Annotated in this window: 60 protein-coding genes and 1 riboswitch (1 of these 61 running past the window's edge); of the genes, 23 read left to right on the top strand and 37 right to left on the bottom strand. The window is 35.0% G+C overall.

Annotated features, from left to right (window positions below; translation table 11 throughout):
- The 6 genes from AC23MB_RS10930 to AC23MB_RS10905 form a co-directional block, all read left to right on the top strand.
- A protein-coding gene (locus AC23MB_RS10930; RefSeq protein ID WP_419311147.1) for a DUF3347 domain-containing protein crosses the window boundary here: on the top strand, positions 1-800 show its 3' portion. 85 nt of this gene lie to the left of the window's left edge; the window shows 800 of its 885 coding nt (coding positions 86-885); its start codon lies beyond the left edge, outside the window; the stop codon is at positions 798-800.
- A 12-nt stretch (positions 801-812) separates the two neighbouring features.
- Positions 813-1,337, top strand: a complete 525-nt coding sequence (locus AC23MB_RS10925) for a DUF305 domain-containing protein (protein WP_419311148.1) — start codon at positions 813-815, stop codon at positions 1,335-1,337.
- Positions 1,338-1,373: 36 nt separating this feature from the next.
- The gene (locus tag AC23MB_RS10920; RefSeq protein WP_487787249.1) at positions 1,374-2,036 is read left to right on the top strand and encodes a DUF3347 domain-containing protein; all 663 of its coding nucleotides are present in this window, start codon (positions 1,374-1,376) and stop codon (positions 2,034-2,036) included.
- Position 2,037: 1 nt separating this feature from the next.
- A complete protein-coding gene (locus AC23MB_RS10915) occupies positions 2,038-2,487 on the top strand; it encodes a heme-binding domain-containing protein (protein ID WP_069798645.1) in 450 nt (149 codons plus the stop codon).
- 23 nt (positions 2,488-2,510) lie between these two features.
- A complete protein-coding gene (locus AC23MB_RS10910) occupies positions 2,511-4,781 on the top strand; it encodes a multicopper oxidase family protein (RefSeq protein ID WP_487787248.1) in 2,271 nt (756 codons plus the stop codon).
- 398 nt (positions 4,782-5,179) lie between these two features.
- On the top strand, positions 5,180-5,764 hold the full coding sequence (locus tag AC23MB_RS10905) for a hypothetical protein (protein ID WP_487787247.1): 585 nt from the start codon (positions 5,180-5,182) through the stop codon (positions 5,762-5,764).
- Here AC23MB_RS10905 and AC23MB_RS10900 read toward each other — a convergent pair.
- The 9 genes from AC23MB_RS10900 to mnmE all read right to left on the bottom strand — a co-directional run bounded on the left by AC23MB_RS10900 (position 5,761) and on the right by mnmE (position 13,947).
- Entirely contained in the window at positions 5,761-6,255 is a 495-nt protein-coding gene (locus AC23MB_RS10900) for a hypothetical protein (protein WP_487787246.1), read from the bottom strand. The two genes, AC23MB_RS10905 and AC23MB_RS10900, sit on opposite strands and share 4 nt — an antisense overlap.
- Before the next feature lie 12 nt (positions 6,256-6,267).
- Positions 6,268-7,137: a relaxase/mobilization nuclease domain-containing protein gene (locus tag AC23MB_RS10895; protein ID WP_487787245.1), complete on the bottom strand. Its 870-nt coding sequence runs from the start codon at positions 7,135-7,137 to the stop codon at positions 6,268-6,270.
- 28 nt (positions 7,138-7,165) lie between these two features.
- Positions 7,166-7,462 carry a plasmid mobilization protein gene (locus AC23MB_RS10890; protein ID WP_487787244.1) on the bottom strand — a complete coding sequence of 99 codons (297 nt, stop codon included), beginning with the start codon at positions 7,460-7,462 and terminating at the stop codon, positions 7,166-7,168.
- A 132-nt stretch (positions 7,463-7,594) separates the two neighbouring features.
- Entirely contained in the window at positions 7,595-8,413 is an 819-nt protein-coding gene (locus AC23MB_RS10885; protein WP_487787243.1) for a toprim domain-containing protein, read from the bottom strand.
- Positions 8,414-8,788: 375 nt separating this feature from the next.
- The gene (locus AC23MB_RS10880) at positions 8,789-9,778 is read right to left on the bottom strand and encodes a hypothetical protein (RefSeq protein WP_487787242.1); all 990 of its coding nucleotides are present in this window, start codon (positions 9,776-9,778) and stop codon (positions 8,789-8,791) included.
- Between the two features lie 7 nt (positions 9,779-9,785).
- Complete coding sequence (locus tag AC23MB_RS10875; RefSeq protein ID WP_487787241.1) at positions 9,786-10,067, bottom strand: helix-turn-helix transcriptional regulator; 282 nt, start codon at positions 10,065-10,067, stop codon at positions 9,786-9,788.
- Between the two features lie 101 nt (positions 10,068-10,168).
- On the bottom strand, positions 10,169-11,119 hold the full coding sequence (locus AC23MB_RS10870) for a hypothetical protein (protein ID WP_487787240.1): 951 nt from the start codon (positions 11,117-11,119) through the stop codon (positions 10,169-10,171).
- A gap of 9 nt (positions 11,120-11,128) precedes the next feature.
- Complete coding sequence (locus AC23MB_RS10865; RefSeq protein WP_487787239.1) at positions 11,129-12,268, bottom strand: tyrosine-type recombinase/integrase; 1,140 nt, start codon at positions 12,266-12,268, stop codon at positions 11,129-11,131.
- Between the two features lie 167 nt (positions 12,269-12,435).
- The gene (gene mnmE / locus AC23MB_RS10860) at positions 12,436-13,947 is read right to left on the bottom strand and encodes a tRNA uridine-5-carboxymethylaminomethyl(34) synthesis GTPase MnmE (RefSeq protein ID WP_487787238.1); all 1,512 of its coding nucleotides are present in this window, start codon (positions 13,945-13,947) and stop codon (positions 12,436-12,438) included.
- 291 nt (positions 13,948-14,238) lie between these two features.
- Between mnmE and AC23MB_RS10855 the strand changes: the two genes are divergently transcribed.
- Positions 14,239-15,093 carry a GLPGLI family protein gene (locus AC23MB_RS10855; protein ID WP_487787237.1) on the top strand — a complete coding sequence of 285 codons (855 nt, stop codon included), beginning with the start codon at positions 14,239-14,241 and terminating at the stop codon, positions 15,091-15,093.
- 259 nt (positions 15,094-15,352) lie between these two features.
- Positions 15,353-16,573, top strand: coding sequence for an S-adenosylmethionine:tRNA ribosyltransferase-isomerase (locus tag AC23MB_RS10850; protein ID WP_313029762.1), 1,221 nt, complete (start codon positions 15,353-15,355; stop codon positions 16,571-16,573).
- 94 nt (positions 16,574-16,667) lie between these two features.
- On the opposite strand, the gene AC23MB_RS10845 is transcribed toward AC23MB_RS10850, so the two are convergent.
- From AC23MB_RS10845 to proS, 4 genes are all read right to left on the bottom strand, one after another.
- Positions 16,668-18,437 carry an aminopeptidase P family protein gene (locus tag AC23MB_RS10845; protein WP_313029761.1) on the bottom strand — a complete coding sequence of 590 codons (1,770 nt, stop codon included), beginning with the start codon at positions 18,435-18,437 and terminating at the stop codon, positions 16,668-16,670.
- Positions 18,438-18,542: 105 nt separating this feature from the next.
- The gene (locus AC23MB_RS10840; protein WP_313029760.1) at positions 18,543-19,877 is read right to left on the bottom strand and encodes an Nramp family divalent metal transporter; all 1,335 of its coding nucleotides are present in this window, start codon (positions 19,875-19,877) and stop codon (positions 18,543-18,545) included.
- A 105-nt stretch (positions 19,878-19,982) separates the two neighbouring features.
- Entirely contained in the window at positions 19,983-21,290 is a 1,308-nt protein-coding gene (locus AC23MB_RS10835) for a DUF937 domain-containing protein (protein ID WP_374330972.1), read from the bottom strand.
- Positions 21,291-21,370: 80 nt separating this feature from the next.
- Positions 21,371-22,846 (bottom strand): proline--tRNA ligase, encoded by a 1,476-nt coding sequence (gene proS, locus AC23MB_RS10830; protein WP_374330974.1) that lies wholly within the window; start codon positions 22,844-22,846, stop codon positions 21,371-21,373.
- A gap of 147 nt (positions 22,847-22,993) precedes the next feature.
- Here proS and AC23MB_RS10825 point away from each other — a divergent pair, with 147 nt between their 5' ends.
- Complete coding sequence (locus AC23MB_RS10825; protein WP_487787236.1) at positions 22,994-24,031, top strand: prolyl-tRNA synthetase; 1,038 nt, start codon at positions 22,994-22,996, stop codon at positions 24,029-24,031.
- A 62-nt stretch (positions 24,032-24,093) separates the two neighbouring features.
- Positions 24,094-25,524, top strand: a complete 1,431-nt coding sequence (locus tag AC23MB_RS10820; RefSeq protein ID WP_374330978.1) for an OmpP1/FadL family transporter — start codon at positions 24,094-24,096, stop codon at positions 25,522-25,524.
- Positions 25,525-25,583: 59 nt separating this feature from the next.
- Here the strand turns inward: AC23MB_RS10820 and AC23MB_RS10815 are convergent, their stop codons facing one another.
- The 15 genes from AC23MB_RS10815 to AC23MB_RS10745 form a co-directional block, all read right to left on the bottom strand.
- Positions 25,584-25,706 carry a hypothetical protein gene (locus AC23MB_RS10815; RefSeq protein ID WP_374330980.1) on the bottom strand — a complete coding sequence of 41 codons (123 nt, stop codon included), beginning with the start codon at positions 25,704-25,706 and terminating at the stop codon, positions 25,584-25,586.
- A gap of 55 nt (positions 25,707-25,761) precedes the next feature.
- A complete protein-coding gene (locus tag AC23MB_RS10810; protein ID WP_374330982.1) occupies positions 25,762-26,097 on the bottom strand; it encodes a HopJ type III effector protein in 336 nt (111 codons plus the stop codon).
- A gap of 93 nt (positions 26,098-26,190) precedes the next feature.
- Positions 26,191-27,582 carry a nucleoside permease gene (locus tag AC23MB_RS10805; RefSeq protein WP_487787235.1) on the bottom strand — a complete coding sequence of 464 codons (1,392 nt, stop codon included), beginning with the start codon at positions 27,580-27,582 and terminating at the stop codon, positions 26,191-26,193.
- 24 nt (positions 27,583-27,606) lie between these two features.
- Positions 27,607-28,218 (bottom strand): bifunctional nuclease family protein, encoded by a 612-nt coding sequence (locus tag AC23MB_RS10800; RefSeq protein ID WP_312321716.1) that lies wholly within the window; start codon positions 28,216-28,218, stop codon positions 27,607-27,609.
- A 273-nt stretch (positions 28,219-28,491) separates the two neighbouring features.
- Positions 28,492-29,439, bottom strand: coding sequence for an electron transfer flavoprotein subunit alpha/FixB family protein (locus tag AC23MB_RS10795; RefSeq protein WP_312321715.1), 948 nt, complete (start codon positions 29,437-29,439; stop codon positions 28,492-28,494).
- Positions 29,440-29,559: 120 nt separating this feature from the next.
- Positions 29,560-30,306, bottom strand: a complete 747-nt coding sequence (locus AC23MB_RS10790; RefSeq protein WP_313029743.1) for an electron transfer flavoprotein subunit beta/FixA family protein — start codon at positions 30,304-30,306, stop codon at positions 29,560-29,562.
- A gap of 225 nt (positions 30,307-30,531) precedes the next feature.
- The gene (locus AC23MB_RS10785) at positions 30,532-31,239 is read right to left on the bottom strand and encodes an SDR family oxidoreductase (RefSeq protein ID WP_312321713.1); all 708 of its coding nucleotides are present in this window, start codon (positions 31,237-31,239) and stop codon (positions 30,532-30,534) included.
- 64 nt (positions 31,240-31,303) lie between these two features.
- Positions 31,304-32,686 (bottom strand): dipeptidase, encoded by a 1,383-nt coding sequence (locus AC23MB_RS10780; protein WP_312321712.1) that lies wholly within the window; start codon positions 32,684-32,686, stop codon positions 31,304-31,306.
- A gap of 78 nt (positions 32,687-32,764) precedes the next feature.
- Positions 32,765-33,001: a hypothetical protein gene (locus AC23MB_RS10775; RefSeq protein WP_079665370.1), complete on the bottom strand. Its 237-nt coding sequence runs from the start codon at positions 32,999-33,001 to the stop codon at positions 32,765-32,767.
- A gap of 89 nt (positions 33,002-33,090) precedes the next feature.
- Complete coding sequence (locus AC23MB_RS10770; protein ID WP_487787234.1) at positions 33,091-34,242, bottom strand: class I SAM-dependent methyltransferase; 1,152 nt, start codon at positions 34,240-34,242, stop codon at positions 33,091-33,093.
- 6 nt (positions 34,243-34,248) lie between these two features.
- Positions 34,249-35,406 carry a methylmalonyl-CoA mutase family protein gene (locus AC23MB_RS10765; RefSeq protein ID WP_374330995.1) on the bottom strand — a complete coding sequence of 386 codons (1,158 nt, stop codon included), beginning with the start codon at positions 35,404-35,406 and terminating at the stop codon, positions 34,249-34,251.
- 2 nt (positions 35,407-35,408) lie between these two features.
- Positions 35,409-35,759, bottom strand: a complete 351-nt coding sequence (locus tag AC23MB_RS10760) for an FtsB family cell division protein (protein WP_079665373.1) — start codon at positions 35,757-35,759, stop codon at positions 35,409-35,411.
- A complete protein-coding gene (gene udk, locus AC23MB_RS10755; protein WP_079665374.1) occupies positions 35,759-36,370 on the bottom strand; it encodes a uridine kinase in 612 nt (203 codons plus the stop codon). Before udk ends, AC23MB_RS10760 begins: the two co-directional genes overlap by 1 nt.
- A 135-nt stretch (positions 36,371-36,505) precedes the next feature.
- Positions 36,506-37,066 carry a SanA/YdcF family protein gene (locus tag AC23MB_RS10750; protein ID WP_374331024.1) on the bottom strand — a complete coding sequence of 187 codons (561 nt, stop codon included), beginning with the start codon at positions 37,064-37,066 and terminating at the stop codon, positions 36,506-36,508.
- Positions 37,067-37,205: 139 nt separating this feature from the next.
- On the bottom strand, positions 37,206-38,339 hold the full coding sequence (locus AC23MB_RS10745) for a 2Fe-2S iron-sulfur cluster-binding protein (protein WP_487787233.1): 1,134 nt from the start codon (positions 38,337-38,339) through the stop codon (positions 37,206-37,208).
- A gap of 80 nt (positions 38,340-38,419) precedes the next feature.
- Here AC23MB_RS10745 and AC23MB_RS10740 point away from each other — a divergent pair, with 80 nt between their 5' ends.
- The 12 genes from AC23MB_RS10740 (at position 38,420) to AC23MB_RS10685 (ending at position 49,451) form a co-directional block, all read left to right on the top strand.
- Complete coding sequence (locus tag AC23MB_RS10740) at positions 38,420-39,055, top strand: TlpA family protein disulfide reductase (protein WP_487787232.1); 636 nt, start codon at positions 38,420-38,422, stop codon at positions 39,053-39,055.
- A gap of 70 nt (positions 39,056-39,125) precedes the next feature.
- Positions 39,126-40,103 carry a FecCD family ABC transporter permease gene (locus AC23MB_RS10735; protein WP_374331000.1) on the top strand — a complete coding sequence of 326 codons (978 nt, stop codon included), beginning with the start codon at positions 39,126-39,128 and terminating at the stop codon, positions 40,101-40,103.
- A gap of 2 nt (positions 40,104-40,105) precedes the next feature.
- Positions 40,106-41,047: an ABC transporter ATP-binding protein gene (locus AC23MB_RS10730; RefSeq protein ID WP_487787231.1), complete on the top strand. Its 942-nt coding sequence runs from the start codon at positions 40,106-40,108 to the stop codon at positions 41,045-41,047.
- A gap of 139 nt (positions 41,048-41,186) precedes the next feature.
- The gene (locus AC23MB_RS10725) at positions 41,187-41,639 is read left to right on the top strand and encodes a MarR family winged helix-turn-helix transcriptional regulator (RefSeq protein ID WP_312321701.1); all 453 of its coding nucleotides are present in this window, start codon (positions 41,187-41,189) and stop codon (positions 41,637-41,639) included.
- 55 nt (positions 41,640-41,694) lie between these two features.
- Complete coding sequence (locus tag AC23MB_RS10720) at positions 41,695-44,100, top strand: 3-hydroxyacyl-CoA dehydrogenase/enoyl-CoA hydratase family protein (protein ID WP_487787230.1); 2,406 nt, start codon at positions 41,695-41,697, stop codon at positions 44,098-44,100.
- Positions 44,101-44,139: 39 nt separating this feature from the next.
- Positions 44,140-44,493, top strand: a complete 354-nt coding sequence (locus AC23MB_RS10715; RefSeq protein ID WP_487787229.1) for a four helix bundle protein — start codon at positions 44,140-44,142, stop codon at positions 44,491-44,493.
- 96 nt (positions 44,494-44,589) lie between these two features.
- Entirely contained in the window at positions 44,590-45,768 is a 1,179-nt protein-coding gene (locus tag AC23MB_RS10710; protein WP_487787228.1) for a thiolase family protein, read from the top strand.
- Positions 45,769-45,810: 42 nt separating this feature from the next.
- Positions 45,811-46,050: a four helix bundle protein gene (locus tag AC23MB_RS10705; protein WP_487787227.1), complete on the top strand. Its 240-nt coding sequence runs from the start codon at positions 45,811-45,813 to the stop codon at positions 46,048-46,050.
- A gap of 179 nt (positions 46,051-46,229) precedes the next feature.
- Entirely contained in the window at positions 46,230-48,005 is a 1,776-nt protein-coding gene (locus AC23MB_RS10700) for an acyl-CoA dehydrogenase family protein (RefSeq protein WP_312321696.1), read from the top strand.
- A gap of 180 nt (positions 48,006-48,185) precedes the next feature.
- Positions 48,186-48,656: an ion channel gene (locus AC23MB_RS10695; protein ID WP_487787226.1), complete on the top strand. Its 471-nt coding sequence runs from the start codon at positions 48,186-48,188 to the stop codon at positions 48,654-48,656.
- Positions 48,640-48,879, top strand: a complete 240-nt coding sequence (locus AC23MB_RS10690; protein ID WP_313029698.1) for a hypothetical protein — start codon at positions 48,640-48,642, stop codon at positions 48,877-48,879. Before AC23MB_RS10695 ends, AC23MB_RS10690 begins: the two co-directional genes overlap by 17 nt.
- 83 nt (positions 48,880-48,962) lie before the next feature.
- A complete protein-coding gene (locus AC23MB_RS10685) occupies positions 48,963-49,451 on the top strand; it encodes a TonB-dependent receptor domain-containing protein (protein ID WP_313029779.1) in 489 nt (162 codons plus the stop codon).
- Between the two features lie 77 nt (positions 49,452-49,528).
- Here the strand turns inward: AC23MB_RS10685 and AC23MB_RS10680 are convergent, their stop codons facing one another.
- Genes AC23MB_RS10680 through thiS form a run of 8 tightly spaced genes read right to left on the bottom strand, consistent with a single transcriptional unit; the run spans position 49,529 to position 56,080 of the window.
- Positions 49,529-50,230, bottom strand: a complete 702-nt coding sequence (locus AC23MB_RS10680; protein WP_313029697.1) for a HesA/MoeB/ThiF family protein — start codon at positions 50,228-50,230, stop codon at positions 49,529-49,531.
- Positions 50,231-51,343, bottom strand: a complete 1,113-nt coding sequence (gene thiH, locus AC23MB_RS10675) for a 2-iminoacetate synthase ThiH (protein ID WP_487787270.1) — start codon at positions 51,341-51,343, stop codon at positions 50,231-50,233.
- Between the two features lie 6 nt (positions 51,344-51,349).
- Positions 51,350-52,123, bottom strand: a complete 774-nt coding sequence (locus tag AC23MB_RS10670) for a thiazole synthase (RefSeq protein ID WP_312323689.1) — start codon at positions 52,121-52,123, stop codon at positions 51,350-51,352.
- Positions 52,120-52,725 carry a thiamine phosphate synthase gene (gene thiE, locus AC23MB_RS10665; RefSeq protein WP_312323686.1) on the bottom strand — a complete coding sequence of 202 codons (606 nt, stop codon included), beginning with the start codon at positions 52,723-52,725 and terminating at the stop codon, positions 52,120-52,122. Before thiE ends, AC23MB_RS10670 begins: the two co-directional genes overlap by 4 nt.
- 4 nt (positions 52,726-52,729) lie before the next feature.
- Positions 52,730-53,476 carry a hydroxymethylpyrimidine/phosphomethylpyrimidine kinase gene (locus AC23MB_RS10660; RefSeq protein WP_312323684.1) on the bottom strand — a complete coding sequence of 249 codons (747 nt, stop codon included), beginning with the start codon at positions 53,474-53,476 and terminating at the stop codon, positions 52,730-52,732.
- On the bottom strand, positions 53,449-54,036 hold the full coding sequence (locus AC23MB_RS10655; protein ID WP_487787225.1) for a thiamine phosphate synthase: 588 nt from the start codon (positions 54,034-54,036) through the stop codon (positions 53,449-53,451). The genes AC23MB_RS10660 and AC23MB_RS10655 overlap by 28 nt, the downstream gene beginning before the upstream one ends.
- Entirely contained in the window at positions 54,033-55,847 is a 1,815-nt protein-coding gene (thiC, locus tag AC23MB_RS10650) for a phosphomethylpyrimidine synthase ThiC (RefSeq protein WP_487787224.1), read from the bottom strand. The genes AC23MB_RS10655 and thiC overlap by 4 nt, the downstream gene beginning before the upstream one ends.
- 26 nt (positions 55,848-55,873) lie before the next feature.
- A complete protein-coding gene (gene thiS, locus AC23MB_RS10645; protein ID WP_487787223.1) occupies positions 55,874-56,080 on the bottom strand; it encodes a sulfur carrier protein ThiS in 207 nt (68 codons plus the stop codon).
- Between the two features lie 63 nt (positions 56,081-56,143).
- A riboswitch (TPP riboswitch) is annotated at positions 56,144-56,239 on the bottom strand.
- Between the two features lie 111 nt (positions 56,240-56,350).
- Here thiS and AC23MB_RS10640 point away from each other — a divergent pair.
- Positions 56,351-56,710 carry a hypothetical protein gene (locus AC23MB_RS10640; protein ID WP_374331022.1) on the top strand — a complete coding sequence of 120 codons (360 nt, stop codon included), beginning with the start codon at positions 56,351-56,353 and terminating at the stop codon, positions 56,708-56,710.
- Positions 56,711-56,909: 199 nt separating this feature from the next.
- On the opposite strand, the gene AC23MB_RS10635 is transcribed toward AC23MB_RS10640, so the two are convergent.
- Positions 56,910-57,671 (bottom strand): IS3 family transposase (locus AC23MB_RS10635; protein ID WP_487787222.1); only part of this gene is annotated, 762 nt, incomplete at its 5' end.

The following is a 57,671-nucleotide window of genomic DNA, read 5'->3' as shown; positions in this document are numbered from 1 at the left end:
CAGAAACTGTAAAAATATATGGTAACTGTGAAATGTGTAAAACGACCATTGAAAAAGCAGGAAATGTAAAAAATGTAGCCACAGTAGATTGGAATAAAGATACCAAGATGGCTACACTCAACTACGATAGTAAAAAAACAAATCAGGACGAAATATTGAAACGCATTGCCTTAGCTGGTTATGACAGTGAGAAATATTTAGCTCCGGATGATGTATACGCAAAATTATCCGGCTGTTGCCAATATAACAGGGAACTAAAGCCAGTTGCCACAACCAAAGATTCAGGTATGGATATGAAAGCTGAACACGCCAATCACAAGCCTAAAGAAATGTCTGCCACAAATATGGTAGCTACCCAAAATGCTCCACAACTGAAAGCTGTTTTCGATAACTATTTCTCAGTAAAAGATGCTTTGGTAAAAACCGATGTTGCTATCTCTTCTGCAAAAGCTGCTGAATTGGTAAAGGCAATAAAAGCTGTAGAGATGACAAAGCTTTCTACTGAAGAACATACCGTTTGGATGAAAGTAATGAAGGATTTAACAGCAAATGCAGAAAAAATTGCTACAGCTAAAGAGGTTTCAAAACAAAGAGAAACTTTTGCCTTACTTTCTAAAAATATGTATGAATTAACCAAGGTGTCAAAACAAGAAACACCTGTTTATTATCAGCATTGCCCAATGTACAACAGTGGCAAGGGTGCAAATTGGTTAAGCAAAGAAGAAGCTATTAAAAACCCTTATTATGGTTCTAAAATGCTTACATGCGGTAGCACACAGGAGACAATTGACAACAAATAAAAGCCCTTTATTATGGAAAATATGGAAAGCAATTACGAAATGTATCATAATCCCAAAAATGAAGGACATAGCGGTAAACATTCTTTAGCAATGTACAAACGCTTTGCAATTATGTCGGTTATAATGTTCGCAGCAATGTATTTTATAATGTATGCTATGATTGATGGTTTAAATAATCTTATCCCCAACATTAATAATTTATATATGACCTTGCTAATGGTTTCTGCAATGTTGATCATAGAATTATGGATAATGAAGAGTATGTATGAAAATAAGAAAATCAATTGGGGCATTATAATAATTTCTGCTGCAATAGGTATCTTGTCGTGGTTGGGTATTCGAGAGCAATTATTCGTTGGGGATAAGGAATTTGTAAAAGGTATGATTCCACACCACGCAGCGGCAGTACTAATGTCTGAAAAAGCAAACCTTACTGACCCCGAACTGATACAGTTGCAAAAAAACATACTCAAAACCCAAGCAGAAGAAATAGAATTTATGAAGCGAAAGCTGAAAGAATTTGAAACCAATAAGTAAAAAAATCATTCTTTAATAACTTTAAATAACATTACAATGAAAAATATTTTTTTCTCCATCATAACATTGGCAACAGTAACAGTAGTAACAGTTTCCTGCAATCAATCTTCAAATAAAAATAACAACCAGCAAACTAATGATAACACAGCCATAACTGAAACCCAAGATTTGTCAGCAGCAACACAAAATGATACAACAGCTGCCGTTACTTCAAGAGATACACTATCTCAAAAGGTGGAAAAATCCGCTGTAAAAGAGCAGGCACAAAACTTCTCTATTGAACCAATTGTAAAAGATTATCTGGTTTTAAAAAATACACTCGTTGCAGATAATGACAAAGCAGCTGCTAATGCAGGAAAACAACTTTTTGCTACTTTAAGCAAGGTGGATATGAAAACCATAGCTGCAAACAAGTATAAGGAGTTTATGGATATTTTCGAAAATGCTAAGGAAAATGCAGAACACATTGGCGATAATGCAGGCAAAATAGACCATCAAAGAGAACATTTAGCATCATTAAGTAAAGATGTTTCCGATCTTATAGTATTATTTGGAACTACACAAAAATTATATCAAGACCATTGTCCAATGTATAACGATGGTAAAGGTGCTGTTTGGATTAGCGAAGCTAAAGCTATCAAAAACCCATACTATGGTGGTAAGATGCTTACCTGTGGCTCTGTAAAAAAAGAGTTCTAAAATGAAGAAAGTATTAAAGATAATATTGGCAATAGTGCTGTTTATTTTTATTGGAATACAATTTTATCAGCCTGCCCTTAATGTAGATAAAGGGCAGGTTTACACAACCGATTTTACCCAAGCCTATAAAATGCCTGTTCAAGTAAAAGCGATGTTTCAAACCTCTTGCTACGATTGTCATAGTAACAATACTAATTATGTTTGGTACGACTATGTGCAACCTATGAGAGCATTAGTAGAAAATCACATCAAAAACGCAAAAGAGGATTTGAATTTCAACGAATGGGATACATACTCAAATAGGAAGCAGGAAAGATTATTAAACTCAATTAAAGAACAAATCGAAACTAAACAAATGCCCTTATCATCATATACAATGATGCATAAAAATACAAAACTGAATGATGAGCAAATCAAAGTATTAACCAATTGGTTAAAAGAGCAGGAGTAAGTTTCAAGAAAAAAAATATCAAAATGAATATACCTAAAAATATTACGATCAGGTTGCTGCAAGCAGTTTTTATACTGTTATGTTCGCAATCTCTCTTTGCACAAAAAGTAGTTCGTTACGAGTTGTATGTAAAAGATACGCTTGTCAACTACGCAGGCAAAGAAAAAAGAGCCATTTCCGTAAATGGTCAAATACCAATGCCAACGCTTACATTCACAGAAGGTGATACTGCAGAAATTGTTGTACATAACCAATTAAAAGAAAGTACCTCATTGCATTGGCACGGAGTGTTCCTGCCCAACAAAGAAGATGGTGTGCCCTGGCTTACACAAAAACCTATTAAGGCAGGCACAACGTATACCTATCGTTTCCCAATTATCCAACACGGAACGCATTGGTATCACTCACATTCTGGTTTGCAGGAGCAAATTGGGATGTATGGTAGTTTTATAATGAAGAAAAAGGATGATGATAAAACCTTTAGAAAAGGAATTGACGATTTGCCGACTGTACCCATCATTTTAAGTGAGTGGACAAATCTTAACCCCGACAACATTAACAGGATGCTGCATAATGCCAACGATTGGGCCGCTATTAAAAAAAATGCAACACAGTCTTACGCAGAAGCCATTAGAGAAGGACATTTTAAAACAAAAATAAAGAACGAATGGAAACGTATGCTGGCAATGGATGTAAGCGATGTTTATTACGATAAAATTTTAATCAACGGAAAGTATACTACCGATTTAAAAACTGTTGACGGCAAAACGCTAAAAGCAGGCGATAAAGTACGATTGCGAATATCAAACGGTGGAGCTTCATCCTATTTTTGGTTGCGGTATGCAGGCGGTAAAATAACCGTAGTTGCCAATGACGGTAATGATGTAGAGCCTGTGGAAGTAGATAGATTAATCATTGCAGTTTCTGAAACTTACGATATTGTAGTAACAATTCCTGAAGATGGTGTTGCTTATGAGTTTCTAGCTACTACTGAAGACCGAACACAATCCGCAAGCTATTTTGTGGGCAATGGCATCAAACAATTAATATCTCCACTTCCTAAATTAAAATATTTTGAAGGGATGAAGATGATGAACGATATGATGAAGATGAATGGAGATTTGGACGATATGGGAATGAAAATGAGCCTGAACCAAATGGATATGAACGTGGTAATGTATCCTGAAATTACTGGAGAGGCAAAACCAAAAGAAGACCATAGCGGGCACAATATGAATATGGAAAATGATCCCAACCGTTACAATGCAAATGCTTTGGGAGAAATCAAAACGCTGAATTATGCAATGCTACAATCTCCTTCCAATACGGAACTTCCTAAAGATGCGCCAGTAAAAGAATTGAAATTTACCCTTACCGGAAATATGAACCGCTATGTGTGGAGCATGGATAATAAAATACTTTCTGAAACCGATAAAATACCCGTAAAAAAAGGAGAAATTCTACGAATTACTATTCACAATAATTCAATGATGCGCCACCCAATGCACTTGCACGGTTTTGATTTTAGAGTGATTAATGGAAAAGGAGAAAAATCACCACTCAAAAATGTTTTGGATATAATGCCAATGGAAACAGACACCATCGAATTTTTAGCAAATGAAGAGGGAGATTGGTTTTTCCACTGTCATATACTTTACCATATGATGTCGGGTATGAACAGGGTTTTTGCTGTTGACGACTATAAAAATCCATACTTACCCAACAAAAAACAAGCCTACAATAAATTGCAGAGAGAAAGCAATATGCCACACTTTATGGCACAGAATGATTTTGCAACCAATGGTAACGATGGAGAAGCGATGCTTCAAAATGCACGGTGGAGTTTAGGTACAGAATGGCGTTTAGGCTACAATGATATGCACGGTTATGAAGTAGAAACACATTTAGGAAGATACATCGGAAAAATGCAATGGTTTATGCCTTTTATAGGTTTTGACTGGCGTTACCGTAAAATGGGTATAGATGAACACGAAACAAATTTATTCGGACAGAAAAATGAAAAAGACACACGCACAGCCATCAGTTTAGGTTTTATGTATACTTTGCCAATGTTGGTAAACTTTCAGGCAGAAGTCTATCACGATGGTATTGTACGCCTGTCATTAATGCGTGAAGACATTCCGATTTCAAAAAGATTAAGAGGTGGTTTTATGGTCAATACAGATTTTGAGTATATGGCAGAGCTTAGGTATATTATCAATAAAAACATTGGCATTCGTACTCACTACGATAGCGATATGGGTTGGGGTGCAGGAATTGCGCTGACGTATTGATTAGTATAAATACAACTATTATTTTACGCCGATTCTTAATAAGAATCGGCTTATTTAGTTTTGGAAATATTCACATTATTTAATCTAAAGTGAACATTTTGCCCCATTTTTGGTTTGAAGCCATTTTGAAACAACCAAAACACCAATTAAAAACTAATCTTTGCTTTAGAAAAAATAAAATCAACGTAAAGCGTAAGCTATCGTATTGGTACAAGAAAACTAGGAATCTTCTAAACAGCCAAAGTTCGATAGCCTTACGCCGTATTATTATACGGCGTGGGCTGTGGCAATATATTTGGCTGTGGGTATCCTAGTACCTCTTGTATAGATTGAGCTGCAGTTCCACGCTTTTCATTTTAAAAAAGAGGATACAGGAACTGGTATTTTCATCCAAAGACATGAATGTAGCAACCAGCCTGCAAACCGAAAGTTATCATTTGGTTTTGCAAAAATTTATTAATCTTATTCTGTTTGGAAAAATTCAGAATCCCAAGTTTTTGATAAACAAAACAGAAGTTCCAATTCATAAAAATTTATTGGATTTTTTTCAATCTTTAGATTCTGAAATTGGAAATGAAAGGAGCGAAATTATCACCGCTTATTGTCATGAGAGGCTGGATGAATATCTCAAAAAGCTACAATATAATGATCGTGTTGATCTAATGAATTGTTATGGATTTAGTAATTTCCGAGTATGCATCAATATTTTTAGCATGCTTGAAAGTACAAAAAGTAAAAAAGCAGTCAATCCGCAAATAAGAGATGCTGAAATTATGATGGAAATGGTTTGGGAAAAGAAATTACCTGAAGAAATACGAGATTATTTGTGCATGCAATTTTTTGATATTTTTAATAAAATTCCCACTGATTCTGATTTTATTACTGAAGAACAGTATCAAAATTTAGTTGGTCGATATATTGGAGAATATAATCACAATAAGGTGATCAATATTTTATATCAAAAATTTGAGGAAATAGATTAGTTATTCTTAGTATTCTTTCCATCCAGCCATTTATTGTATTTATCTATCTGTTTGGACTCCTTTATGTATTCTTCTAAAGCTTTATTGTATGATTTTACTTTTGCTAGATCATCTTGAATTTTAGATTTTGAATTTTGTCCATTTATACCGAAAAATATTGATCCACAAGTGATAACAAAAGCCACTAACAAATAGAAAAAATAGTTTGACAAACCTTCCTTTTTCTTTGATTGTATTTCTTCAAGCTTTTGATAGTTTTTTTGAAACAAAATCTCCAAGCGACTAATTTCCTTTGATAAATCAGTTTTAATAGTATTGCTTGTTAATTTCAACTGATCTAGATTAGGCTCGATCTTAATTTGTTTCAAGCTTTCTATTTTAACGTTTAATTCTGGAGCAATATTTTTTGTCTCAGATATCAAAACTTTAATCTCTTCAATTTGTTCCAAGAAAACTTCTAAAGTGTCTTGTAATTTAGGTGTTGCTTTCATAATTCGAATTTATTAATAACTCATTCCTTGCGTTATAACTTTCTTTATCAAATTAGTTGCAATTTTTGATGCAATATTTAATGCTAAATTTTGAGTAATTTCTAGTGGTTTAGTAAATGAAATCGAAGAATTTTTGAAAGGAACTCCTTTTGCCATAATATTCTTCAATCCAAGATTTCGATGAACTTCACTTGCTTTAAAGGCTTTCCCAGTAGCTAAATCTAACATTCGATGACCTTGAACCTGTCCTTGTTTGTTGATCGTGGGAGTTACTTTCACGCCTAATTCTTTCATTTGTTTCATGTAAGATTCCATAGATTCTGGAACTTTCTTCATCACAAATTCGTGCTTTTTGACAATTTCATTTTTTATTGCTCTATCTAAATCCGTTTGTCTTTCGATAGATTGCAATTTTGAAATCATTTTTTCTTTTGCTGATATTAAACCTCGTTCTTTAGCCACTTCATGTCCCGCCCATTGCGCTTTTTTTCCAATATGATTATCGGCAATCAACTTCCCATTATCCTGTACCCTGTTGGCAATAATGTGGATGTGTTTATGGTCTTTTTCAGTATGAACAAAAGCAATGTATTGTTGCTTTTCAGGATCAATGCCTAATTTTTTCATAAAATCATTGGTGATTTCCCGAAGTTCTTTATTTGTTAGTTTTTTTCCTTCTTCTTTTTCTGGTGAGATAACCAATGATAAAGTCTTTTTTTGTGCGTTTTGATTTAAATCCTGAATAATTTTCATCTCTTTAAGTATCTCCGAAGGCTGCTCTCCACACAAACCATTTCGACAAAGTTCATATCCTTTTTCGTCTTGCATCACGTAATTAGCCAATGCAGAACCACCTTGACAAGATTGAGCCATTCCTATCATTTCTTTGTTTTTTTCCGTCCATAAAATATCACTGAAATTTCTTCAAATGTTCCCTAATCAATCTCGAAGCTTCAAGTGTTTCTTGTTTCATTCCTGTAACATCGCCAAGTTTAATAAGATTCGATATCCGTCTAAAATTGTCTGCATATTTTGATAGGTTTTTATAACATTCAATTTCATCTTCAGAAAGCCTATTTTTTAGTTCTTTTTCAAAAGTTAAACGACGAACAAATTCTGAAACTGAAAGTCCAGCTCGTTCGGATTTTTTTTCAATAATTCGTTTTTCAATTCCTGAAACTCTAAATTTTATAAATTGATTTTTCATACTTGAAATTTTATTTAATCGCTGAAGGCGATTTCCTTTTCGACCTTCGGGAGAAAAAGCGGGATTGTTTGAGTGTGCTGCAAATCTGAAAGATTTGTGGCCACGAAGACACATCTCGCTTAATTACCACGCTCATCTTTGCTCTACAAACTCACTAAAATCTTTGAAATCTTTATATAACATTGAACCATCTTCTACATTCTCAACTTTAGTCTCAATGAATTTTTTAGTTTGTCTTCCGCTTTCATCATTGTCAAGAAACAATACAACATTGTCGTAATTTTTTAGCTTTTCGACAGCAATTTTTACCATAGAAACAGAATTTAAAATCAACAAATCGCTATCAATATTTTCAGTGATTTCAATAAAAGAAAGTGCATCAATAAAACCTTCAAAAACCAATACTTCCTTTCCTAAATTCTGAATTAATGAAATGTCTTTTTTCAGAAGCGAGCCTTTATAAAATGAATTTCGAAGTTCCCACCCATGTGAACAATTTTCAAAACCAATAGCGTACAATTTCTTTTGGTTCATTGTAAACTTCACTTCTCGAACATAAGGGTAAACTTTACTGCTCAAACCCCTTTGATTCAAGTATTGTTTTAAATTCCAATTTTGGAGTTCTGACACTTCGGTAATTTCATAATTCCTTCTTTCAGCAATTAAATTTTGCTGGTGAAAAGAAGAAAAATTTTGCTGATCTGCCCAACTCAAGACCTCACTAATTCTACAATTCAAATATTTTTGGACAAAATCAACACAATTTCCACCAACTCCTTCAGAAAATAAATACCATTTATTTTTTGACCGTGAAATTTTAAATGAACTATTGGTCTCCAAGCCAAAAGGATTGAAAAACCAAACATCATCACCAGAAATTTTTGCGGGAAAATGCCCTAAAACATACAAAAATTCCTCAATTTTAACTTGATTGAATTTTTCAGCGTTCATTTTTTTTTCTTTTCAAAAGCAAAAAATCATTATTTGGGAGATAAAACCCACTTTTTCACGGAAAAAACAAATTGTAACAAATTGATTACCAATGCTATTTATTTGTATTTTTTCCAATTTTTTATCCACATTTATTATTTAATTAATAAATATTATAATAATTAATATTATTAATATAATTAAGGGGGCATTTTCGTAATTCTCGCAAACCAGCATAAATAGGACATTACAGAAGATTTGAAAATTAAAAGATGGGAGATAAAATCCACTTTTCAGGAGATAAAACCCACTTTTCGGGAGATAAAACCCACTTTTTAGGAGATAAAACCCACTTTTTGGGAGATAAAATCCACTTTTCGGGAGATAAAGTCCACTTTATTTTTCAAGAAGTTCCAAAACAGCTTTTATAAAATCTTCACCTACTTTTTCAGGCTCAATTTTCCCTTTTAATCTCTTCGATAAGATTTCGTATCCTCGAAGATCATAAAGTTTTCTAATGACCCTTAAATGACTTTCAGTGAGCTTTCTTTTCTTTCTCAAATATTTTAGTGATCTATCAACCTGTAAATCGTTTATTGAAATGAATTTTTCATTCTTTCCAACTGATTTAACAGTATCATACATAACAAACGAATATTTGAATCCATCAAAACTATAATTGAAACTAATGTCATTGAAACCATCCAAATCGGCTTTAATAATTTGTAAAAAATCACGTTCGAATTTCGACCTACTTTCATATTTTTCTCGATGAATAGACAATTCTCTTAAAATATCACTATATTCCATCTGTACTCCTCCAAACTTTCTAAATTTCAGTATCCACATCAAAAAGCGAAGTGTGTTATTAGACGAAATTTGATAGGGTAAATTTCGATGCAATGAAAAATATGGACTCATATTCATCAAATGCTGCAAAACGGCTTTATCCATCTTAAAAAATATGTGTGTGCGATTCCAACTGGGCTCCAAAATGAACGGAACCGCTTTATAACCATTAATGGATTCATCTTTCAATTGAAGCCAATTGATATTGGTCATATTGATTAGTGCATTCTTAATCACCAAATTTTTCATTTTTCGATTTGGATTCAAATCAGAAAGTGGCAGTACGAAATTTACAGTGCCTTGATTAGCCCACCCATCAAAGTAATCGTCGAAAGATAATTGTTTACCATTCAATGATTCATGTGGCTGCTTAACTGGAATAAAATGGGATTGTTCTTCCTTGATTGATGAAAGAATAGTAACAATAATGCGTTGTTCTATGATTGATGTTTCCTGCTTTATTAATACCTCTCGAAAATCCTTAGAAATTAGAACTTTCTTCCTTTTGGTAGGTGTAAATGATTTCTTGACCTGCATGTCCTAATCATTTTTTGCCTAAAGAGAATTCTATAGCTTCTTTCGAAATTTCATCTTTAGATTTACTTGCATTTTGAAGTAAAAATTCGTCGATTTTTTTTCTTTCAAAAAATAAAACTTTACCATTAGGTTTACTAAAGGGTATCAAATTTTCATGCACAAGTTTGTATATATACGATTTTTTAAAACCTGTATATTCTGCCAACTCTTCTACATTCAAAATAGATTTTAAACCGAAAATATGTTTCTCGATTCGGTTCAGTTTGTGAAGGATAATTTCATTTTCCATTGCTTTGCTATACTTAGAATTATGCAGCAAAGTAAATGATATAGTATACTGTTAATCAACAGGCTAACGCATTTAAATAGACTTTAAGACTACTTTTCAGTCTATTTTTTTGATTCAGACAATAATTTTATTATCAATTCAACTCGTTGTGTATTCTTTTTAGGAATCCTTTCCTCTGAAAAAGCTGTATTTATACTACGACAATTAATATCGAAATCTCGCATTGTAAAAGTATTCACTAATCTATTTGTTATAAATTCACTTCTAGATTTTTTGTACTCACAAATAATATTTTTCATTAATAAAACTAAGCAGGTATATGTAGATTCTTTTGTTCCTGTCGGATTCGTATCTAACCAAATTAACTTCTGGTCTAATCTACATCCTCGCGTAAAATTCAAAAAATTTCTTATCGTTGATTGCTCTAATCCATCTTCAGTTTTGACATATTGATGAGCGAATAATTTTTGAGCCACTATTTGATAATCATATGAGTTATCAATTTTAATTTTATTATAAATCACTTTTCCGCTATTGGTTATGTTTTGAAAATCAATTGAATTTCCTTGTAGTTTAAAAGGAATGTGAAATTCTATATTTGGTTTAATTATTACCTCTTGAATTTCATCAAACTTTATCTCGTCAACTTTTCTGATTACTTCCAAATTCATTATAGTAACTATAAACAAGACCAGAGCAATCGTTCTTTGTAAAAAGAGCAGATCATAACCTAACATGAAAATTCTTTTTTCGCCAATTAATAAAAGAGACATTATCATTAAGACTATTATTAAAACATACATTAGAAGTTTAAGTCTCTTAAAATTTGAATTAAAGTTTGCAATGAAATTATCCCCTGTAAACACTTGTAAACTTTTCCAAATAAAAATAAATCCTACTAAAATTAAACTAATCCATATTAACGGAATGAAAAAATTGAAACTTTCACAAAAAGAAATATTTACATAATTTAAAACTAGAAGAAGTATTGTAAGTAAAAAATATTTTATATTCATCCTTTTTCTATTTCCCCAAAAAATTGTTTCCATCATATAAGTGTTTTAAAGGTTAATATTCAATTCCGGTATCATTTCCGCTGCTTCTTTCATTTTTGCATCTACAATTTTTGCATAAATAGCAGTGGTTCTAATCTCTCTATGTCCCAATCTTTTCGAAACTGTATAAATATCAGCTCCATTTTCTAATAATAAAACAGCATTGGTATGCCTTGCAGAGTGAAAAGTAATATGTTTAGGAACGCCAGCTCTATTACACCAGCGAACTAATTCAGTATTGTAAGTCATTCCGTATTTCAAACCTTTAAAAACTCGATCTTGAGGATTTTGTCGTTCTCCAAGCAATTCCCTCGCTTGTTTTGAAATATATAAATACTCAACTCCATCAGTTTTTTCTTGTCGAAAATTAACTTTGGTAAAATCTCCTTCATCTCGAACTTCACTCCACACCAATGTATTTATATCAGACCAACGAAGACCAGACAAACAAGAAAAAAGAAAGGCAGATTTTAATATTGGATATTTACAGTCCGACTTCGCTAAAGCTTGAAGTTCATCAAAAGTTAAATATTCTCTTTGACTTTCAGCTTGTTCAAAAGATTTTACTTTAGAGGCATAATTAACCGTGAGATAACCATCTTCAAAGGCCTTTCGGATGGACGCTTTAAATTTATTGAAGTAGGAATATTTCGAATTTTGTGATAATGGAAGATTGCTTTTAGTTAAAGCTTCATTTTCAAAATAATTTTTCACTCGCTTGATAAAATTTTCGTCAATTTCCTCAAAAGCAAAATTAGGTGAAACTATTTTTTTCAAATGTTGGAACGTAGAAAACCAATTACCATAATTGTTGGAAGAATCTTGTTTCTGTTTTTCATCAGTTAATCCTTCGAAGAAGGCTAAGAAAGTACGTTTAGATTTCGTTGTATTTTTTAAGTCAAACTTACCTTGTACATACTCCGCTTTTTTTATTGCTAGCACACTTTCAGCAAAAGTAAGTCCCTCTTTATTGTGCTTTTTCTCAGCTGGATTTTTGGGATCTGAAAAAAGATAGGTATCTAGGTTCACAAAACTGCGTAGATGTCTTCTTTTACCTTCAGCATTAATTTCTGATCCACGATAGTATTCAATGGAAAGGCTTATTCTTCCATCTTTCAATTTTCTTTTATTAATTGAGATTTTCATAAGTTTGCATTTGTACTATTTTGTACTACTTTAATAGTAATCACAATTTAAAGTAGTACATATTTGGTAACAAAAGTACAAACAAAGTCTTATAAACGAAAATAAAATTTCTATAAATTACTGTAAATCAAACAAAAGAATTCAAAAGAAACTAAAGGAAAACTAATTTATTTCCCGATACAAAACTTAGAAAAAATATTCCCTAAAACCTCATCATTTGTAAACTCCCCAGAAATCTCCCCAAGATGCTCCAAAGCATTGCGAAGTTCATAAGCTAAAAGTTCGGTGGTTATGTTTTGTGAAACAGCTTCTTCAACCTGTGTTACCGAATACAATGACTTCTGCAAAGCCTCATAGTGACGCTGATTAGTAATCACCACGCCACCTTCTTGAGCTTTTAAGTTTTCAACATAGGAAGAAAGTTCATTCTTTAATTCCTGAATATTACGGTTTTCAATCGCAGAAATCTTAATAAAGTCAAATGGTGTATGCAAAGCATCGCGGAACTGATTTTCAATTGTATCGAAAGCTGTTGGAACGACTTCATCTATTTTTGTTAAACAGATAATCAATTCCAAATCCTCTCGAACCAACGACTGAACCATGCGAATATCCTCTGAAAAATCTTCAGAATTAGCGGCAGCTAGATACACCAATATCTCGGCTTGACTAACCTTTTCACGGGCTTTTTGCACACCTATCGCTTCAATCTCGTCTTCCGTATCACGCAATCCCGCGGTGTCTATCAATCGAAAAGCATGACCTTTTATATGAAGAATTTCTTCTATGGTATCACGCGTCGTTCCCGCAATATTACTTACTATCGCACGCTCTTCTTTCAGTAAGGTATTTAATAAAGTCGATTTCCCGGCGTTGGGTTTCCCAATAATTGCCACAGCAGTACCGTTCTTAATGGCATTTCCGTATTGGAAACTGTCGATTAATGATTTCAATTTAGCTTGTATTCGTTTAATCAAGCCTACTAAAGCCTTTCTATCAGCGAATTCCACATCTTCCTCAGCAAAATCCAATTCCAATTCAATAAGTGAAGTAAAATTTAATAAGTCGCCTCGCAGCACCGAAATCTCTTGGGAAATCCCACCTTTCAATTGGTTTAATGCTACTTTTCGAGAGGCTTCATTTTCAGAAGCAATCAAGTCGGCAATAGATTCGGCTTGCGAAAGATCAATACGTCCGTTCATAAAGGCACGCATCGTAAACTCACCAGCTTTCGCCATTCGAGCTCCATTTTTAATCAAAACTTCCAGAATCTTCGCACCAATATGCGGCGAACCATGAAACGAAATCTCCACAGAGTTTTCCGTTGTAAAGGTCTTCGGCGCATGGAACACCGAAACCATCACCTCATCAATAACTTCTATGTTGTTGGTTGCTAGTTGTCGGTTGTCAGCTGTCATACTGAGCGGAGTCGAAGCATCTTCAATTAAAACTTGTTTCTTTTCTCTTTCCTCTATTCTCTCAGTCTCATGTCTCACATCTCGAGTCTCCCCATCCACAATAAACCCATAATGCACCGTATGCGACTTCACTTTTTCAAGGTTTTTACATTCAAAAACTTTATTCACAATTTCAAAAGATTTTTCGCCCGAAACTCTGATAATTCCAATGGCGCCAACGCCGTTTGCTGTGGCTAATGCGCAGATAGTGTCATGATTCATACTGCAAATTTACGCCTTTTTCACTCAAAATTATAGCACTCGCGAATCTGCTTTCCGTTATATCTCTTTTCATCACACTTCGGTCAATGATTTTTTAATATGTTTGCTTATGCTGAATTATCTCCAGAAGAATAATTTAAAAAAAAGTCTTACCTGATAATGCATAATTTTTACCAATGATATTATATTTTTATGTCATCGTAACAACAAGCCGACATGAGAATTAATAAATAAGAAAAATACTTGTTGAAAAAAATGTATTTTCGCTTCAACAAAAATCTAATAAATTAAATGAGAATATTAACCTCTATTTTCTTATTACTATCCATATTTGTAAGTTCTCAAAATCAAAGATTTGTTTACGAATACAGCTTCAGAATGGATTCTTTAAATCGCGATAACGTAGAAAAAGAATTAATGAAGCTTGATATTGGCAAAGATGGATCTTACTTTTATAGTGCATTACTTATTGCACGCGATTCACTTTTTAAAGAAGAATTTGAAAAAGCTAATGCAACTAAATCTATGGTTTTGGACATGCGAAAAATAAAACAGTCAAAAGTTCATTTCCGAATTTCAAAAGTCTATCCAAGCTTCGAGACAGTCCATCATACCATGCTTAATGCAACAAATTTGGCGATTAAAGAATTGGACAAAATAAAATGGACAGTTTTATCCGAGACAAAAACAATTGAGAAATTCAAAGTTCAAAAAGCGACGACAACTTTCGGAGGTCGTAACTGGATTGCTTGGTTCACTAATGATATCCAAATCCAAGATGGACCTTATAAATTTTGTGGTTTACCCGGATTAATCTTAACAATCGAAGATGACAAAGGAGATCATCAATTCAGATTTGTGGGTAATCAAAAAATTGAGCACGAGCAAGGTCTTATGGATTCTAAAATGAAAGACATCTTTGTTACCAAACAAAAATTTAATTTTCTTTGGAACGAATACAAAAAAGATCCCGCAAAAAACATCAAATTAATACACAGTTCGTCCCAAATGTCGGAGACTTTATTTTACAATGCAAACAATGGAAGTCCAATGTCAAAACAGGATTTAATAAAAGGAAAAGAGGAACGTGCTGCCGAAAGTTTTAAGAAAAATAATAATTTTATCGAAGTTGCGCTTTATAAATAATTATTCATTCTTTTTAAAAGTATAATTTTAAAGAATTTTGAAAATAGCTTGACTTAGAAGCCGAGAACCTGCTGTCGCTAGTCGCTGTTATGTGCCCTCACCTATCCCGTCGCTTACATAACGAGCTCCAACATGCCGCTCCATCAGGGCTAAGACTACTAACTGGAAAAATAATCATCCAATATCTTTACAAACACTAAAACCAACAACTAAAACCTATCGCCTTGTGTATTTTTAAAACTTTTCACAAATTTGCATAATGCATCCACGAGAACTGAAAATCGAAAATTTTACTTACGATTTACCCAACGAAAATATCGCTTACAATCCCGCAAATCCTAGAGATTCGTCCAAGCTTTTAGTTTACAAAAACAACGACATCTCAACCGATATTTATCAACATATATCAGATTATTTGTCAAATGATGCAGTTTTGGTTTTTAACGATACCAAAGTTATAAAGTCTAGATTGTTTTTCACGAACGAAACTGGCGCAACCATCGAGGTTTTTTGCCTAGAACCCTATGGCGAAAACGTCAATTACGAAGATTATTTTCAGAAACAGGGAAGCGTGCTTTGGACTTGCCTTATTGGGAAAGTTGCAAAATGGAGAACACCAAAGCTTACTAAAATTTTAGAAATTGATAATAAAAATGTAGAACTTACTGCTGAGATTATTGAAAAACTTCCCGATTCTTATGTGGTAAAATTATCGTGGTCACCAGAAGAAATTCCGTTTGCGGATGTGGTTAATGCTGCAGGTGTTACTCCGCTTCCACCCTATATTAAACGAGTTGCGGACAAAACCGATGAAGAAACTTACCAAACTGTTTACTCCGAACATGACGGATCTGTTGCGGCACCAACAGCGGGCTTGCATTTCACAAAAAGGATTTTGGATGATCTTCATAGTAAAGGCATCGAAACACTTTTCACAACTTTGCATATCGGCGCAGGAACCTTCAAACCTGTGAAATCTGAAACAATGGACGAACACATCATGCATTCTGAATGTATGAATATTAGCATTGATTTTTTAGAACATCTTTTAGAAAATATTAATCGTCCCATTATTCCTGTTGGTACAACATCCATGCGAACTGTCGAAAGCATTTTTTGGATGGGAAATAAAGTGGCCAACAATCCGAATATTCTTTTTGAAAATCTAAAAGTTACACAATGGGAACCATACGAAACCGAAACTATTAATTCTGCTGAGGTTGCTATTTCAGCATTAATTAATTGGGTTAAAGAAGATGAGCAAAGCCATATTTCTGTAGAGACAGAAATTATTATTGCACCAAGCTACACTTTCCGAATTGCAAAAGGTCTTATCACCAACTTTCATCAACCGCAGTCTACATTGTTATTGCTAGTTTCGGCATTAATTGGTGAAAAATGGCATGAACTTTATGATTATGCGTTGAAGAATAATTTTAGATTTTTAAGTTACGGTGACGGTAGTCTATTGCTACCATAATTTATTTTAAAAATGAAGCTCATTTAATCCCATAAAAAAATCCTCGCAGGCTAACTGACGAGGATTATTATTTTTATTTAATAATATTTAATATTTACAAAGGACTAACCAAATCTAAGAACCATTCTTTGATTTCACCATCTAGATGTGGACCAATTTTTTCTTCACACTGTTTGTGATAAGCATTTAACCAATCGATTTCAGCTTGCGAAAGCATATCTTTCACAATGGTATCTTTGAAGAATGGGCAGAACGTCAAAGTTTCAAAATCATAGAAAGTTCCGAAATCTGTTGTTTCAACTTCTTTAACCACAAGAAGATTCTCGTGACGAATTCCGTATTTGTTTTCCAAATAGAAACCTGGCTCGTTAGAAACCACCATTCCTGGAAGTAATTCTTGCGGATTTAGATCTTTACGTATATTTTGTGGTCCTTCGTGTACGTTCATAAAACTGCCAACACCGTGACCAGTGCCGTGCGCATAATCTTTGCCAGCCATCCACAACGGAAGTCTCGCAATTGCGTCCAATTGTACACCACGAGTTCCTTTCGGGAATTTAACCATCGATAATCGGATCATACCTTGTAACACCAAAGTCGAATCTATTTTGAACTGCTCCGAAACTTCGCCAATCGCTAAAGTCCTTGTAATATCGGTTGTCCCTTCCAGATATTGACCTCCAGAATCTACAAGGATAATTCCTTTATTAGTAACATCAGAACTTCCCTCTTTCTTGGCAGAATAATGTGGTAACGCGGCGTTGCCTTCGTATCCAACGATACTTCCAAAACTTTCGCCAACAAAATTATCAAGACTTGCACGGAATTCTCTTAATTTAAGTCCAATCGAATATTCTGTCATCGATTCTTTACCAACATTGTGTGTCAACCAATATAGGAATTTCACCATCCCAACACCATCGCGCTCCATCACCGTTCTGAGACCAGCCAACTCTGCTTCGTTCTTTTGAGCTTTCATAAGATTACCCGGAACCGCAGCTTTTAACAATGTATTATCATTAACCAAAGTATGAATAATGGCTTGATTGGTATTTGGTGAAACCAAAACTTTTTGATTCTTTATCGATTTTAAAAATGAATAAAAATCGGCATAAGGCATCATTTTAACATTAGATGCATCCATTAGATTTTTAGCTTCTTTATTAAGTTTATCTAGATCCACAAACAAAATTGCTTCGTCACGAGATAAATAAATGTAGCCTAAAAATACTGGGTTAGATTGCACGTCGCTTCCTCGTAGATTAAGCGTCCAAGCGACATCGTCCAAACTTGAAATAATATGCGCAGTTGCTCCCATTTCGTCCATTTTTTGACGGATATCCGAAAGCTTATCAGTTACCGATTTGCCAGCGCGTTCAACAGGATGCACAAAAACTTCATTTTTAGAAGGCGTTCCTCTATCTGTCCAGATGTCATTTAATAAAGCTAAATCTACTAAACTAATATCAGCTTTCTTCAATTGATTTTCGACCAATTCCCAGTTAGCGTTAGACGTTGCAATTGCGTTAACGGCAACCTTTCCAGCTTTTGGAATTTCAGAAATAATCCAATCTACAAATTGTGGCGTTCCTTCCACTCCTTCTTTCATCAAATCAATTGTCGAATCTTTTAGTTCTGCGTTAGCCTGAACAAAATAACGACCATCAGTCCAAACGCCAGCTCTGTCTTTAGTAACGACCGCAAAACCCGCCGAACCAGTAAAACCGGTTAACCAGGTTCTCTCCTTCCATTCGTTAGGAAGATATTCGCTCATGTGAGGATCTGCGGAAAAAATAATGTACGCATCTATATTTTGCGCTTGCATTGCTTCGCGAAGCTTTGCTAATTTATCTTGTGTTGTCATAATAAGGTTCGGAAATTTCAGGAGATAAAATTAGTCAATATTAAGGACTAGACCAATTTTGAAATCTTATAAAAATCCTAAATTTTAATGCAAACTTCTTAAATCTTATATACCAGTAAACGTCAAATAAAGTAAATATGAATTTAATCCAAGGATAATTCCGCTGATGATAATTACTAAAGTTTTTAACCAAGGTTTGTTAGCAAAACGTCCCATTTTTAATTTAGAATTTGTGAACATTACTAACGGAATAACAGCAAAACTCAGTTGCATTGACAAAATAATTTGGCTGAAAACCAACAGTTGCGACGTTCCTCTTTCACCATAAAGAATGGCTACAATTAAGGCTGGAATAACAGCAATAAGTCGCGTTATTAAACGACGAACCCAAGGTTTTAATCTAATATTTAGAAAACCTTCCATAACGATTTGACCTGCTAAAGTCCCTGTCAAAGTTGAATTTTGCCCAGAAGCCAATAAAGCAACTCCAAAGAAAATACTCGCGAAAGTTGTACCTAAAAGCGGTGTCAAAAGTTGATACGCATCATGAATATCTGCAACACCATGATGTCCACTTGTGTGGAAAGTCGCCGCTGACAAAATCAAAATGGAAGCATTTATAAAAAACGCCAACATCAGAGAAAAGCTACTATCAATGGTCGCAAATTTAATCGCTTCTTTTTTGCCTTCTGTAGTTCTTGGATAATTTCTAGTTTGGACAATACTGCTGTGTAGATAAAGGTTGTGCGGCATAACAGTCGCACCAAGAATTCCGATGGCAATATACAACATGTGCGGATTGGTCACTACTTCTTTTTGTGGAACTAAACCATGAAGAATTGGAAAAATCTCAGGTTTACTAACGATTAATTCATAAATAAAACAACCTAAAATAATGAAGATTAAACCACCGACAATACTTTCTATAATCCGAAAACCTTTGGCTTGTAAAAATAAAATGATGAAAACATCAACAACCGTGATGACGACGCCCCAAGTCAACGGAATACCAAAGAGCAAATTAAGCGCAATCGCCGTACCGATGACTTCTGCCAGATCACAAGCCGCAATCGCAATTTCGCAGAGAATCCAAAGTGCAAAATTAACTGGCGGACTAAAATGATCGCGACAAGCTTGCGCCAAATCTCTTTCTGCAACGATCCCTAACTTTAAAGAAAGGTGTTGTAATACGATCGCAAAAAGGTTTGAAATCAAAATAACTGATAACAATGTATAACCGAAACTTGCGCCACCTTCGATATCAGTAGCCCAATTTCCGGGATCCATATAACCAACAGCAATCATTAGCCCTGGTCCTGTAAAAGCCAAAAGCTTTTTCCAAAAACCTGCATCCTGCGGAACTTTTATTGATGAATATACTTCTTGAAGAGAATGTTGGTGCTTCTCTCTTCGCCAAGCTTCTTTAGATTTTTTGAACATTAAAAATATTTTGTTAGAATAATCTAACAAAATTACATAATTAATTTATTTTCACAAAAAAAGCTACCAATTTTGGTAGCTTTTTTCTTATAAAGTTTTAATAATTTACTTCACAAAACGAATTGCAGTTTTTCTATCCGCCTCTCTTTCTTTGTCTGAAGCATCAGCTGAAACTTTTGCAAACTCTGAACCATAACCCTCTGCTTCTTTAACTTGAGCAGAACCTAAAGCAGTTTTAACAGCTGTAGCTCTTTCTTTAGATAATTTTAGGTTAGTTGCAGCATCTCCTTTTTTGTCTGTGTAAGCACCAATTTTGATGTTAGCCGCTGGGAATTCAGCAAGAATAGCTTTCAAATTATCTAACTGAACTTGAGATTCTGGTGTTAATTTAGTTGAATTAAATTCGAAATTTAAATTATCAAAATTAAACCATTTGTCTTTAAGTTGCGCTTCTGTTGCGTTTTTGTACTCGTCAGATTTTAAGAATGTAACGATTTGATCTTCGATACCTCCTTTGTAAGCATTAATAGTTTTACCACTTGGTAAAGTTACTACCATACTTTCTCTATTCAAGGTTGTACCATTAGCAGTAGAATCAACTGTTGTACTCGATGCAACAGTGTCTGTTATGATTGCAGTACTATCCGTTGTACCAGCAGGTACAGTATCCGCTTTTTTGCCACATTGTTTCCATAAGAACCAACCAGCTAATAAAAGAAGTAATAATGGAAGTAACCATTTCAGGATAGAACCTCCTCCTCCATTGTCATTTGGTGGTGGTGTGTGTACATTTCCGCTTCTGGTAACATGAGCGCCAGAGTCAACATACTCTGTCTCTTTATTAACAACTGGCTTCGGAACTTCCACTGTTGGAGTCGGAGTCGGAGTTGCAGCTGCTGCAGCGCCACCAAGACCTAAACCTGCAAGACTAAGACCCGCTGGTAATAAGCCCGAAACAATGCCTTTTTGGTCATTTAATAAATTAGTGAATTGGTTTTGATCTAGATTGTTATCAGTAATATACTTACCTAAAAATCCAAAACTACTCCCTCCTACTAGATCTAATAATTGATGACCAGAAGCTGGACTAACACCAGCAAAATTAGATACTGTGTTAACCAAAGCATCTGCCTTTCCTCCAAAAATTAAAGAAATTATTGACTTGATAGTTCCAGCAACGCTGTCGGAACCACTCGTCATCTGAGAAACAAAATCGGAAGACGCAAGACTTTTCAGAGTAGTGAAAAGCGTTGAGTCTCCCGAATTATTTGCCATTCCGCCAATGATAGCTGGTAAGAATGCACTGATTGCATTTGACACATTAGAGTTATTTTCTCCTAAATGTGTGGATACTTGTGATACAATTTCTGGACTAAGTTGTCCTTTGATCACGTCGATTAAGTTAATTGCCATAAGTGTTTATTTTTTTTGATAATACTAAGACAATCAAAAACTACACCATGTGTTAACTTTTTAGCAAATAAAACTAAATTTTAATATGCTTTCGCAAATAAAACACGTTGTTTTGATGGTTTTCCTGTAATAAGAGATATGCCTTCTTCCATATCATTTTCTAAAGGAATACATCTAATAGTGGCTTTTGTTTCATTTTTGATTTGCTCTTCTTCTTCATCTGTACCGTCCCAGTGTGCTGAAATAAATCCGCCTTTTTCTTCTAAAACTTTTTTGAACTCCTCATAAGTGTCAACCTTAGTTACGTGAGTATCTCTGTAAGTTTTAGCTTTATTAAACACATCTTGCTGAATTGTTTTTAATAATTCCTCGATATATGTATCTACATTATCAATTGGTTGTACTTCTTTAGTCAAATTATCTCTTCTCGCAATTTCGACAGTGCCGTTTTCTAAATCTTTAGGACCAATTGCCATTCTTACTGGCACACCTTTTAGTTCGTATTCAGCAAACTTCCAACCTGGTTTGTTCTGTGTATCGTTATCAAATTTAACAGAAATACCTTTCGCTTTTAATTTTGCTTGAATATCCAAAGCTACTTTGCTGATTTCTTCTAATTGTTCTTCTCCTTTAAAAATAGGAACAATAACCACCTGAATTGGAGCCAAACTTGGTGGCAATACCAAACCATGATCATCCGAATGTGTCATAATTAATGCACCCATTAATCTGGTTGAAGTTCCCCAAGACGTTGCCCAAGCATATTCTATTTTACCTTCCTTATTAGTAAATTTAACATCGAAAGCTTTTGCAAAATTTTGTCCTAAAAAGTGAGAAGTTCCGGCTTGTAAAGCTTTTCCGTCTTGCATAAGAGCTTCTATACAATAGGTTTCGTCCGCACCAGCAAATCTCTCAGATGGCGTTTTAATACCTCTAACAACAGGAATTGCCATAAAGTTTTCTGCAAAATCAGCATAAACATCTAACATTTGTTCAGATTCTTCAATCGCTTCTTGACGTGTTGCATGCGCTGTGTGTCCTTCTTGCCAAAGGAATTCGGCAGTTCTAAGGAATAGACGCGTTCTCATCTCCCAACGTACAACATTTGCCCATTGGTTAATCAAGATTGGTAAATCTCTATAAGATTGAATCCAGTTTTTATAAGTGCTCCAAATAATTGCTTCAGAAGTTGGGCGAACAATAAGTTCTTCTTCTAATTTTGCATTCGGGTCAACAATTAGCTTCCCTGGATTGTCTGGATCATTTTTAAGACGATAATGCGTAACTACCGCACATTCTTTAGCAAAACCTTCCGCATTCTTCTCTTCTGCTTCAAACAAGCTTTTCGGGACAAACAAGGGGAAATAAGCATTAACGTGTCCTGTTTCTTTGAATTTGCGATCCATCTCGTCACGCATTTTTTCCCAAATTGCGTAACCGTAAGGTTTAATCACCATACAACCACGCACACCAGAGTTTTCTGCTAAGTCAGCTTTTACAACCAATTCGTTGTACCATTTGCTGTAATCTTCTGCCCTTGTTGTTAACTTTGCCATAAATTTTTTTGATATTTCTTTTTAACTTTTCTTTATCAAGCCCATCTAAAATAAAAGCAGTAATTTTACCTGCCTATTTATCGTACTTTTTGGTACAAATTTGGTATAAAGAAATGCAAATATAATAAACTTAATACTCTGTTGAAAATGAAAACTTTTAACAATTATAACATTTTTAATCTTGTTAAGTCAAAAGCCTTAATAATGATTTCCAGCAGCTTCTTATTAACATCTTGTATTGTCTATACAGGAGGTTATTCTGAGACTGATGGTGTATACTATGATCCTAATAGAGATAGCCTTCCAGAAGGTTATTCAAGGAATTATGGTAATCAGGTAGACCAATATTATGACTATGATAATGTTGGTATTGTTGAACAATCTGTAAAAAACCAACAACTTAGTAATAATCGTTACGGAAGTTATGAATCTGATTGGGGAAATTATACAGGAACAGAGACTTATTACACCAATAATAATTGGGGTTGGGGAGCTGGATATTATGGATATGGTATGCCATATTATGGTTCTCGTTGGGGCTATGGTTGGAATATCGGAATGAATTGGGGTTGGGGAAGCCCTTGGTATTACAACAGTTTCTATGATCCTTTCTGGGGTTATGGTTATGGTGGTGGATATTGGGGAAGCTACTATTCACCTTATTACTCACCATACTATTACGGTTACGGTGGCGGATATTATCCTTACTATGGTTACAACTCATACTATATTCCGCGAGGGACAAGAAATACAAACGGAAATAGACTTTCTGGAATGTTAAGAGAAACTAGTGTAAGAAATATCACGACTAATAATGCTGGCGGAAGAAATTCTAATGGTAGTATTCGTAATCAAGGTATGATTAATAACGGAAATAATGGTAATGTAAGAAATCCAAACAATATGGGAGGTTACAGAAATCCGCAAAGTTTCCCTAATCAAAACGATAATGGATCTATCCGTCAAAATGGTGGTATGAGAAACGATGGTGGTACTCGTAATAATAACGGAGGTTTCAGAAATACAACACCAATGCAAAATTCTGGTGGATATCGTAATAGCGGATCTAGCAGCGGAGGATTCAACTCAAGTGGTGGTACAAGATCTGGAGGAAGTATGGGCGGTAGCATCGGTGGTGGCATGCGTTCTGGAGGCGGAGGCGGAATGAGATCTGGCGGACGTTAATCTTATTTTAAAAAAAAAATAATTATAAACTTATAAAATAGTCTTTATTTAAGAACTTTAATATGTTAAAAAGAACATTACTAATACTTACTTTACCAGCAGCTTTTTATCTACAAGCTCAGGATATATCAGAAATTAAAAATATAACTGATGTCTATAACAACAATAGCATTAATGGAACTGCAAAATATGTAGGTATGGCAGGGTCAATGGGAGCTTTAGGTGGCAATATCTCTAGTGTTAATGTTAACCCAGCAGGTCTAGGTGTTAATATTGCAAGTGACCTTAGTCTTAGTTTATCAACTTATTCTAACAAGAATACAAGTACATTAGGTAGCGCTTCTGCTTCTAATAAAGTTAATAAAACGGATCTAGGTAACGCCTCTGCGATTATTGCATTTGATTTAAGTAATCTTAATTCTAAATGGAAATTTGTAAACATTGGTGTTAGCTACAATTCAACGTTCTTAAATGACCAAGTTGGAACTCCTGGAAATAGCAATATTAAAATACAAAAGGATCTAATAGATGAAAATAATAATCCACTTGTTGGTAATTTAAGTTATAGAGGACATGTCTATAGCAGAGATGGCCGTTCGGATAAAACTAATTTTACTATCGGTGCCAATTATGATAACCGAATCTATTTAGGAGCTGGTATTAACGTGAGTAACATTAGTTATAAGCAGGATGATTACTCATTTTTTCATCTAGATGCAAATAATGTTACCGATTCTTACGAAAAGCAATACACACCATATTTAGAAGATTCGAGAGGATTCTCAGCTAACTTTGGTATTATTGGTAAAATCAATAATCAATTCCGTTTAGGAGCGGCTATTGAAACGCCAACTTGGTGGAATGTAGACCGAGTTTATAGAGATTATGCAATTGCGAATGATGGTTATACGGATACTGCAGAATTTTCAGAATCTAGAAATCTAAGAACACCTTTCAAAGCAACGGTGAGTGCTGCTTTTGTCCCGAATAAGAATTTCGCTTTTAACGTCGATTATATCCAAGGATTGAGTAAGCCTAAATATACAACGACATCAGCTGTCAATTCGGATCTTAATGCTTTCTATAATGAGAATTATAAAAACTCATCAGAAGTGAGACTTGGTGCTGAATATCGTTACGAAGGTCTTCGTGTGAGAGCTGGCTATGCATTTGCGAATAATCCATTCAATAACATTATGTTGTCTAGCTACAATAATGATGGATCTATACATGATGTTAACTACTCTAATCTAATGCTTTCTAAAAGAAATACTTTGGGCGTAGGTCTTGGCTATGACTTTAAGGCTTTCTACATCGATGCATCATATCAAAACGTGTCGTCAGAATATGATAATCCGTTCATGTATGGTTCTGCAAATAACGGAACTGGTTACTATAGTAACAATTTTGATATTAACTCTCCTGCTTATGCCGTGTCGAAAGTTAAAAATCAAATGAACAATTTAGTATTTACGCTTGGTTGGAAATTTTAAAACAAACTAAAATAAAACATAATAAAAAAGCTATTCGGATTTCGAATAGCTTTTTTATTTTAAGACTGTTGCAACTCTTTATCAATTGGCTGTGTTTTCTTTTGAGTAACTTTCTTAACCACATAATCGATAACGATAGGCGCTAATATTGTCAAAAATGTTTTAAATAATCTAGATCTCATAATTTTAATATTTAAAATATTATAAACAAGATTTAAGCCATAATCAATAGCTTGATCATTTTTCTATTAAAGCTTCTCCATAGAATTTTACGTCATCCCAACCATACTTCACAAAGTTTCGGATATTTTGATGATCGTCTCCTTCGGGATCTTGTAATACCTCTTTTTTGTAATAATCACCGAACAAATCTAAAGTCTGCTCTTTACTGAGGTTATTCATTTTAGCAAAATAAAAAATCTTGCAAGAGCCGTTGTTTTGATTGGCAACGTTAACTTGATCACCGTTAGTAAATTTGGTTGGAAAAAAATCATAATGTTTGTCAATATCAGCGATAACATTATTAAAATCAAAATTCGTTTCTCCGTTTTTTATCTGTTCTAAAATTGTCATTATTTTAAATTTAAAAATCTTAGTTTCAAAAATACAATAAAAAACTCCGAAGTCAATCGAGTTCGGAGTTTTATAATATTTTAATTAAATCAATTAATGACCAGAATTATCAACGGCTTTCGCCATGGTCTCAGCATTGTGTTTATGTCTAAATAAAACTGCAAATGCTATCGCTACAATTAACGCATAGATTGCGAAGCTTAGCCAGATTTCGTGCCAGTTTTTCATCATAACAGCATTTGATAGTACACCATCTGGTCCAACACTAGCGTTAAAAGAGTTTTTCAAAATTCCTAAAAACGTTGGATTATCTGGTGTTGTCTCCAGATAAGTTGCCAATTCGGTCGCTGTAGAAAATTTATGCGTAAAGAATTTATCAATCATCCAGCCTGCTGCATTACTTCCGATAACTGCTCCAAAACCGTTAGTCATCATCATAAATAAACCTTGCGCTGACGAACGAATTTTCTTTTCAGTTGTTGTTTCTACGAATAAAGAACCCGAAATATTAAAGAAATCGAATGCCATACCGTAAACGATACATGACATAATAATCATCCAAAGACCACCTTGTGGATCACCAAAAGCAAACAATCCGAAACGCAAAACCCACGCAAACATACTGATAAGCATTACGTTTTTGATCCCGTATTTGATTAAGAAAAACGGAATTGCTAGGATAAATAAAGTTTCAGAAACTTGAGAAATCGCCATAATAATGGTTGAACGTTGTACGACAAAAGAGTCAGCATATTTAGGAAAATTCGCAAACTCACTTAAGAAAACATCACCATAAGCATTCGTCAATTGCAAAGCTGCACCCAACAACATCGAAAATACAAAGAATAAAGCCATCTTGTAATTACCGAAAAGCTTGAAGGCATTAAGTCCTAACTGCTCAGCTAAAGGTGCATTTTTATCAATAAGATTTTGTGGAGGACATTTTGGAAGCGTTATCGCATAGACTCCTAAAAGGATTGCAACAGCTCCTGCAATGTAAAATTGTCCTTCCGTTGCTTTATTACCAGTAAGATTGGTGATAATCATTGCTACAATAAATCCAACTGTACCCCAAACTCTGATTGGTGGAAAATCCTTAACCACATCAAGATTATTGTTTTTTAGGACATTGTAAGATATCGAGTTACATAATGAAATTGTTGGCATATAAAAACACATTGCCAGCAACATAATGTAAAAAAACGAATTTGGACTTTCTGCATGTGGTAACAAAAATAATGTTGCGCCATACAGCACGTGTAAAATTGCATAAATTCTTTCGGCATTTATCCAACGGTCAGCAATAATACCTGTAATAGTAGGCATAAAGATCGCAGCAATCCCCATTGTACCAAATACAGCACCGAATTGCGTCCCATCCCAATGCTTTGTCCCAAACCAGAAGTTAGCCATTGTAATGAGCCAAGCTCCCCAAACGAAAAACTGAAGGAAACTCAGTATCGTTAAACGTAATTTTATGTTCATAATTATGAAATGTAAATAGAAATATTATTCAATCTTTCGGTTGCGCTTTTTGATCTCTTCTTGTATTTGTAAAGCGGTATCAAAATCTTCTTCTTTAACTGCGTCTTCTAAAAGTTGCGCTAATTCTTGTGATGATAAATTGCTAAGGCTGGTTTCTTCTAGTCCTACTATTGGTTGACTTCCTTCAACATCCGCCGACATCTCTTCGGGTTCGTTGATTTCTAAAAGAATTCCGGCTTCACTAAGGACTTGTTCCGTCGTAAAAATAGGTGCATCAAATCGAACTGCCATTGCAACAGCATCCGACGTGCGTGCATCCAAAATTAATTCTTCATCCGAAATGTTATTAGTAAAAACAAGGTTTGAAAAGAAAACGCCGTCCAAAATTTGATAAATAACAACAGAACTCAATCGGTATTGCGTTGCCTTTACGAAGCTTGAAAAAAGATCGTGCGTCAATGGTCTCGGTGGTTGTATATCTTTTTCTAGACCGAGTGATATGGATTGTGCTTCAAAATTGCCTATAACAACAGGTAGTTTGACACCTGTCTCTTCGTGTTCTAATAATAATGCATAGGCTCCAGATTGAGTCTGGCTATAGGAAATTCCTCTTATGATAAGTCTTTTATAATCCATCTAGCAAATATAAAGTTTTTTAGGAATTTGGAGGTCAGTTTTTAAGCCAAGTATAATTAATTGATTTGTAAAAGACTATAAGCAAAATATCCTAAATTTTAGATTTTGAAAAATTGCTAATTATCCCTTCTCCGCGCCCCGACTTGAGTGGAACTCCTTTTTTTGCTTGGCGTAAAGCGTCGGCAAAAAAGAGTGGGAACGGAAGGCGGAAATGGCGCCCAAATAAAAAAGCCCGAGAAGATTCTCAGGCTTTATATCTAGTCTAAAAATCGGTTAAGATTTGAAGGCTTTAAGTTTTTCTACCAAGGCAGGAACGATCTGGAACGCGTCACCAACTACTCCATAATCTGCAGATTTAAAGAACGGTGCTTCTGGATCGTTGTTGATAACTACAATAGTTTTTGATGAGTTTACACCCGCCAAATGCTGGATAGCTCCTGAAATACCTACTGCGATGTATAAGTTAGGCGAAATTGCCTTACCTGTTTGACCAACGTGCTCAGCGTGTGGTCTCCAACCGATATCAGCAACTGGCTTAGACGATGCTGTTGCAGCGCCAAGTACGTTTGCTAGATCTTCGATCATTCCCCAGTTTTCTGGACCTTTAAGACCACGACCTGCAGAAACAACGATTTCGGCTTCTTTAAGGTCTAACTTACCTGATGATTGCTCGTGGCTAACCACTTTTGTATCTTCGTTAACGATGCTAAGATCTTTAACTTCTTCGGAACCTGAAACTGCATTTTCTTTAGCACCGAAAGCATTTTGAGATACTGTCGCGATAACGTTAGCGGCATCAGCTTTTGCATGCATAAATCCTTTACCTGAGAAAGCTTTTCTTTTCACTTGGAATGGTGAAAGGCTTTCTGGCGCAGCGATAACGTTAGTTAACAATGATGCATTTTTTTGGATTGCTAACATTGGTGCGATAGACGATGCATCTGTTGTGTGAGGGAAAACAACGATGTTGCCATCAGCGATTTGTCCTACTGCATCTGCATAAGCTTTTGCGCTGAAATTTTTAAGTCCTTCGTCTTTAACATTAATTACTTTTGATGCTCCATACTTATACAATAAATCTGAAGAATCTGTTGGGTTGATAGAGATAGCTGTTACAGTATCACCAGCTTGGTCTGCAATAGCTTTGGCGTAAGCAACTGCTTCGAAAGCTGCTTTTTTGTAAACACCATTTATATTTTCTGCATATACGAATATTGCCATTTTTGTAAATTTTAAATTTTGGATTGTAAATTTTAAATGATTTATTTGAGATTTGACATTCGATATTTGAGATTAATACTACAAAATTTCAAACTTCAAATCTTCAATTTCAAATCCTAATTAGATAACTTTAGCTTCTTCGTGAAGTAATCTTACCAATTCGTCTAAGTTGTCAGGAGAAACCAATTTAACAGCTGCTCTTGGCGGAACTGCATCAAAAGAAATAGCATCAACTTTAACTTCTTTATTGCTAGGTTCTACAACTTGTAAAGGCTTTGTTCTTGCAGACATAATCCCTCTCATATTAGGGATGATAAGATCTTTTTCTTCAACAATACCTTTTTGACCAGCGATAACTGCAGGTAGTTTAACAGAAATAGTTTCTTTACCACCTTCAATCTCTCTAACTGCTGTAGCTTCTGCGCCGTTGATATCTAGACCAACACAAGCGTTAACGAAAGGTTGGTTAAGCAATGCTGCAACCATACCTGGTACTGCTCCACCGTTATAATCGATAGATTCTTTACCAGCTAATACAACATCGTATGCACCGTCTTGAGCGATTTTGGCAATCTCTTTAGCCACCGAATAACTATCTTTAGCTTCTGAGTTAACTCTAACTGCATCGTTAGCACCAATTGCTAATGCTTTACGGATAACAGCTTCTGTCCCAGCATCACCAACGTTAACCACAGTAACTGTAGCACCTTGGCTTTCTTGTAATTTTATAGCCTTTGTTAAAGCAAATTCGTCCAAAGGATTAATTACCCATTGGATTCCGTTTTTGTCGAAAGCAGATTTGTCTGCTGTAAAGTTAATTTTACTTGTCGTATCAGGCACACTGCTGATGCAAACTAATATTTTCATTTGGATAATTTTTTTGAAATTAAGCTTTGTAAATATACTAAATAATACTATGCACGCATAATATTTTGTTATTTTATGAATAAGAATCCGTCAACATTTGATTAAAAGGAATATGACAAGAATCTTCAAAAAGTTTTGAATTAAATTTTAAAACAAATCCAAAGTTTTGACAAGAATCATAATTCCCAAAAATCATTTATAAATCCGCAATCCTATTTTGTTTAATTATTTTTTGACTTGAGAAGCTCTTAATTCAATTTTTGATGGTAAAACACGAGGATCCATTTTCATCATATTTAAAACCAAATCACCAACATCTCTCGGTTGTATCTTCCACGACTCTTCTTCTGACGGTTCCGAATTGTTAAAATAGGTATTAATCGAGCCCGGCAAAATCACAGAACATTTAATATTGTACTTTCTAAGATCCAACATGGCTGCTTGTGTAAATCCTACAACACCAAACTTGGAAGCATTATAACCACTTCCCTTTTCAAAAAAGTATTCGCCAGCCAAACTCGCAATCGAAATAAAATAACCTTCGGTTTTCTTTAAAGCGTCGATGCTCGATTTTAAAGTATAAAAAACGCCCGTCAAATTGGTATCAATCATATCCTGCCAATCATCGATACTCAAATCTTCGATTGGTGCAAAATGTCCCAAACCTGCATTAGCAATTACCAAATCTAATCTTCCAAATTTCTCAACAGCTTTCGAAATCGCTTCTTGTTCATGATTAAAATTTTTAACATCGGAAATAATTCCTAAGACATTTTCGCCAGAAGCATCTAATTGTTTTGAAGCTTTTTCTACATCTTCGGCTTTTCGTCCTGAGAAAGCGATTTTGAAACCATTCTCCAACAGAACTTCTGCAATCCCACAACCTACACCTTTTGTTCCACCTGTTATATAGGCCACTTTATTTTCTGACATATTGATAATTTAGTTTTACAAAAATAAAAAAAGACAATCCTTTCGAATTGTCTTTTAATATATTTTAACCTTTTGTATAATACTCAAAGAAATATGGGATACTCTCAATTCCTTTGTAATAGTTATACAATCCGTAATGTTCGTTAGGAGAATGTATCGCATCAGAGTCTAGACCAAAGCCCATTAATACTGACTTTGCACCCAATACTTTTTCGAACAAAGACGTAATCGGAATACTTCCGCCACTTCTATAAGGAAGGACTTCTCTACCGAAAGCTTGTTCCATTGCTTTTTTAGCAGCTTGGAATTCTTTAGTATCGCTTTCTAAAACATAAGGCATTCCACCATGGTGAGGCGTCACTTTAACCTTAACACTTTTAGGAGCAATCTTCTCGAAATATTTTGTGAATTTCTCTGTAATTTCTTCAGGTGTTTGATTCGGAACCAAACGCATTGAGATTTTAGCAAAAGCTTTAGAAGCGATAACTGTTTTTGCACCTTCGCCAGTATAACCTCCCCAAATACCATTAACATCCAATGTTGGACGGATAGATGCTCTTTCTAAAGTTGTGTAGCCTTCTTCGCCTTGGATGTCATTTAATCCAATAGACTTTTTGTAAGCTTCTGGATCATCTTTTAGTTTGTTCATTGCTTTACGATCTTCGTCAGAAACAACCAAAACATTATCGTAGAAACCATCAATTGTAATATGGCCTTCGTCATCGATAAGGTCACCAATCATTTTAGCTAAAACATTAATTGGATTAGGAACTGCGCCTCCATAAAGTCCAGAATGTAAATCTCTGTTAGGACCTTCCACTTCTACTTCTACATAGCTAAGACCTCTAAGTCCAGTTGTAACCGTTGGTTGCTCAACCGAATAAATATGCGTATCAGAAATTAGGATAACATCACATTTTAGTTTTTCTTTATTTTCTTCTAAGAAATCAGCTAAACTTGCAGAACCAACTTCTTCTTCTCCTTCAATAATAAATTTAACATTACAAGGCAAAGAATTCGTTTTCATCATGGCTTCGAAAGCTTTAACATGCATGAAGAATTGACCTTTATCATCCGCAGAACCACGTGCGAAAATTGCACCGCCTGGATGTAATTCTGTTTTCTTAACGACTGGCTCAAAAGGATCACTTGTCCACAATTCTAACGGATCAGCTGGTTGAACATCATAATGTCCGTACACCAAAACCGTTGGTAAAGCGGGATCAATCATCTTTTCGCCATAAGCTACAGGATAGCCTTTAGTTTTTAAAACTTCTACATTGTCAGCACCCGCTTTTTTTAAGTGGTCCGCTACCGTGTCAGCACATTTCAGAACTTCGTCTTTGTAAGCTGGATCAGCACTAATTGACGCAATTCTTAACACATCAAACAACTCGTCTAAAAAACGTTGTTTGTTTTCCTGAATATAATTTTGAGTTTCGTTCATATCTAAAACTATTTGGAATTAATTGATATAAAAAATGTCTCACGCGAGTAAGACATTATATATTGTGAGAATCTATTATTACTTAACTTTAACAGTATCAACTTTTGCAGCTTCTGTTGGCGTCGCAACCGCAGTCTGTACTGGAGCAGCTTTCGTAGTGTCAACTTTAGCTTCGTAAGTTCCGTGTGGTGCGTTAGGATCGTCATATCTAACAACATCGTCAGTTTTTTTAAGACGACCTTTGTTACCTCCTTCTGGTAAACTACAAGATACTACAAATAAAGCTGAAGCCAATAATAAAAGAGATTTTTTCATTCTTAAAATTTTAAAGTTCAAAATTACTAAAACTCGTTCGTACAACAAAATAATTATCAGAAATTTATTGCGAATCTTATTAATTATGTTTAATCCAAACTTCGGAGGACTAATTTGGCTTTTTGACTTTGTGTAAAAACTAAATAATCTTGTCCACCGTCTTTTATTTTATACTTCTTTTTAATCTCGTCTGGCGTCAATGGATGATTTTTAGAAATAATATTAAACTTCTCGTTTTTAATTAATTTTTTAGGATCGATATTTTCTACTTTTAAAATTCTTCCGACAAAATTATTTAACAACTGAGAAGATGTGTAAAGATGTGTATTGGGATGTAATTTTTTAAGACTAAATAATTTCGAAATGCTATTAAATCCACCAGATTTTAGAACCGAATTATTGGGAATATAAAGATAATTTTCTACTTCGCCAAAGTCAGCTTTTATTGATTTTTCATCTTCAAAATAAAATTCAAAAATAGAATCTTTACTTTCTAAATTAACACAAGAAATCAACGGATTTCCTGAAATAGAATTCTTTTCTAAAGTTAAAACCAATTCTTTAACATCATTTCGCCACGCAATAATTTCAATTTTCGAAAGATATTTAACCTCCGACACCAAATAACTAATATCAATCAACGGAGACAATTTAATAATTACTTTATCACCGATTTCTAGTAACTGATTTTGAATTTCTAAAATATTGGGTGATAAATCTTCCAATAAAAATTTCTTTTTTAGATTTTGGTCACGACGCGCGGGATCGAGATAAATGACATCAAAATGCCTTTTGTTTTGACTTAAAAAATCTTCTAAATCAAGACTGTGGAAATTAGCTTTTCTGCCAAGGATTTTCCAATTGTGTTCAACAATTTTGATAAGCTGTGGATTCTGCTCAACCAAATCAATTTCATCAAAATTCTTTGAAAGAAAATAAGCGTCAATCCCAAAACCACAAGTCAAATCGAGGAAGTTTTTACCTTTTAAAAATTCAGATTTATAAGCCGCCGTAACTTCTGACGAAGCTTGTTCTAGATTGAGATTTGGAGGAAAAATAATATTGTCTTTTTTCAAAAACGGAAACTTCTTTTCGGCAACTTTTCGACCTTTAATTTGTTGCACAATTTCCTGCATGGAAACGCCTTCAAAAGGCGATTTTTTAAACAATAAAGAATGCAAATCTGCGTCGAGATTTGCATTAATATAATTTTGAATTTCTGTACTAAGAAGTTTTTCCATTTAAAACTACTCAAACATTTCTGCCCAACGTACGGCTTTTATTTCGTTGTCGTTGTAAAGCTCAGAAACTTGTTTTGTAACCTCCAATTTTGGATAAAGATTAACACCAATCAATTTGATTTTGCCCTCTTGTACCCAAGTTTGTTCTTTGGTTGCTTGCTCAAAAATCATTTTTTGGATTGTTCCATTTTTAATATTTTCTGCAAAACCACCTTTGTTTTCGAAATCTAAAAATAAAGTCCAAGCTTGCTCTGACAATTGTCGCGTCACATCTTCAATCAAATAACTTCCAGACGTCGCATCTTCAAAAACGTTGATAATACTTTCGTACGCCAAAACAATCATCTGCTTAAAAGACAACTCTTCAGAAAGTTTGGTTTGATTTTTAATTTTGAAATCGTTGGCAAAAACCGCATCAGCACCGCCAATCATCGCAGCAGACAACTCTAGCGTCGATCGAATCAAATTATTCTCTTCGTCGTTATTGGCTTTATTTCTAAAACTTGTCTCCGCAAAAATGTATGGAAATAAATTCAATCCATATTCTTTAGAAAGTTGATTGAACAAATATTTAAACGCTCTAATTTTAGCAATTTCTAAAAAATATTGATGTCCAATTGCGAATCTGAAACTTAGTTTTTCTAAAATTTCAGATCCAAATTTCTCCACCAAATCTTTAGATTTTGCTAAAGCAATCGCCAATTGCTGTACTATAGAAGCTCCAGCATTTTGATAAACTGAAACATCGACACCGATATTTCTTTTGAAATTATTTTTAACTAAAGACTGCACCAAAGCTTCATCAATACTAGCATCTTTAGAAAAAACATCAACCAAACTAACATATTGATTGGTCTCAGCTGTTGTAAGATTTACTAAATCTGGATTAGAAAAAAACAAAGTTTTCTCCGAAACTTTAACATCTTTATCTATCAAAAAAGCGTAGGCATCTTCCTCCAAAAAGTCTTTGTATTTAGCAACAAGATGTGTACTTTCTTCGATACGCGGGAGCTTTTCAGCTTTTGGTGTACTGTTATCGTAATAACCTTTTACAACAATATTTTCAAGATTTTCTTTGATTAAAACGCTATCAATATCATCAGTTTTCAATTGTTTTTTCACCAATTGTTCCCAATCTTGAAGACTAACTTTCGGAAATTCCATTTTTACTTTTTATCAATTTTTGTACTATCGGCAACGAGAATAAAGATTTCTTCATTTGGCTTTTTCATGAAGTAATTTTCACGAGCATATTTTTCTTTCTCGTCTTTATTATTCATCAGCTTTTTGTAGAAAGCATCGTTTTTCTCGTATTCGGATTTGTAATAAGCCAACTGATGCTCATACTTTGTAATGTCACCATTTAGTTCATTAACAACTAGAAAAGAGGTGTTGTCAAAGAATATCATCCATGCAAAAAACGCCACCAAAGTAATGGTATATTTATTAAGGATGTAGCTGGTTATAAATTTATATCCGCTAGATTTTTTCTTGATATCTTTGATCAGCTCTTTCATTATTTTTTCAATGAATTGTTAATAACTGTGGTCAGAAAATCAATAGCAACGGTATTGTTTTTCATGTTCGGTACGATAAGATCGGCTTCGTTTTTTGATGGTTCGATAAACTCTTGGTGCATCGGTTTAAGCGTCGTTTGGTAGCGATGAAGCACTTCTTGCAAATCTCTTCCACGTTCTTGTGTATCGCGACGGATTCTTCGGATTAATCTTTCATCAGAATCTGTGTGTACAAATACTTTAAGATCATATTCTTTAAGCAATTCTTTGTTTGTTAAAACTAGAATTCCTTCAACTATTAATACATTTTTCGGCTCTACCAAAACATGATCTCCAGTTCTCGAATGCGTAACAAACGAATAAACAGGTTGCTCGATCGATTGGTTGTTTTTAAGCGCTTTAACGTGTTGCGTCAACAATTCAAAATCGATAGATTTTGGATGGTCGTAGTTGAGCGCTTCACGCTCCGCCAAAGTTAAATTTGGATTATCATGGTAATAATTGTCCTGAGAAAGAACGTTAACACCTTCAACATTAAGCTGTTGGAGAATTTTGTTAACAACAGTAGTTTTTCCTGATCCCGTTCCTCCGGCAATCCCAATTACAAGCATACTTTGATTTTTTACAAATTTAATTTAAAAATAACATTCGGCACAAAAGAATTGATAAGAAATAATGTGATTTGGATATTGTTTTTAAGGATCTTATTTTTTAAAGTTTAAAACAAATCTTATTTAAAAAAAGAATTAATTTTCTTTAGGCGAAATTCCTAAAACATAATAGAACACCGCCAAAACTCTTGCGAAAAATTCGCGGGTATGGTTGCGATAATAACTTTCGTTTTTGGTAACATCTTGTGCATCGAATCCCAACGCATTCATATTATTATTACGAGCAAAAAATAGCGCTCGCAGATTATGAAAACCTTGCGATACAATGATGACATTGCTCTGCTTATACACATCTTTGCAACGCGAAATACTTTTGTGCGTGTTAAAACCTTTCGGATCTTCGATGATAATCTCTGGCGGAACACCTTCTGTATAAACCAAAAACTTCTTCATCGCTGCAGGCTCATCATAATTTTTTGATTTTTCGCCACTCACGATTATTTTTTTTATTTTCCCGTGGTGATATAAAGTCCCAACAGCAGCCATTCTAGATGTAAAATAAGGATTTGCAAAACCAGATTTCATCTTGGGTGACGTCCCCAAAACCAAGGCACATTCTCGTGGTGGAACTTTGCTAATTTTGGTATAAGTTCTCCCACTCGTCAAGGCAAAAACCCAGAAGTTAGCAAGCAGCATCAACAAAAAAATCAATTCAAGGCTGACAAAAATGGTCTTGAAAAAAGATTTTATAAACTTCAACATACAAACAGGTTCGCTTAACTTATTTTTGAAAGAGTGAATTTAACTATAATTTTTGAAAAAGACGAAAAAATAATTAATCGATTACATCAAAATCTAAAAATAATTCTTGACTCATTGCGATAGCAGAACATGGCAAAATCTTCGACTGTTTCATTTCTTTTTCGGTTAAATATTCGTTTTCTTCCATTTCTACTTCACCTTTTTTAAGTTTACAAATACAGCTTCCGCACACACCAGATTTGCATGAATATGGCACATTAATCCCCATTCCTAAAAGTTGTTGCAGGATTTTTCCTTTGTTGTTTTTAAGAACGATATCATCGGTCGTTAGATGATTGTATTTAATTTTAAGTTTAATATTTTCGATTAACGGAAAAGATTTTTCTTGCGGATAAATATCATCATTAAAAGATTCAAATAATTCAAAATGAATATCGCGCTTTGGGATACCATTGTAGTAACACGCATTAGCAACAGATTTTATCATATCTCCAGGACCACATATCACAACTTTATCCGTCGCATCCCAAATCGTCGACTCTTCATCTTCCTCATCCAAATGCAAAATCTGATTAATAATTAAAGTTACACGTTTCTCATCCAAACGACCTTCGAAAAGCAAATTATTAATCTTTTGCCTTGAGAAAAAATAGTACACAAAAAATCGGTCAGCATGTTCCTGTTGAAGAGCATTTAACTCCGATTCAAAAATGATGTCATCTTTAGTTTTGTTACCGTAAAACAAGAAAATTCGAGTTCGCGGTTCTCGGAAAAGTAAATTTTTTATTTGACTAAAAATTGGCGTAATCCCAATGCCTGCCGCAAAAGCGAGAATACTGCGCTTCTCATGAGGTTTTATCACCAAACTAAAACGTCCTTGTGGTGCGCTGACAGAGACTTCGTCACCAACATTATAATTATCGTAAAGTGCTTTTGCAGAACTTTCGGGAGACGTAATTTTAATAGCAATTTCGAAACCCGATTCGTTAGGAGCAGTCGTTATCGAATAATCATTAATTTTTTCTTGTCCATTTTTAATAAACTTCACACTAACATATTGTCCTGATTGATAACTAAATACAGACTTTAATTGAACTGGAATTTCAAAACCTAATAAGAAACTATCTTTGGTCAAGTCTATTTTTTTAACTAATTTTAACCGATAAAACTGAGGCTGATTACCAACTGATAAAACTTGTTCTGTCATAGCTTCAAAATTAATCAAAAATTATCAAAGTATAATTTCAAATAAATCAATTACAATGTTAAAAATTCAACTTAAAATAAATGAAAAAATTAGTCTTAAGCCTTGTTTTGGGAGTTTCTTTAATCGCATGTAAAAACGATAAAGAACTAAAATTTGAAGATAAAAATAAAGACGCTGACTCTACGCAAATCGCAACTAATGTTGAAGAAGATTTGCTAAAATCGCATAAAGAATTGTTAGAGGTTAAAGCAGAACAAATGCCTAACCTATTGACTGCAAAAACGAATGACACGCTTTATGTAACCAACTTTTTTGCGACCTGGTGCCAACCTTGCATGGTCGAGATTCCTCATTTTAAAGAAAAAATGGAATCGTTAAACGGTCAACCTATAAAATTCACGTTTGTAAGTCTTGACAACAAATCAGATTGGAAAACGGCTGTTAACGATTTCGCTGATGAATACGGACTTCGCAACAATATTGTACTTCTTGATGGGACGACTTTGACTCCAGAATTCTTTAGTCAAAATTTTGACACTTGGAATGGTGAAGCTATTCCGTTCACATTAATGCGTCGCGGAAATATGGTTGACGAATATATGGGATCGATGAAAAAAGAGGAAATTAATAGCAAAATTGACAAAATGATGGCGGCTAATTTGACGCCGAGCATCGACCAACAGAAAGAAAAAAGTAAGATTACGGGCAAAAAATAATCGAAAAGACATCCAATCGGATGTCTTTTTCTTTATGAATAATTTGTACTTTTGGCGCACAAATAAGACTATGGCTAAAAGCTTCGGAATCCTTGGTATCGTCTTAGGCATCGGTATTCTCATCGCTGTTGCTATCAACCTGAACATAGGTTTTATCCAACTACAACTTCAAGATTTTTATAATGAAAATTCTGTAAATGCCGCCATTGCAGACATTAGAGTTAATCGTGTTCTGGCGATGTTTTTGGCAGGAATTTCGATTCCCAGTAGTGGATTTTTATTACAAGAATATTTCAAAAATCCCTTAGCCGGACCAGACGTTTTGGGAATAACCTCAATCTCGAGTTTGGCGGTTGCTTGTTTTATTTTCTTTTCGCAATCGTGGATTCTGCCCGAGTTTTTACAAAATGGTTTTATTAGTTTTTCAGCTATTGGTGGGAGTTTAGCATTAATGATTGTTTTGATTTTGTTTTCAAAACGCTTTCAAAATTCGTCATTCATTATTATTTTCGGATTCTTAATTTCAGCTTTAGCTGGCGCTGTTGTTAGTATTTTGCAATTTTATGTTGAAAGTCAAAGCCTGAAAAATTATATTTTATGGTCATTTGGAGCGAATAATAATGTAAGTCGAGATCAACTTTTGATTTTATTTTTGTTTGTAATCGCAGGACTTTTTTTTAGTTTTAAATCAATAAAACCTTTGATGGGAAGCGCTTTCGGAACTTCTTATGCGCGAAGTATCGGTGTTAATCTTGATACTTTAAAATATTTCGTGATCATCGCAACATCTCTCCTATCAGCTTCTGTTACAGCGTTTTTAGGCCCTATATTATTCGTCGGAATTGTCGTACCGCATTTTTGTCGATTGTTATTTAATCCTTCTAAACTTTGGCATCAATGGATTCTTAACATGATTTTGGGAATTTTCATTATGCTAAGTTTTTCGATTTTATCGGAATTAACACAGTTTCCGATTAATATTATCACGTCAGTTATTGGTATTCCTGTTATACTTTTGATGCTTTTAAAACAATCTAAAAATATATAATTATGAATGCATTTTTAGAATTGAAAAACTTAAGCATTGGCTACAAAAAAACTTTGGTTTCTGAGATTAATACCGAAGCTAGTTTGGGCGAAGTAATCTTATTAATGGGAAATAATGGTGTTGGTAAAACAACTTTGATTAAAACTCTTTTAAAACAAAATCAAATTTTAAAAGGAGAGGTTTTAATTAGTCATAAATCGTTAAAAACTATTTCTCAGAGAGATATTGCCGAGGATATTGCCATTGTTTTTTCTAAAGCAGAAATCCCTACCAATTATACTGTTGAAGAACTTGTCAATTTTGGAAAATATATTCATTATCCTTATTATTTTAAAATTGATGAAAAAGATAAAACTGAGATTTCTGAAATTATTTCTAAACTAAACTTAGAACAATATCGTCACACACAACTCCAACATTTATCTGATGGAAATCTTCAAAAAGCATTTATTGGTCGAGCTTTAGCACAGAATTCTCCAATCATTATTTTGGACGAACCAACGACGCATTTGGATGAAGACAACAAACTAATTATTTTAAAATTACTTCGATCTCTTGCTAAAACTCAAAACAAATTAATTTTATTTTCGTCACATGATTGGCGTCTCGCTCGTGAATTTGCTGATAAAATTTGGTGGATTCGTGACCAAAAATTAAACTCAGGAATTACAGAAGAAATCCTATTAGAACACAAAAACTTCCTCGATCCTCATATTTTTGACATCAATTCTAAATTTGTTTCACCTAAAATTTTCGCACCCCAACTCGAAAAAGAATTGTTATTTTCATTTCTTCAAAAGAATTTCAATGAAGATTTATCCTTGTTTTCAATAACATACAATAACAATTTGTGGACAATTAGCGAAAATTCTTCAACAAGCCATCACAAAAACCTCTCTGAAATTAAAAATTCGCTACAAACTCGCTTAAAATCTAGATTTTAAATAATTTTATCTTGAATTTATTGCGAATAGCATAGCAATTAACCGTCTGATTTTCAATATTTAACATTTATTTAACTTAGACATACTATGCATGCATAATATATTTTCCTACTTTTGAGTAATCACTTTAAAGGTTATTATGGAAAAGAAAAATTCAGATAAAGTTGAAAGTGTAGATTTATTACTTAAATCTGCGTGGTTAGCCGTATCCAAAATGTATTCCGACAAAGCGTCATTATACAATTCAACAGCGGTACAGGCATTAACATTGCTAAAAATTGACCCCAAAGAAGGCACTCGAAGCACGAATCTTGGCCCCAAAATGGCGATTGAACCAACTTCTTTAACGAGAATCATCAAACTTTTAGAAGACAATGGCTATATCTATAAGGAAAAAACAACGACCGACAAACGCGAAGTTATTATTAAACTAACCGATAAAGGTATCGAATCGCGAAATCTATCTAAAAAAGTTGTCCTTGATTTTAATACCAAAGTTGTCGAAACTATTCCTCAAGAAAAGTTTGAAGTTTTTAAGGAAGTGATGAATCAAATTCTAAAAATCGCAAACAATCTTAACAATAAAAAATAGTTCCCACTTTGGGAATTAAACTATAATTTAATAATTAAAAAAATTACATATTCAAATGAAAAGACGAATCAAACACGTTACAGTATTAGGTTCCGGAATCATGGGAAGCGGTATTGCTGCGCACTTTGCAAACATTGGCGTGGAAGTATTGCTTTTGGACATCGTTCCGTTTGAACTGAACGAAGCTGAAGAGAAAAAAGGTTTGACTAAAGAAGACAAAGCCGTTCGTAACAGAATTGCAACCGAAAATTTAGGAAAACTTCAAAAAGCAAGCCCTGCACTACTCTATTCGCCAAGTTTTGCGAGCAGAATTAAAGTAGGAAACTTTGACGACGATATGAAGAAAATCGCGAATACCGATTGGATTATCGAAGTGGTTGTGGAAAGATTGGATATCAAAAAATCCGTATATGAAAAAATCGAGCAATTCCGTCAGCCTGGGACTTTGGTTTCGTCCAACACTTCGGGAATTCCGATTCATCTTTTAACAGAAGGTAGAAGTGACGATTTTAAAGATTATTTCGCAGGAACGCACTTCTTCAACCCTGTTCGTTATTTGCCATTACTAGAAATTATTCCAACGCCGCACACGCTTCCTGAGGTTGTAGATTTCTACATGACGTATGGAGCGAAATTCCTTGGAAAAACAACTGTGTTAGCAAAAGATACACCAGCGTTTATCGCTAACAGAATTGGTGTTTTCGGAATTATGAACATCTTTAATACGATTCAGAAATTAGGTTTAAACATTTCTGATGTTGATAAATTAACTGGTCCAGTTATCGGTCGTCCAAAATCGGCAACTTTCCGTACGGCGGATGTTGTAGGCTTGGATACATTGGTACACGTGGCTAACGGCGTTCGCGAAAGCGGTGTTGAACAAGATATGTTCAAAGATCAGTTCGCAATGCCAAGTTACATCGATTTCTTAACGACGAATAATTTCTTAGGTTCAAAATCAGGTCAAGGTTTCTTCAAAAAAGTAAAAAATGCTGAAGGAAATTCAGAAATCTTAAGATTGAATCTTGATACTTTAGAATACGAAGCTCAAGGAAAAGTAAATTTCCCAACTTTAGAATTAACGAAAACTATTGAAAAACCTTTGGATCGTTTCAAAGTGTTAATCGGTGGTAAAGATAAAGCGGGTGAATTCTACAGATTGACTTTAGGATCGATGTTTGCGTACGTTTCGCACAAAGTTCCAGAGATTTCTGATGACATCTACAAAATAGACGATGCAATGAAAGCTGGTTTCGGTTGGGAAAATGGACCTTTCGAAATTTGGGATGCCGTTGGCGTTCAAAAAGGTGTCGAATTGGCTAAAGAAGCAGGTTACGAGGTTTCGGATTGGGCAAAAGAATTGGCTTCTAAAAATGAAACGTTCTATAAAGTTAATGATGAAGGTCAAAGTATTTTCTACGATAAAAATACAGGAAACTACGATCAAATCCCTGGCCAAGAAGCCTTTATTATCCTTGATAATATCAGAAAAAATAAAACACTTTGGAGCAATTCTGGAGCTTCGATTGAAGATTTAGGTGACGGAATTATCAACTTTGAAATTCATTCTAAAATGAATTCTCTTGGAGGTGAAGTTCTTGATGGACTAAACCGAGCAATCGACCTTGCAGAAAAAGAATACGATGGATTGGTTATCGGAAACCAAGGTGCAAACTTCTCTGTTGGAGCCAATTTGGCGATGATTATGATGATGGCAGTTGACCAAGATTGGGACGACTTAAATATGGCGATTGCGTACTTCCAAAACTCGATGATGAGAGTTCGTTACTCTTCAATTCCAGTTGTGGTAGCGCCTCACACGATGACTTTGGGTGGTGGCTGCGAAATGACGCTTCATGCTGACCGAGTTGTTGCCGCTGCAGAAACCTATATCGGATTGGTGGAACTTGGCGTTGGGGTAATTCCTGGCGGTGGTGGTACCAAAGAAATGACGTTGAGAACATGTAGAGATTTTGTAAAAGACGACGTAAAAACCAACAGACTTCGTGATGCTTTCATGAATATTGCAATGGCAAAAGTGGCTACTTCCGCTTATGAAGCTTACGATATGGGAATTTTGGAGCACGGAAAAGACATCGTTGTTGTTGATAAAAAACGTCAGATTGCAGAAGCTAAAAAAATTGCAAAACTAATGGCTGAGCAAGGTTACACGCAACCCATCGAAGAAACGGTTACCGTTCTTGGAAAAGATGCTTTGGGTATGTTCTACGTTGGAACGGATCAGATGCTTGCCGGAAATTTCATTTCAGAATACGACAAGAAAATTGCAGACAAGCTAGCAAACGTAATGGTAGGCGGAAATCTTTCTGAGCCAACTGCCGTTTCTGAGAGATATTTATTAAACCTTGAAAGAGAAACTTTCCTTTCCCTGTGCGGCGAAAGAAAAACCCTTGAAAGAATTCAACACATGTTACAAACTGGGAAACCGTTGCGTAATTGATTTGTATAATGTCGGATGTATAATGTAAAAAGTATCAAGATGCACAATTTTAGAGAATTGGACGTTTGGAAGAAATCAATTTTACTTTGCAAAAGTTATTTTGTTATTTCTAAAAACTTTCCTAAAGATGAATTGTTTGGATTGACTTCGCAATCTCGAAGAAGTCTTTATTCTATCCCTTCAAACATTGCAGAAGGAGCTGGAAGGGATACCAATCCTCAGTTTTGTCAATTTCTAAATATTGCATTAGGTTCTTCTTTTGAATTTGAAACTCAAATTATCATTGCGTATGATTTGGAATTCATCAAGAAAGATGATTTTGACTTGTTACAATCCGAGATCAGACATATTCAAAATATGATTATTAAATTAAAGGAAAACTATTCAAAATAAAATCGTGATAAGACAATTAGATTGAAAAATGTATGAATATTATTATACATCCTACAACCGACATTGTACATTATACATTTTACAAAAAATAAAAAAATGAAAACAGCATACATCATAAAAGGGTACCGTACTGCGGTTGGAAAGGCTCCAAAAGGATCTTTACGCTTTACAAGACCCGACGAAATGGCGGCTACAGTTATTGAAAAACTAATGGCTGAAGTTCCGCAATTAGATAAAAACAGAATCGACGACCTTATCGTTGGAAATGCAATGCCAGAAGCAGAACAAGGCTTGAATGTTGCAAGATTAATCTCTTTAATGGGCTTAAACACCGATAAAGTTCCAGGCGTTACAATCAACAGATATTGCGCATCAGGATCGGAAGCGATTGCGATTGCAACAGCAAAAATCCAATCAGGAATGGCAGATTGTATCATCGCAGGTGGTACAGAATCGATGAGTTATATTCCGATGGGTGGTTACAAACCCGTTCCAGACCCTATTTTAGCAAAATCAAATCCTGATTACTATTGGGGAATGGGTTATACAGCGGAAGCGGTTGCTAAGGAATTTAATGTTTCGAGAGCAGCTCAGGACGAATTCGCTTTTAATTCTCATCAAAAAGCTTTAAAAGCTATTGCTGAAGGAAGATTCAAAGATCAAATCGTTCCTGTTCCCGTTGAATATACGTTCGTGGATGAAAATCAAAAATTGCAATCGAAGAAATTTGATTTCGCTATGGATGAAGGTCCAAGAGTAGACACATCTTTGGAAGGTTTGGCTAAATTAAGACCAGTTTTCGCACAAGGCGGAAGCGTAACAGCAGGAAACTCATCTCAAATGTCAGACGGCGCGGCTTTCGTAATCGTAATGTCTGAAGAAATGGTGAAAGAACTTGGTTTGGAGCCAGAAGCAAGATTAGTTTCTTACGCTGCAGCAGGTTTAGAACCAAGAATTATGGGAATGGGACCAGTTTACGCAGTTCCAAAAGCTTTAAAACAAGCTGGACTTCAATTAAACGACATCGACTTAATCGAACTTAACGAAGCTTTTGCTTCTCAATCGGTTGCAGTAATCAACGAATTAGGAATCAACCCAGAAATTACTAACGTAAATGGAGGTGCAATCGCACTTGGTCACCCACTTGGATGTACAGGAGCAAAATTGGCAGTTCAACTTTTCGACGAAATGAAAAAACGTGGCAACAAATACGGAATGGTAACCATGTGCGTTGGAACTGGACAAGGCGCAGCAGCTATTTACGAGTTGTTGTAGAAGAAAGAACAAAGAACAAAGAGGAAAGATTAAAGAAGCCTTATGAAGCATAATTTCAAAAATTTAAATATTTGGAAATTGTCAATTGAATTGGCGAATGAAATTTATGCGGCTTCTGATCTTTTTCCAAAAAATGAAGAATTTGGATTGAAATCGCAAATCCGAAGATGCGCTGTTTCTGTTCCTTCCAATATTGCGGAGGGATCGAGTCGGAGTTCTGATAAAGATTTTAATCGATTTTTAGAAATTAGTCTTGGTTCTCTTTTCGAACTTCAAACCTAGCTTATCATCGCAAATGCGAGAAATTACATTAACAACGAAAATTTTAATCTAATCGAAATAAGAATAATTGAGTTACAAAAGATGACTTCGGGCTTTCAAAATAATTTGGTCTCGAGATAATTCTTTTCTCTTTTATCTTTTTTCTTTCATCAAATTTTTTAATAAAACAAAAACTAAATATGGCAAATTTAACTGGCGGCGAATTTCTAATCAAGGAAATCCCAGCAAATGAAATCTTCTCTTTGGAGGAACTGAATGAAGAACAAAAAATGCTTCGCGACTCTGCAAAAGAGTTTATCGACAGAGAAGTAGTTCCGAATAGAGAAAAATTCGAACATAAAGATTATGCATTCACGGAAGAATGTATGAAAAAACTAGGCGAAATGGGAATGTTGGGAATCACAGTTCCTGAGCAATACGGCGGTATGGGAATGGGCTTCATCAACACGATGTTGGCTTGCGACTACCTTTCTGGTGCTACGGGATCGTTGGCTACGGCTTTCGGTGCGCACACGGGAATTGGGACACTTCCTACCCTTTTGTACGGTTCCGAGGAATTAAAAGCGAAATATCTTCCAGATTTAGCAGCAGGAACAAAATTCGGGGCGTACTGTTTGACAGAGCCGGATGCAGGTTCGGATGCGAATTCAGGAAAAACTAAAGCTGTTCTTTCAGCTGACGGAAAACATTATATTATCAACGGACAGAAAATGTGGATTTCTAACGCAGGTTTTGCTGATACTTTCACACTTTTCGCGAAAATTGATGATGATAAAAACATCACTGGTTTCGTAATCAATCGTTCGGAATTAGAAGATCCAAACTCTCTAACTTTAGGTGAAGAAGAGCACAAATTGGGAATCCGTGCGTCTTCTACAAGACAAGTTTTCTTCAACGACATGAAAGTTCCTGTGGAAAATATGTTGGGTGAAAGAAATAACGGTTTCAAAATCGCTTTAAATGCATTGAACGTTGGTCGTATCAAGTTAGCAGCGGCTTGTTTGGATGCTCAAAGAAGAATTTTAAATCATTCAATTCAATATTCAAACGAGAGAAAGCAATTTGGCGTTTCGATTTCAACTTTTGGAGCAATCAGAAAGAAATTGGCTGAAATGGCAACGGGAACATTCGTTTCAGAAGCTGGTGCTTACCGTGCTGCAAAAGATGTTCAGGATAAAATTGACGAACTGGTTGCTGGTGGAATGAATCACCAAGAAGCAGAATTGAAAGGTGTTGAAGAATTTGCAGTTGAATGTTCAATTCTAAAAGTTTTTGTTTCGGATTTAGCTCAACATACAGCTGATGAAGGTATCCAAATCTACGGTGGAATGGGCTTCTCGGAAGATACACCAATGGAAGCAGCTTGGAGAGATTCAAGAATTTCAAGAATTTATGAAGGAACCAACGAAATCAACAGACTTCTTGCGGTGGGAATGCTAATTAAGCGTGCTATGAAAGGACAATTAGATCTTTTAACTCCTGCAATGGCGATTTCTAAAGAGTTGATGGGAATTCCATCTTTCGAAGTTCCAGATTATTCGGCTTACATGAGCGAAGAAAAAGCAATCATCGCTAACTTGAAAAAAGTATTCTTGATGGTTTCTGGTGCAGCGCTTCAAAAATACATGATGGATATCGAAAAGCAACAACATTTATTGCTAAATGCTTCTGAGATTTTGAACCAAATTTACATGGCAGAATCTGCAATCCTTAGAGCTGAAAAACATTTCTCAGCAGATTCAGTGGAAGCAGCAATGGCTCAATTGAACCTTTACAAAGCGGTTGAAAAAATCATAACAGCGGCTAAAGAAGGTATCGTTTCTTTCGCAGAAGGCGACGAGCAAAGAATGATGTTGTCAGGTCTTAGAAGATTCACGAAATACACCAACACTCCGAATGTTGTAGCGCTTACAGAGAAAATTGCTGCACATTACGTAGAGAAAGGACATTATTAGACAATAGATTTTGAGAGTGGAGATTTGAGATATAAACTCAGAAAACCTTAAACTTGAAACAACAAAAAACCTCGCGATGGCGAGGTTTTTTGCTTTATATATTCCAGAAAATTATTTCCAAATACAATATATTTAAAAGTTGAATCATACAAAAAGAACAATTCTCCTTAACTTCGCACCATGTTACAAATTGTATTAGTCGGGATTTTGGTAGTTGCCTGTAATGTGTTTATACAGGCGTTGTCAACTCTTTATTTCCTTAAAATATTTATTCCACAGTTCAAACGTTGGCGCAAGAAAAATGAATTACTAACCACATTTATAATGCTGGTATTTCTCATCATGTTTTTCACGCTTTTGCATGGTGGGCAATGTACTTTGTGGGCAGCAGTCTATTATTTCAACCCACATATTTCAAGCTTGTCAAGCTTTTCCGAATCTATTTATTTTTCGTTAATTACCTTTACGACCATTGGTTATGGCGATGTCGTCATCGATTCAGAATGGCGAATTATTGCAGGATTAGAAGCCATTAACGGCATTATGCTCGTAGGCTGGTCAACAGCGATGGTTTTTGCATTTTTGCAAGTCATTTATAAAAACAGCAGTATTACAAAATTAAATTCTAGAATAAATGAAAACAAGTTTTAAAGTAAAAACATATAACTTTAGCCTAATACGTCGCTTTAGCCTTGTTGCATTGCTTATATCTTGTGGCTTAATGCTTTTTTTACCATGGATTTCAAAATATTTGAATGGTTTAGTCCTTGGAATTATCGTTATAGGAATTCCGTATTCTTTTTTCACTAAAAAAATGAAAGACAATGAAGAAATTTTAGAATTTAATAATGATGTTATTATTTCGAAGGAATAATCAATATAAGTTTCGAATATAATTTAGACGACGAAAGCTGAAAAATCTTTGGGTTATAATTTAGAATTCAATTATAAAAAGGAATTCGAAAACGGAAACTCAATTTTATTAATCAAGCACTTTTCCTCACCAATATCAATCATCCTGTGATTGCAACTTTGGACGCGAATCAAAATATCTATTTTGCAAATCAAGATCAACCCGTGGTTTCAAAAGGTTTTGATATTTATTTGAAAGGAAGCATCAACGATTGGGAGCTTTATTTGGGTTATACTTTTACGATTGCGAAATATAAATTTCAAGAAGGAAATCAAATCATTCCATTAACGCCAAAAAATCGTGCTGCAATGACGGTGGTTAAAGATTTCAACGGTAGTTGGAAATTCGGAGTAGAAGCGTCTTACAATGGAACTCAGTACCGAATGGATTACAGCAAAACGCTAGATTATCTGTTTGTGGCAGCCATGATTTCCAAAGATTTGGGCGAGCATTTTACGGTGGCTTTAAATTGCGAAAATCTGTTCGATTACAGACAAAGTCGCAAAGAAATTTATATTCTGGAAGTACTTTAAATCCAAGTTTCCATCCACTTTGGGGACCAAGTGATGGTCGAGTTTTCAATCTTTCGGTGATGTGGAAATTGTAGTTTTTAAAAATCAACCTGCGTAAAATTCCACTTTAAAGTATCAATTATTAAAAGTTGATTGGTTTTTACTGGAAGGTCACAAATAATTTTGAGTGTGTTTATCGCCATAAAACTGCCAACAATGCCGGGAAGAGCGCCTAAAACGCCGTTTTTATCACAATCTAAAGCATTTTCAGGACAATCTGGGAAAATATCTCGCAAGTTTTTACTTCCTTGATAATTAAACACCGCAACTTGACCTTCGAAACCTAAAATACTGCCATAAACCAAGGTTTTATTTAATTGAATACAAGTATCATTAAGTAAATATCTTGTCGCAAAATTATCGGAAGCATCAACAATGACATCAAATTCTTTTAAAATGGAATTCGCATTTTCCAACGTGATTTTTGATTTAAAACCAATAAATTCAACATTAGAATTGATGTTTTGAACAAAATTTTGTGCGCTATCCACTTTTGATGTTCCAACAGAATTTTCTGTGTGAATGATCTGCCGATTAAGATTATGAATTTCAACTTCATCAAAATCTGCAACGCCAATTTTCCCAACACCAGCTGCTGCTAAATATTGAATAACAGGACTTCCTAAACCGCCCGCTCCTACCACAAGAACTTTGGCTGACAAAATTTTGTTTTGACCTTCAATGCCAATTTCATCCATGAAAATTTGGCGACTGTAACGTGTAAATTCTTCGTTTTTCATTTAAGAATAAGCATTATCCCAATCCTTCATCACAGGATCGTAACCCGCATTTTTAATGATATTTTTAATTTCATCCATGCTGCGTTCATCCGAAGTTTCAAACTGCTCCAAAGAATTTTCATCTACAGAATAACCACCAGGATTGGTTTTAGAAGCCGCACTCATCGTCGTTGCGCCCAGTTGTACAATATGATCTCTAAAATTTTCATTTTCGCGAGTCGAGATCGAAATTTCCAAATTGGGATTCCAAATTCTGTAAGCAAAAATTAATTGTAAAAGATCACGATCCTTCATTTCAAAATTAGGTTTAACGATTCCTTCCGCAGGTCTTAATCTAGGGAAAGACACCGAAAACTTCGATTGCCAATAGGTTTTCTGTAAATAATCGATATGTAAAGCGTTGAAAAAGCTATCGATTCTCCAATCTTCTAAACCAAGCAAAACGCCCAATCCCATTTTATGAAAATCCGCATTACCAACGCGATCTGGCGTATCGAGACGGTAATCAAAATTCGATTTTCGACCTTTAGGATGGTAAGTTTTGTAAACATCCTGATGATAAGTTTCTTGATACACCAAAACCGAATGAACTCCCGCTTCATGCAAAGCACGATATTCGAGAGTTTCCAAAGGTTGAACCTCAATAGAAATATTCGAAAACAACGGTTTTAAAAGCGAAACTGCATTCATAAAATACGGAAGTCCAACTTTATGTTGCGCTTCACCGCTTACCAAAAGAACGTGATCAACTCTCATTTTTTTGAGGATTGAAGCTTCTTTCAGCAATTCTTGATCAGTTAAAGTTTTGCGTTTTATTTTGTTATCCAAACTAAATCCGCAATACGTACAAATATTTTGACACTCGTTGCTAACGTATAAAGGCGCATACATTTGTATGGTTTTTCCGAATCTTTGCTGTGTTAATTGTTGAGATTTTCGAGCCATTTCTTCCAAGAAAAACTGAGCCGAAGGCGACAACAAAACCAAAAAATCCTCAACATTTAATTTCTGTTTATTTAAAACTTGCTGTACATCATTTTCTGTGTACGAATACACCTTTGCGTTGATTTCATCCCAAGAATATTTCTGAAAAACACCTTTAAAACTCATGATATTTCTTTAATCATCCAACAAAAAAGTAGTTAATGGACTCGACGCTTCCGCGCGATTTTGAATTGCTCCCAAACCACTTTCAAAAGCGCGCCGTCCCGCTATTACAGCCTCTTTAAAAGCAATCGCCATCTCTATAGGGTTCTTTGCAACAGCAATCGCAGTGTTCACCAAAACCGCATTAGCGCCTAATTCCATGGCTTTTGCTGCGTCGGAAGGCGCACCAATTCCTGCATCTACAACCACAGGAACTTTGCTTTGCTCGATAATAATTTCTAAAAAATCGATAGTTCTAAGACCTTTATTCGTTCCAATCGGCGCTCCCAAAGGCATTACAACGGACGTTCCTGCATTTTCTAACAATTTGCACAATACTGGATCGGCATGAATGTACGGCATAACTACGAAACCCAATTTCGCTAATTCTTCCGTAGCTTTCAGCGTTTCGATAGGATCGGGCAACAAATATCTTGGATCGGGATGAATCTCTAATTTTACGAAGTTGGTTTCTAAAGCTTCACGAGCCAATTCTGCAGCTAAAACCGCTTCTTTCGCATTTCTTGCACCAGAAGTATTGGGCAACAGGTTGGCTTTTGTTTTCTTTAATTCTGCTAATAATTCGTCTGTTGGAGAATCGAAATCGACACGCTTTAATGCCATGGTCACCAACTCAGATTCTGAAGCTTGAACGGCTTCTCGCATTTGACTTAAACTTCCGAATTTCCCTGTTCCTAAGAACAATCTTGACGAAAATTCTGTGCTACCTATTTGTAATTTTTTCATATAAATTCTGTTTTTAATTCTTGGATTAAAGCAGGTTTATCAGTAAATAATTGTGACAAAGCCACACCATAAATTCCTATTTTTTGAAGTAGTTGAACATCATTTTTAGTTATTCCGCCAATTGCATAAATCGGTGGAAAATCCATATTATTTTGATGAAGTTGACTAATGATTTTTTGATAACCTTCAAAACCTAAAATTGGACTCAATTTTTTCTTTGTTGATGTAAATCGCAATGGTCCAAGTCCGATGTAATCACAGTTTTCGGAAATTCTGTGTTGAACATCTTCAAGAGTGTTTGCCGTTCCACCAATGATTTTTTCAGAACCTAAAATTTCTCTTGCTTTCAGAACATTCAAATCTTCTAAACCCAAATGAACGCCGTCGGCATCGACTTTTGCAACCAAATCTACATCATCATTAATAATAAAAGTTGCATTAAAATTCTCACAAAGCATTTTGACTTTTTGAGCCAATATTTTTAAATCATTTTTTGAAGCATCTTTCCAACGAAGCTGAATCCATTTTGCGCCATTTTCTAGAGCATTTTCAATATTTTTAAATTGAATTTCCGCAGTGTCGCCCTGAGAAATATATTGCATTTTTTCAAAATTTCGCATGATATCCTAATAAGTTTGGTGAACTGTTTAAGTAATTTTCCATATAGTTTTTTGCGTCTGTACAAGCTTGTTTCATAGTTTTTCCTAAAGCTAAATTAGCAACAATTGCGCTTGATAAAACGCAGCCAGAACCGTGTTTCTGAAAGACTTCTTTTGCTTTTGGTTTAATGTTAAAAATTTCATTTTCCGTGAATAAAATATCCAAACCTTCCGCATCTTTTCTATGTCCGCCTTTCAACAAAACATTGCAAGGCATTTTTTGATTTTCATTGAGAATATTCATCGATTTTAAATATTCAAACTCTAAAAAATTGGGCGTTATTAAATCCAAATGTGGCAGAATTTCCTTTACATTTTGAATATCGTTTCCATTAAAAAAAGACCTTTCAGAAGAGCTTTTCAAAACGGTATCCCAAACAATCATTGGCTTAGAATTGCTCATTTTTAAAACTTCAATAATCTTTTTTAAATATTCTGAGTTTGGAGCAATTCCGATTTTCACCGCTTTAACTGGATAAAAATTCAGTAATGTTTTAATGCTTTTTAAAATGTCCTCAATGGCGATCCAATCCACAGAAAAAACATGATTTTCCGTTTGCAACGTATTCGCCGTCATCACCGCTAAACCTTGAACTTGATGTTGTTCAAAAGTCTTTACGTCTGCAAGAATTCCTGCTCCTCCGCAAGGATCAAATCCTGCAATGCTTAACACAAATGGCCTTTCTGAATACATTTTTCAAAAATTTTTAAAGGATTTTCATTTCCCCAAATCGAGCCTAAAAAAGCAACACCTTCTGCCCTATTTTCGTACGCAAAATATTGATTTTCAAGAGTTATTCCACCCAAAGCAATGAGTTTAGTTTTATAATTCGTACGTTGTTTTAAATCAGATAAAATTTGAGAATTTTCACCATAACCAATCTTAGAAATACTTGGGAAAATTGGACTGATAAACGCATATTCCCAAAGATTTTCCAACTGATTAAAATCGTCAATTGAATGCGTAGATGTTGAATAAATTAGATTTTCATTAAAAGAAAAATTATTATTTTTTCTAACATTTTCTTTAACATGAAAACGATACAAACCTAACTGAAATGCCGTTTCAAAATGTTGATGAACCACTAATTTAGACTTATATTTATCATCAATTCCGAAAACGTAACTGATTAAATCCAATTCTGAAAACTTTGGTTTCCGAATATGAAATAAATCCAAGCCTTGATCAAAAAACTCATTAATCAAATCGGTTTCATTTTTTACATTTTCTTCTGGACTAATGATGATTTTCACAGATACAATTCTTTTCCGTTATCAATAAATTCTAAAGACTTTTCTTGCATTCCTTGAGCAGCAGACTCGCGAATTTCTTGCGTAATTTTCATTGAACAGAATTTGGGACCACACATGGAACAAAAATGCGCTACTTTTGCACCATCTGCGGGTAAAGTTTCATCATGAAATTCTTTTGCTGTTTCGGGATCCAGCGACAAATTGAACTGATCTTCCCAACGGAATTCGAAACGTGCTTTGCTCAATGCATTATCTCGATATTGCGCACCTGGATGACCTTTCGCCAAATCTGCAGCATGAGCTGCCAATTTGTAGGTGATAACGCCATCTTTCACATCTTTTTTGTTGGGTAAACCCAAATGCTCTTTTGGTGTAACATAGCACAACATGGCGCAACCGTACCAGCCAATCATCGCCGCACCAATCGCCGACGTAATGTGGTCGTAACCTGGCGCAATATCCGTCGTTAGAGGTCCTAACGTATAAAAAGGCGCTTCGTCACATTCCTGCAACTGCTTCTCCATATTTTCCTTAATTAAATGCATCGGGACGTGGCCAGGACCTTCGATCATCACCTGAACATCGTGCTTCCAAGCAATTTTCGTTAACTCACCAAGCGTTTCGAGTTCGGCGAATTGGGCAGCATCGTTTGCATCAGCGATAGAACCTGGGCGCAAACCATCTCCTAACGAAAAAGCCACATCGTATTGCTTCATAATTTCGCAAATTTCCTCAAAATGAGTGTACAAAAAATTCTCTTTATGATGAAATAAACACCATTTTGCCATGATAGAACCACCTCGCGACACAATCCCCGTCACACGTTCGGACGTCAAATGAATGTAGCGCAAGAGTACGCCTGCATGAATCGTAAAGTAAGAAACGCCCTGTTCTGCTTGTTCAATTAAGGTGTCTCTAAAAATTTCCCAGGTAAGGTTTTCGGCAACACCTTTTACTTTTTCCAAAGCTTGATAAATAGGCACAGTTCCGATGGGAACGGGAGAATTCCTGATGATCCATTCGCGAGTTTCGTGGATATTTTTACCTGTGGACAAATCCATAATCGTATCGGCGCCCCAACGACAAGCCCAAACCGCTTTTTCGACTTCTTCTTCAATGCTTGAGGTCACCGCACTGTTCCCAATATTTGCATTAATTTTCACTAAAAAGTTTCGTCCAATAATCATTGGTTCGCTTTCGGGATGGTTGATATTATTTGGTATGATGGCTCTTCCCGCTGCAATTTCGTCACGAACAAATTCAGGCGTAATTTTTCCTTTTGGCGTTTTAGCACCGAAACTTTCACCAGCATGTTGATGATTCATTCCAGCAGTTGCTGATTCTAGTTGTTCAATTTTTTGATTTTCACGAATAGCAACATATTCCATTTCTGGCGTAATAATGCCCTGTTTCGCATAATGTAATTGTGTAACATTCTTGCCTTCTTTCGCTACTTTCGGTAAGTGCGAATAAGCAAAACGCAAATCGTCTAGATCCTTATTCTTAAGGCGTTGTTTGCCGTATTCAGAAGTAATACCGTCCAAAACCTCAACATCATTTCTTTCTAAAATCCATTCTTCACGAATACGCTCTAAACCTTTGCGTATGTCAATTGTAGAATTGATGTCTGTATAAGGCCCAGAAGTGTCATAAACCGTTACGGGAGGGTTAAACTCTTCTCCACCTCTATTCAATTTTGTAGGCTGAAGACTGATTTCGCGCATCGCAACTTTAATCGGATGCAAAGATCCCGGAATATAAACTTTACGAGAATTAGGAAAAGTTTGTGTGGTAATTTGCTCTTGTTTCATATTTAATTTTTACTGATTAAAAACGTCTAACCGCCTTGTGTAGCGGTAATGAGCAGAATAGAATCTTTATTTTGTAAAATTGTTTGGGACCACAATTTTTTTGGAATTACTTTTTGATTGACAGCTACCGCCAAACCAGAAGTTTTCCCTTGACAATGCTGCATAACCAATGCTTCCAAACTTAAATTAGAAACTTCAAAAAAAGTAGATTTGTGATTGATGATAAGTTCCATTCCGTTTCATTTTAAAATTAAAATTGACTTTAGGAATGGATACACGAACGCAGATAGCGCCCAAGATGACCATTTACTTTTCCCTACGCTAGTATGATCTAGATCAGGTTGTGAGGGTAAAATCTCAGCCTACTTTTGTAGACACCCCTAAAGTTCGGAGCGAAGATATAAAATTTTTTTGTACTTCCAAATTTTACAATTTTCGAAAACCAGAAAAAAATTTTGGAAGTATTTTTGTATTTAATTACAAAATTTAGGAAATATTACATTATGAAAAACTCAATAATAATTCAAATTTTTAGTGTTTTAATAATTTTGATTTCATGTCAGGAAAAGAAAGAAAAACAAATTATATTTGATGAAAAAACACGCGACTCAACCGTCATTACTTCATCAATAAAAACAGATTCCGTTACTTCAGAACAAAGAATTTCTGATATTAAAAATTGGTATTCTGACGCTCAAAAAAACATGAAATCAGCGGATAAAAATTGTGAAAAAGCTGAAGAAAAATGGGTTTACAAACTAGATAAAGAATTAAGTATGGACTTTGTAAATAGAGGTTCTCTGTGTAATCTTCCAAATGGAATAAAAGTATATTCTGGCGAATTTAACGGTTATGAATGGTAAGTGGACTACTTTTTTGACAGTTTGTAAATATAGTTTTTTCGTTTGAAATTTGCATCCGCCAACTGAAACGGAATCAGGCTCTGCTGAGGGGCAACCTGCCAGGGATAGGTTGGCCTACGAAATATAGTTTTCAAGGGCATCGCTTTTGGCGGTGCTTTTTTCTGAATTATATTTCAGAAGGCTATGCCTTGAGAAAACCTTATGCAGCATCATATTCAGCGGGTGTTTTAAATTCTAAAGATTCATGAAGTCGTTCATTATTGTAATCTTCTATCCACTTCTGGGTCAAATCCCTTGCCTGATCAAGCGTGAAGAACAGGTTGGCATCCAGCACATCCTCGCGGTAGGTTCTGTTGAAACATTCCACTATGGCATTCTGCTGGGGCTTCCCCTTCTGGATTTTTGCCCATTCTATTTCGTTCTTATCAAGCCATTGCTGGAAAAGATGCGAGGTGAACTCCGGTCCATTATCCGTGCGGATTCTTTTTGGCTTCCCGTGCTTCTGGATGATGCGCTCAAAATACGCAATCACCGCCCTTGCCGGCATCGAGTTGCGAATGTGGATGCCCAGGCACTCCCTGTTGTACTGGTCCACGATGTTCAGCGTACGGAACTTCGAGCCGTTTATCAGCGTGCCACTCATAAAGTCTGCAGCAAGTTCTTCATTCCTTTCCAACGGAACCTGAATTGGATTGGCAGGATTATCCAAACGCTTTCTTTTCAGTCTTTTATAAAGCGAAAATCCATATCTGTGGTACACCCTGCGGATTTGCGAGGCAACAAACTCCGAGTATTTTTTCTTTACCTTCACAATCACTTTCTTTCGTCCCATCCTGCTGGTCCCCAATACCGAGGCGATGGCCTGCTTAATTTGCTCATCTTTTTCAGGCATCCGTCTCTTATAATCTATTGAGGTTCGTGAGCGCCCGATTACGCGGCACACCTTAGCATAACTTATATC

The sequence above is a fragment of the Soonwooa sp. T0.1_25 genome (assembly GCF_057652215.1).
Note: the sequence above shows the minus strand (reverse complement) of the source record. Positions and strands in the feature narration are given on the sequence as shown.

Coding starts and splice junctions, on each gene's coding strand:
- AC23MB_RS10925 (WP_419311148.1), top strand. CDS start 813: ATGGAAAATATGGAAAGCAATTACGAAATGTATCATAATCCCAAAAAT.
- AC23MB_RS10920 (WP_487787249.1), top strand. CDS start 1,374: ATGAAAAATATTTTTTTCTCCATCATAACATTGGCAACAGTAACAGTA.
- AC23MB_RS10915 (WP_069798645.1), top strand. CDS start 2,038: ATGAAGAAAGTATTAAAGATAATATTGGCAATAGTGCTGTTTATTTTT.
- AC23MB_RS10910 (WP_487787248.1), top strand. CDS start 2,511: ATGAATATACCTAAAAATATTACGATCAGGTTGCTGCAAGCAGTTTTT.
- AC23MB_RS10905 (WP_487787247.1), top strand. CDS start 5,180: ATGAATGTAGCAACCAGCCTGCAAACCGAAAGTTATCATTTGGTTTTG.
- AC23MB_RS10900 (WP_487787246.1), bottom strand. CDS start 6,255: ATGAAAGCAACACCTAAATTACAAGACACTTTAGAAGTTTTCTTGGAA.
- AC23MB_RS10895 (WP_487787245.1), bottom strand. CDS start 7,137: ATGATAGGAATGGCTCAATCTTGTCAAGGTGGTTCTGCATTGGCTAAT.
- AC23MB_RS10890 (WP_487787244.1), bottom strand. CDS start 7,462: ATGAAAAATCAATTTATAAAATTTAGAGTTTCAGGAATTGAAAAACGA.
- AC23MB_RS10885 (WP_487787243.1), bottom strand. CDS start 8,413: ATGAACGCTGAAAAATTCAATCAAGTTAAAATTGAGGAATTTTTGTAT.
- AC23MB_RS10880 (WP_487787242.1), bottom strand. CDS start 9,778: ATGCAGGTCAAGAAATCATTTACACCTACCAAAAGGAAGAAAGTTCTA.
- AC23MB_RS10875 (WP_487787241.1), bottom strand. CDS start 10,067: ATGGAAAATGAAATTATCCTTCACAAACTGAACCGAATCGAGAAACAT.
- AC23MB_RS10870 (WP_487787240.1), bottom strand. CDS start 11,119: ATGATGGAAACAATTTTTTGGGGAAATAGAAAAAGGATGAATATAAAA.
- AC23MB_RS10865 (WP_487787239.1), bottom strand. CDS start 12,268: ATGAAAATCTCAATTAATAAAAGAAAATTGAAAGATGGAAGAATAAGC.
- mnmE (WP_487787238.1), bottom strand. CDS start 13,947: ATGAATCATGACACTATCTGCGCATTAGCCACAGCAAACGGCGTTGGC.
- AC23MB_RS10855 (WP_487787237.1), top strand. CDS start 14,239: ATGAGAATATTAACCTCTATTTTCTTATTACTATCCATATTTGTAAGT.
- AC23MB_RS10850 (WP_313029762.1), top strand. CDS start 15,353: ATGCATCCACGAGAACTGAAAATCGAAAATTTTACTTACGATTTACCC.
- AC23MB_RS10845 (WP_313029761.1), bottom strand. CDS start 18,437: ATGACAACACAAGATAAATTAGCAAAGCTTCGCGAAGCAATGCAAGCG.
- AC23MB_RS10840 (WP_313029760.1), bottom strand. CDS start 19,877: ATGTTCAAAAAATCTAAAGAAGCTTGGCGAAGAGAGAAGCACCAACAT.
- AC23MB_RS10835 (WP_374330972.1), bottom strand. CDS start 21,290: ATGGCAATTAACTTAATCGACGTGATCAAAGGACAACTTAGTCCAGAA.
- proS (WP_374330974.1), bottom strand. CDS start 22,846: ATGGCAAAGTTAACAACAAGGGCAGAAGATTACAGCAAATGGTACAAC.
- AC23MB_RS10825 (WP_487787236.1), top strand. CDS start 22,994: ATGAAAACTTTTAACAATTATAACATTTTTAATCTTGTTAAGTCAAAA.
- AC23MB_RS10820 (WP_374330978.1), top strand. CDS start 24,094: ATGTTAAAAAGAACATTACTAATACTTACTTTACCAGCAGCTTTTTAT.
- AC23MB_RS10815 (WP_374330980.1), bottom strand. CDS start 25,706: ATGAGATCTAGATTATTTAAAACATTTTTGACAATATTAGCGCCTATC.
- AC23MB_RS10810 (WP_374330982.1), bottom strand. CDS start 26,097: ATGACAATTTTAGAACAGATAAAAAACGGAGAAACGAATTTTGATTTT.
- AC23MB_RS10805 (WP_487787235.1), bottom strand. CDS start 27,582: ATGAACATAAAATTACGTTTAACGATACTGAGTTTCCTTCAGTTTTTC.
- AC23MB_RS10800 (WP_312321716.1), bottom strand. CDS start 28,218: ATGGATTATAAAAGACTTATCATAAGAGGAATTTCCTATAGCCAGACT.
- AC23MB_RS10795 (WP_312321715.1), bottom strand. CDS start 29,439: ATGGCAATATTCGTATATGCAGAAAATATAAATGGTGTTTACAAAAAA.
- AC23MB_RS10790 (WP_313029743.1), bottom strand. CDS start 30,306: ATGAAAATATTAGTTTGCATCAGCAGTGTGCCTGATACGACAAGTAAA.
- AC23MB_RS10785 (WP_312321713.1), bottom strand. CDS start 31,239: ATGTCAGAAAATAAAGTGGCCTATATAACAGGTGGAACAAAAGGTGTA.
- AC23MB_RS10780 (WP_312321712.1), bottom strand. CDS start 32,686: ATGAACGAAACTCAAAATTATATTCAGGAAAACAAACAACGTTTTTTA.
- AC23MB_RS10775 (WP_079665370.1), bottom strand. CDS start 33,001: ATGAAAAAATCTCTTTTATTATTGGCTTCAGCTTTATTTGTAGTATCT.
- AC23MB_RS10770 (WP_487787234.1), bottom strand. CDS start 34,242: ATGGAAAAACTTCTTAGTACAGAAATTCAAAATTATATTAATGCAAAT.
- AC23MB_RS10765 (WP_374330995.1), bottom strand. CDS start 35,406: ATGGAATTTCCGAAAGTTAGTCTTCAAGATTGGGAACAATTGGTGAAA.
- AC23MB_RS10760 (WP_079665373.1), bottom strand. CDS start 35,759: ATGAAAGAGCTGATCAAAGATATCAAGAAAAAATCTAGCGGATATAAA.
- udk (WP_079665374.1), bottom strand. CDS start 36,370: ATGCTTGTAATTGGGATTGCCGGAGGAACGGGATCAGGAAAAACTACT.
- AC23MB_RS10750 (WP_374331024.1), bottom strand. CDS start 37,066: ATGCTGCTTGCTAACTTCTGGGTTTTTGCCTTGACGAGTGGGAGAACT.
- AC23MB_RS10745 (WP_487787233.1), bottom strand. CDS start 38,339: ATGACAGAACAAGTTTTATCAGTTGGTAATCAGCCTCAGTTTTATCGG.
- AC23MB_RS10740 (WP_487787232.1), top strand. CDS start 38,420: ATGAAAAAATTAGTCTTAAGCCTTGTTTTGGGAGTTTCTTTAATCGCA.
- AC23MB_RS10735 (WP_374331000.1), top strand. CDS start 39,126: ATGGCTAAAAGCTTCGGAATCCTTGGTATCGTCTTAGGCATCGGTATT.
- AC23MB_RS10730 (WP_487787231.1), top strand. CDS start 40,106: ATGAATGCATTTTTAGAATTGAAAAACTTAAGCATTGGCTACAAAAAA.
- AC23MB_RS10725 (WP_312321701.1), top strand. CDS start 41,187: ATGGAAAAGAAAAATTCAGATAAAGTTGAAAGTGTAGATTTATTACTT.
- AC23MB_RS10720 (WP_487787230.1), top strand. CDS start 41,695: ATGAAAAGACGAATCAAACACGTTACAGTATTAGGTTCCGGAATCATG.
- AC23MB_RS10715 (WP_487787229.1), top strand. CDS start 44,140: ATGCACAATTTTAGAGAATTGGACGTTTGGAAGAAATCAATTTTACTT.
- AC23MB_RS10710 (WP_487787228.1), top strand. CDS start 44,590: ATGAAAACAGCATACATCATAAAAGGGTACCGTACTGCGGTTGGAAAG.
- AC23MB_RS10705 (WP_487787227.1), top strand. CDS start 45,811: ATGAAGCATAATTTCAAAAATTTAAATATTTGGAAATTGTCAATTGAA.
- AC23MB_RS10700 (WP_312321696.1), top strand. CDS start 46,230: ATGGCAAATTTAACTGGCGGCGAATTTCTAATCAAGGAAATCCCAGCA.
- AC23MB_RS10695 (WP_487787226.1), top strand. CDS start 48,186: ATGTTACAAATTGTATTAGTCGGGATTTTGGTAGTTGCCTGTAATGTG.
- AC23MB_RS10690 (WP_313029698.1), top strand. CDS start 48,640: ATGAAAACAAGTTTTAAAGTAAAAACATATAACTTTAGCCTAATACGT.
- AC23MB_RS10680 (WP_313029697.1), bottom strand. CDS start 50,230: ATGAAAAACGAAGAATTTACACGTTACAGTCGCCAAATTTTCATGGAT.
- AC23MB_RS10670 (WP_312323689.1), bottom strand. CDS start 52,123: ATGAAAAAATTACAAATAGGTAGCACAGAATTTTCGTCAAGATTGTTC.
- thiE (WP_312323686.1), bottom strand. CDS start 52,725: ATGCAATATATTTCTCAGGGCGACACTGCGGAAATTCAATTTAAAAAT.
- AC23MB_RS10660 (WP_312323684.1), bottom strand. CDS start 53,476: ATGTATTCAGAAAGGCCATTTGTGTTAAGCATTGCAGGATTTGATCCT.
- thiC (WP_487787224.1), bottom strand. CDS start 55,847: ATGAAACAAGAGCAAATTACCACACAAACTTTTCCTAATTCTCGTAAA.
- thiS (WP_487787223.1), bottom strand. CDS start 56,080: ATGGAACTTATCATCAATCACAAATCTACTTTTTTTGAAGTTTCTAAT.
- AC23MB_RS10640 (WP_374331022.1), top strand. CDS start 56,351: ATGAAAAACTCAATAATAATTCAAATTTTTAGTGTTTTAATAATTTTG.